The sequence below is a fragment of the Jiangella asiatica genome, assembly GCF_004349065.1.
GTDB classification, from domain to species: domain Bacteria; phylum Actinomycetota; class Actinomycetes; order Jiangellales; family Jiangellaceae; genus Jiangella; species Jiangella asiatica.
In genome coordinates this window covers 1-54,019 of record NZ_SMKZ01000049.1, presented here as the reverse complement: position 1 = coordinate 54,019, position 54,019 = coordinate 1, and the positions used below count along the sequence as shown (strand labels likewise).

The 54,019-nt window shown below is 71.6% G+C and carries 56 protein-coding genes and 2 pseudogenes; 33 read left to right on the top strand and 25 right to left on the bottom strand.

The genetic code is table 11. The annotated features are described in order from the left end of the window. Positions 1–368: 368 nt before the first annotated feature. On the top strand, positions 369–1,184 hold the full coding sequence (locus E1269_RS25455; protein WP_239001024.1) for an HAD family hydrolase: 816 nt from the start codon (positions 369–371) through the stop codon (positions 1,182–1,184). Positions 1,185–1,354: 170 nt separating this feature from the next. On the opposite strand, the gene E1269_RS25450 is transcribed toward E1269_RS25455, so the two are convergent. Next, positions 1,355–1,807, bottom strand: coding sequence for an SEL1-like repeat protein (locus E1269_RS25450; protein ID WP_131899842.1), 453 nt, complete (start codon positions 1,805–1,807; stop codon positions 1,355–1,357). 101 nt (positions 1,808–1,908) lie between these two features. Here E1269_RS25450 and E1269_RS25445 point away from each other — a divergent pair, with 101 nt between their 5' ends. Further along, positions 1,909–2,880, top strand: coding sequence for a hypothetical protein (locus E1269_RS25445; RefSeq protein ID WP_131899840.1), 972 nt, complete (start codon positions 1,909–1,911; stop codon positions 2,878–2,880). A 195-nt stretch (positions 2,881–3,075) separates the two neighbouring features. Here E1269_RS25445 and E1269_RS25440 read toward each other — a convergent pair whose 3' ends face one another. Then, the gene (locus tag E1269_RS25440) at positions 3,076–3,858 is read right to left on the bottom strand and encodes an oxidoreductase (RefSeq protein ID WP_131899838.1); all 783 of its coding nucleotides are present in this window, start codon (positions 3,856–3,858) and stop codon (positions 3,076–3,078) included. A gap of 99 nt (positions 3,859–3,957) precedes the next feature. On the opposite strand from E1269_RS25440, the gene E1269_RS25435 reads away from it, so the two are divergent. Further along, positions 3,958–4,965: a phosphotransferase gene (locus E1269_RS25435; RefSeq protein ID WP_131899836.1), complete on the top strand. Its 1,008-nt coding sequence runs from the start codon at positions 3,958–3,960 to the stop codon at positions 4,963–4,965. A gap of 22 nt (positions 4,966–4,987) precedes the next feature. On the opposite strand, the gene E1269_RS25430 is transcribed toward E1269_RS25435, so the two are convergent. Together E1269_RS25430 and E1269_RS25425 are read right to left on the bottom strand one after the other, a co-directional pair. Continuing rightward, the gene (locus E1269_RS25430) at positions 4,988–5,548 is read right to left on the bottom strand and encodes a DUF1707 SHOCT-like domain-containing protein (protein WP_131899834.1); all 561 of its coding nucleotides are present in this window, start codon (positions 5,546–5,548) and stop codon (positions 4,988–4,990) included. Further along, complete coding sequence (locus E1269_RS25425) at positions 5,545–6,165, bottom strand: PadR family transcriptional regulator (protein ID WP_131899832.1); 621 nt, start codon at positions 6,163–6,165, stop codon at positions 5,545–5,547. The genes E1269_RS25430 and E1269_RS25425 overlap by 4 nt, the downstream gene beginning before the upstream one ends. A gap of 104 nt (positions 6,166–6,269) precedes the next feature. On the opposite strand from E1269_RS25425, the gene E1269_RS25420 reads away from it, so the two are divergent. The 6 genes and pseudogenes from E1269_RS25420 (at position 6,270) to E1269_RS25395 (ending at position 11,437) form a co-directional block, all read left to right on the top strand. Continuing rightward, complete coding sequence (locus E1269_RS25420; RefSeq protein ID WP_203434061.1) at positions 6,270–6,998, top strand: class I SAM-dependent methyltransferase; 729 nt, start codon at positions 6,270–6,272, stop codon at positions 6,996–6,998. Positions 6,999–7,033: 35 nt separating this feature from the next. Further along, positions 7,034–7,186, top strand: a pseudogene (locus E1269_RS34385) (ABC transporter ATP-binding protein); the annotation flags it as partial. 121 nt (positions 7,187–7,307) lie between these two features. Beyond that, positions 7,308–8,495: a sensor histidine kinase gene (locus E1269_RS25410; RefSeq protein ID WP_131899830.1), complete on the top strand. Its 1,188-nt coding sequence runs from the start codon at positions 7,308–7,310 to the stop codon at positions 8,493–8,495. Between the two features lie 50 nt (positions 8,496–8,545). Next, positions 8,546–9,277: a LytR/AlgR family response regulator transcription factor gene (locus E1269_RS25405; protein WP_131899829.1), complete on the top strand. Its 732-nt coding sequence runs from the start codon at positions 8,546–8,548 to the stop codon at positions 9,275–9,277. 49 nt (positions 9,278–9,326) lie between these two features. Then, positions 9,327–9,689, top strand: a complete 363-nt coding sequence (locus E1269_RS25400) for a hypothetical protein (RefSeq protein ID WP_131899827.1) — start codon at positions 9,327–9,329, stop codon at positions 9,687–9,689. Continuing rightward, positions 9,686–11,437, top strand: coding sequence for a sodium/solute symporter (locus E1269_RS25395; RefSeq protein ID WP_131899825.1), 1,752 nt, complete (start codon positions 9,686–9,688; stop codon positions 11,435–11,437). Before E1269_RS25400 ends, E1269_RS25395 begins: the two co-directional genes overlap by 4 nt. 12 nt (positions 11,438–11,449) lie before the next feature. On the opposite strand, the gene E1269_RS32495 is transcribed toward E1269_RS25395, so the two are convergent. Continuing rightward, positions 11,450–11,596, bottom strand: coding sequence for a hypothetical protein (locus tag E1269_RS32495; protein WP_162606625.1), 147 nt, complete (start codon positions 11,594–11,596; stop codon positions 11,450–11,452). Between the two features lie 456 nt (positions 11,597–12,052). Between E1269_RS32495 and E1269_RS25390 the strand changes: the two genes are divergently transcribed. The 3 genes from E1269_RS25390 to acs all read left to right on the top strand — a co-directional run bounded on the left by E1269_RS25390 (position 12,053) and on the right by acs (position 16,064). Beyond that, a complete protein-coding gene (locus E1269_RS25390; RefSeq protein ID WP_131899860.1) occupies positions 12,053–12,343 on the top strand; it encodes a DUF485 domain-containing protein in 291 nt (96 codons plus the stop codon). Next, positions 12,340–13,953, top strand: a complete 1,614-nt coding sequence (locus E1269_RS25385; RefSeq protein ID WP_131899823.1) for a solute symporter family protein — start codon at positions 12,340–12,342, stop codon at positions 13,951–13,953. Before E1269_RS25390 ends, E1269_RS25385 begins: the two co-directional genes overlap by 4 nt. 149 nt (positions 13,954–14,102) lie before the next feature. After that, the gene (gene acs / locus E1269_RS25380) at positions 14,103–16,064 is read left to right on the top strand and encodes an acetate--CoA ligase (protein ID WP_131899821.1); all 1,962 of its coding nucleotides are present in this window, start codon (positions 14,103–14,105) and stop codon (positions 16,062–16,064) included. A gap of 399 nt (positions 16,065–16,463) precedes the next feature. On the opposite strand, the gene E1269_RS25375 is transcribed toward acs, so the two are convergent. Beyond that, positions 16,464–17,429: a helix-turn-helix transcriptional regulator gene (locus tag E1269_RS25375; RefSeq protein ID WP_131899858.1), complete on the bottom strand. Its 966-nt coding sequence runs from the start codon at positions 17,427–17,429 to the stop codon at positions 16,464–16,466. A 63-nt stretch (positions 17,430–17,492) separates the two neighbouring features. Between E1269_RS25375 and E1269_RS25370 the strand changes: the two genes are divergently transcribed. From E1269_RS25370 to E1269_RS25355, 4 genes are all read left to right on the top strand, one after another. Beyond that, positions 17,493–17,963 carry a pyridoxamine 5'-phosphate oxidase family protein gene (locus tag E1269_RS25370; protein WP_131899819.1) on the top strand — a complete coding sequence of 157 codons (471 nt, stop codon included), beginning with the start codon at positions 17,493–17,495 and terminating at the stop codon, positions 17,961–17,963. A gap of 186 nt (positions 17,964–18,149) precedes the next feature. After that, entirely contained in the window at positions 18,150–19,451 is a 1,302-nt protein-coding gene (nhaA, locus tag E1269_RS25365) for a Na+/H+ antiporter NhaA (protein ID WP_131899817.1), read from the top strand. A 122-nt stretch (positions 19,452–19,573) separates the two neighbouring features. After that, a complete protein-coding gene (locus E1269_RS25360) occupies positions 19,574–19,990 on the top strand; it encodes a phage holin family protein (protein ID WP_162606624.1) in 417 nt (138 codons plus the stop codon). Beyond that, positions 19,987–20,904: an alpha/beta fold hydrolase gene (locus tag E1269_RS25355; protein WP_203434059.1), complete on the top strand. Its 918-nt coding sequence runs from the start codon at positions 19,987–19,989 to the stop codon at positions 20,902–20,904. The genes E1269_RS25360 and E1269_RS25355 overlap by 4 nt, the downstream gene beginning before the upstream one ends. 11 nt (positions 20,905–20,915) lie before the next feature. Here the strand turns inward: E1269_RS25355 and E1269_RS25350 are convergent, their stop codons facing one another. Genes E1269_RS25350 through nth form a run of 3 tightly spaced genes read right to left on the bottom strand, consistent with a single transcriptional unit; the run spans position 20,916 to position 23,502 of the window. Beyond that, complete coding sequence (locus tag E1269_RS25350; protein WP_131899813.1) at positions 20,916–22,106, bottom strand: MarP family serine protease; 1,191 nt, start codon at positions 22,104–22,106, stop codon at positions 20,916–20,918. Next, entirely contained in the window at positions 22,106–22,801 is a 696-nt protein-coding gene (locus E1269_RS25345; protein WP_131899811.1) for an NUDIX hydrolase, read from the bottom strand. The genes E1269_RS25350 and E1269_RS25345 overlap by 1 nt, the downstream gene beginning before the upstream one ends. Then, a complete protein-coding gene (nth, locus tag E1269_RS25340; protein ID WP_239001022.1) occupies positions 22,798–23,502 on the bottom strand; it encodes an endonuclease III in 705 nt (234 codons plus the stop codon). Before nth ends, E1269_RS25345 begins: the two co-directional genes overlap by 4 nt. A gap of 222 nt (positions 23,503–23,724) precedes the next feature. Here nth and E1269_RS25335 point away from each other — a divergent pair, with 222 nt between their 5' ends. Then, positions 23,725–24,402, top strand: a complete 678-nt coding sequence (locus E1269_RS25335; protein ID WP_131899807.1) for a Crp/Fnr family transcriptional regulator — start codon at positions 23,725–23,727, stop codon at positions 24,400–24,402. Between the two features lie 166 nt (positions 24,403–24,568). Here the strand turns inward: E1269_RS25335 and E1269_RS25330 are convergent, their stop codons facing one another. The 5 genes from E1269_RS25330 to E1269_RS25310 form a co-directional block, all read right to left on the bottom strand. Further along, a complete protein-coding gene (locus E1269_RS25330) occupies positions 24,569–25,342 on the bottom strand; it encodes an MBL fold metallo-hydrolase (RefSeq protein WP_203434058.1) in 774 nt (257 codons plus the stop codon). Beyond that, complete coding sequence (locus tag E1269_RS25325; RefSeq protein WP_203434057.1) at positions 25,339–26,022, bottom strand: NUDIX hydrolase; 684 nt, start codon at positions 26,020–26,022, stop codon at positions 25,339–25,341. Before E1269_RS25325 ends, E1269_RS25330 begins: the two co-directional genes overlap by 4 nt. Positions 26,023–26,030: 8 nt before the next feature. Next, complete coding sequence (locus E1269_RS25320) at positions 26,031–26,489, bottom strand: RidA family protein (RefSeq protein WP_131899805.1); 459 nt, start codon at positions 26,487–26,489, stop codon at positions 26,031–26,033. Beyond that, positions 26,486–26,644 (bottom strand): Sp36 family protein, encoded by a 159-nt coding sequence (locus tag E1269_RS25315; protein WP_074946573.1) that lies wholly within the window; start codon positions 26,642–26,644, stop codon positions 26,486–26,488. The genes E1269_RS25320 and E1269_RS25315 overlap by 4 nt, the downstream gene beginning before the upstream one ends. Before the next feature lie 180 nt (positions 26,645–26,824). Continuing rightward, positions 26,825–27,337: an Lrp/AsnC family transcriptional regulator gene (locus tag E1269_RS25310; RefSeq protein ID WP_131899803.1), complete on the bottom strand. Its 513-nt coding sequence runs from the start codon at positions 27,335–27,337 to the stop codon at positions 26,825–26,827. Between the two features lie 108 nt (positions 27,338–27,445). Here E1269_RS25310 and pdhA point away from each other — a divergent pair, with 108 nt between their 5' ends. The 3 genes from pdhA to E1269_RS25295 are packed head-to-tail and all read left to right on the top strand — an operon-like array spanning position 27,446 to position 30,872. After that, entirely contained in the window at positions 27,446–28,597 is a 1,152-nt protein-coding gene (gene pdhA / locus E1269_RS25305; protein ID WP_131899801.1) for a pyruvate dehydrogenase (acetyl-transferring) E1 component subunit alpha, read from the top strand. Then, on the top strand, positions 28,594–29,604 hold the full coding sequence (locus E1269_RS25300; protein WP_131899799.1) for an alpha-ketoacid dehydrogenase subunit beta: 1,011 nt from the start codon (positions 28,594–28,596) through the stop codon (positions 29,602–29,604). The genes pdhA and E1269_RS25300 overlap by 4 nt, the downstream gene beginning before the upstream one ends. Beyond that, positions 29,601–30,872, top strand: coding sequence for a dihydrolipoamide acetyltransferase family protein (locus E1269_RS25295; protein WP_131899797.1), 1,272 nt, complete (start codon positions 29,601–29,603; stop codon positions 30,870–30,872). Before E1269_RS25300 ends, E1269_RS25295 begins: the two co-directional genes overlap by 4 nt. Here E1269_RS25295 and E1269_RS25290 read toward each other — a convergent pair. Continuing rightward, entirely contained in the window at positions 30,858–31,364 is a 507-nt protein-coding gene (locus E1269_RS25290) for a GbsR/MarR family transcriptional regulator (RefSeq protein ID WP_131899795.1), read from the bottom strand. The genes E1269_RS25295 and E1269_RS25290 overlap by 15 nt on opposite strands. 185 nt (positions 31,365–31,549) lie before the next feature. Here E1269_RS25290 and E1269_RS25285 point away from each other — a divergent pair, with 185 nt between their 5' ends. After that, a complete protein-coding gene (locus E1269_RS25285) occupies positions 31,550–32,383 on the top strand; it encodes a DMT family transporter (RefSeq protein ID WP_162606623.1) in 834 nt (277 codons plus the stop codon). Here the strand turns inward: E1269_RS25285 and E1269_RS25280 are convergent. Next, positions 32,340–32,882 (bottom strand): GbsR/MarR family transcriptional regulator, encoded by a 543-nt coding sequence (locus E1269_RS25280; RefSeq protein WP_203434056.1) that lies wholly within the window; start codon positions 32,880–32,882, stop codon positions 32,340–32,342. The two genes, E1269_RS25285 and E1269_RS25280, sit on opposite strands and share 44 nt — an antisense overlap. A gap of 83 nt (positions 32,883–32,965) precedes the next feature. On the opposite strand from E1269_RS25280, the gene E1269_RS25275 reads away from it, so the two are divergent. The 5 genes from E1269_RS25275 to bagB are packed head-to-tail and all read left to right on the top strand — an operon-like array spanning position 32,966 to position 38,531. Beyond that, a complete protein-coding gene (locus tag E1269_RS25275; RefSeq protein WP_131899791.1) occupies positions 32,966–33,892 on the top strand; it encodes an ABC transporter ATP-binding protein in 927 nt (308 codons plus the stop codon). Next, on the top strand, positions 33,889–35,544 hold the full coding sequence (locus E1269_RS25270; RefSeq protein WP_131899789.1) for an ABC transporter permease: 1,656 nt from the start codon (positions 33,889–33,891) through the stop codon (positions 35,542–35,544). Before E1269_RS25275 ends, E1269_RS25270 begins: the two co-directional genes overlap by 4 nt. A gap of 23 nt (positions 35,545–35,567) precedes the next feature. After that, positions 35,568–36,401, top strand: coding sequence for a phosphatase PAP2 family protein (locus tag E1269_RS25265; protein ID WP_131899787.1), 834 nt, complete (start codon positions 35,568–35,570; stop codon positions 36,399–36,401). Between the two features lie 10 nt (positions 36,402–36,411). Further along, complete coding sequence (gene bagA / locus E1269_RS25260) at positions 36,412–37,389, top strand: ATPase BagA (protein ID WP_131899785.1); 978 nt, start codon at positions 36,412–36,414, stop codon at positions 37,387–37,389. Further along, positions 37,386–38,531 (top strand): ATPase BagB, encoded by a 1,146-nt coding sequence (gene bagB, locus E1269_RS25255; protein WP_131899783.1) that lies wholly within the window; start codon positions 37,386–37,388, stop codon positions 38,529–38,531. The genes bagA and bagB overlap by 4 nt, the downstream gene beginning before the upstream one ends. An 11-nt stretch (positions 38,532–38,542) precedes the next feature. Here the strand turns inward: bagB and E1269_RS25250 are convergent, their stop codons facing one another. Continuing rightward, positions 38,543–38,950 carry a hypothetical protein gene (locus tag E1269_RS25250; RefSeq protein ID WP_131899781.1) on the bottom strand — a complete coding sequence of 136 codons (408 nt, stop codon included), beginning with the start codon at positions 38,948–38,950 and terminating at the stop codon, positions 38,543–38,545. Positions 38,951–38,959: 9 nt separating this feature from the next. Beyond that, positions 38,960–41,347, bottom strand: coding sequence for a penicillin-binding protein (locus E1269_RS25245; RefSeq protein WP_131899779.1), 2,388 nt, complete (start codon positions 41,345–41,347; stop codon positions 38,960–38,962). A gap of 224 nt (positions 41,348–41,571) precedes the next feature. Between E1269_RS25245 and E1269_RS25240 the strand changes: the two genes are divergently transcribed. After that, a complete protein-coding gene (locus E1269_RS25240) occupies positions 41,572–41,856 on the top strand; it encodes a WhiB family transcriptional regulator (RefSeq protein WP_131899777.1) in 285 nt (94 codons plus the stop codon). A 70-nt stretch (positions 41,857–41,926) separates the two neighbouring features. Here E1269_RS25240 and E1269_RS25235 read toward each other — a convergent pair whose 3' ends face one another. Continuing rightward, a complete protein-coding gene (locus E1269_RS25235) occupies positions 41,927–42,205 on the bottom strand; it encodes a type II toxin-antitoxin system Phd/YefM family antitoxin (RefSeq protein WP_131899775.1) in 279 nt (92 codons plus the stop codon). A gap of 3 nt (positions 42,206–42,208) precedes the next feature. Then, on the bottom strand, positions 42,209–43,615 hold the full coding sequence (locus E1269_RS25230; protein ID WP_131899773.1) for a lipase maturation factor family protein: 1,407 nt from the start codon (positions 43,613–43,615) through the stop codon (positions 42,209–42,211). A gap of 141 nt (positions 43,616–43,756) precedes the next feature. Between E1269_RS25230 and E1269_RS25225 the strand changes: the two genes are divergently transcribed. From E1269_RS25225 to E1269_RS25215, 3 genes are read left to right on the top strand one after another with little or no spacing between them, the layout of a single operon-like run. Then, entirely contained in the window at positions 43,757–43,963 is a 207-nt protein-coding gene (locus tag E1269_RS25225; protein ID WP_131899771.1) for a type II toxin-antitoxin system VapB family antitoxin, read from the top strand. After that, positions 43,954–44,376: a PIN domain-containing protein gene (locus E1269_RS25220; RefSeq protein ID WP_131899769.1), complete on the top strand. Its 423-nt coding sequence runs from the start codon at positions 43,954–43,956 to the stop codon at positions 44,374–44,376. The genes E1269_RS25225 and E1269_RS25220 overlap by 10 nt, the downstream gene beginning before the upstream one ends. A gap of 3 nt (positions 44,377–44,379) precedes the next feature. Then, a complete protein-coding gene (locus E1269_RS25215; RefSeq protein WP_131899767.1) occupies positions 44,380–45,369 on the top strand; it encodes an o-succinylbenzoate synthase in 990 nt (329 codons plus the stop codon). 199 nt (positions 45,370–45,568) lie between these two features. Here the strand turns inward: E1269_RS25215 and E1269_RS25210 are convergent, their stop codons facing one another. The 4 genes from E1269_RS25210 to E1269_RS25195 all read right to left on the bottom strand — a co-directional run bounded on the left by E1269_RS25210 (position 45,569) and on the right by E1269_RS25195 (position 50,693). Continuing rightward, a complete protein-coding gene (locus E1269_RS25210) occupies positions 45,569–46,897 on the bottom strand; it encodes an FAD-binding oxidoreductase (protein WP_131899765.1) in 1,329 nt (442 codons plus the stop codon). A 117-nt stretch (positions 46,898–47,014) separates the two neighbouring features. Beyond that, complete coding sequence (locus tag E1269_RS25205) at positions 47,015–48,010, bottom strand: LacI family DNA-binding transcriptional regulator (RefSeq protein WP_131899763.1); 996 nt, start codon at positions 48,008–48,010, stop codon at positions 47,015–47,017. Continuing rightward, complete coding sequence (locus E1269_RS25200) at positions 48,007–48,930, bottom strand: fumarylacetoacetate hydrolase family protein (protein WP_131899761.1); 924 nt, start codon at positions 48,928–48,930, stop codon at positions 48,007–48,009. Before E1269_RS25200 ends, E1269_RS25205 begins: the two co-directional genes overlap by 4 nt. A gap of 35 nt (positions 48,931–48,965) precedes the next feature. Continuing rightward, positions 48,966–50,693 carry an IlvD/Edd family dehydratase gene (locus E1269_RS25195; protein WP_131899848.1) on the bottom strand — a complete coding sequence of 576 codons (1,728 nt, stop codon included), beginning with the start codon at positions 50,691–50,693 and terminating at the stop codon, positions 48,966–48,968. 206 nt (positions 50,694–50,899) lie between these two features. On the opposite strand from E1269_RS25195, the gene xylA reads away from it, so the two are divergent. Together xylA and E1269_RS25185 are read left to right on the top strand one after the other, a co-directional pair. Further along, positions 50,900–52,057, top strand: a complete 1,158-nt coding sequence (gene xylA / locus E1269_RS25190) for a xylose isomerase (RefSeq protein ID WP_131899759.1) — start codon at positions 50,900–50,902, stop codon at positions 52,055–52,057. An 89-nt stretch (positions 52,058–52,146) separates the two neighbouring features. Continuing rightward, positions 52,147–52,521 (top strand): DUF4180 domain-containing protein, encoded by a 375-nt coding sequence (locus E1269_RS25185; protein WP_131899757.1) that lies wholly within the window; start codon positions 52,147–52,149, stop codon positions 52,519–52,521. 2 nt (positions 52,522–52,523) lie between these two features. Here the strand turns inward: E1269_RS25185 and E1269_RS25180 are convergent, their stop codons facing one another. Next, positions 52,524–53,837 carry a pyridoxal phosphate-dependent decarboxylase family protein gene (locus tag E1269_RS25180; protein WP_420810670.1) on the bottom strand — a complete coding sequence of 438 codons (1,314 nt, stop codon included), beginning with the start codon at positions 53,835–53,837 and terminating at the stop codon, positions 52,524–52,526. Positions 53,838–53,849: 12 nt separating this feature from the next. Here E1269_RS25180 and E1269_RS34380 point away from each other — a divergent pair. Further along, positions 53,850–54,019: pseudogene (locus E1269_RS34380) on the top strand (TetR-like C-terminal domain-containing protein); the annotation flags it as partial.

Here is a 54,019-nt window from a genome sequence, read left to right as displayed (position 1 = left end):
GCGGGACCCGGCCAGGGGGGCGGGCCGGGTCAAAAGGCGGCGGGGGGGTGCCGCCGCGAGGCATCGTGCCCACCAGTTCTCGGGGCCAAACCCTGATGACGAGAATTTAATTCGCGGCCACCCGTTTCGGCCCTTTCACCGCGACATCTTTCCAGGTCAGACCCCGATCTCTCGGCGCGAGGACGGCCCGAAGGATGCCTCCGCGACCGCCGTCGGTTGGTGCGGACCACAACATGGCACGACGTAGGAGAACCGCACGCCACGGCCGGGATGAGGCTGGGCCGAGCCGAGCATGCGCCGCGACTGACCGACGGTGGCTCGTGCGTCCTGACCGGCCGGACCGCCGCCGGCCGATATCCTCGATGATCGTGGACAACGACGACCGCTCCAGCACCGCGGCGTTCTTCGACCTCGACAAGACGATCATTGCGAAGTCGAGCACGCTGGCCTTCTCCAAGAGCTTCTACCAAGGCGGCCTGATCAACCGCCGAGCTGTGCTGCGAAGTGCGTACGCACAGTTCGTGTACCTGGTCGGCGGTGCTGATCACGACCAGATGGAGCGGATGCGCGAGTACCTGTCCGGCTTGGTCACCGGGTGGGACGTCCAGGTGGTGAAGGACATCGTCGCCGAGACGCTGCACACGATCGTCGACCCGATCGTCTACGACGAGGCCGTGACGCTCATCGAGGAGCACCACCTGGCCGGTCGTGACGTGGTCGTCGTCTCCTCCAGCGGCGCGGAGGTCGTGGAGCCGATCGGCCAGATGCTCGGCGCCGACAAGATCATCGGAACCCGGATGGTGGTCGGCGAGGACGGCAAGTTCACCGGCGAGATCGACTTCTACGCCTACGCGGAGAACAAGGCCGAAGCGATCCGCGACCTGGCGAAGGAGGAGGGCTACGACCTCGCCCGCTCCTACGCCTACACCGACTCGATCACCGACCTGCCCATGCTCGAGGCCGTCGGGCACGCGTACGCGGTCAACCCGGACCGGCCGCTGCGCCGGACCGCGGCCGAGCACGGCTGGCCCGTGCTTGTCTTCTCCAAGCCGGTCGCACTCCGGCAGCGGGCATCGTCGATCCGAGACGCGCCGAAGCCCGCCATCGCCGCGGCCGCCATCAGCGCCGGCGCCGCCGCGGCCGGCCTGGCCTGGTACGCCGTCCGGCGCCGCGGCCGCGGCTGACCCCGCCCGGTCGACGTCGAGGACGGCGTCCGCACCAGGCCGCTGCCACATCGGCCGGCCCACGCCAGCTCGGTCGGTCGCGCTGACGGGTGGGCGTCGGTCGCGAAGAGGAGGGCACGTTAGGGCCGTCCGCCGCGCCGTGCGGTGCCGCCGGCCGCTGGTCTCACCACTCAGTCGCCGGACTCAGCGGCCAGTCGGCGGTAGTGGGCGGCCTCCTCGTCGTTGCCGAGTTCGTAGAGCACCTCGCCGAGGCGGGTCATGGCGGGACCGTGGCCCGCGTCGGCCGCGCGCCGGTAGAGCTTCTCGGCCGCCTCGAACTCACCGCGCTCCACGTACGCGTCGGCGAGGAACATCCAGTTGGAGATGGTGCCCGCGGCCGGGCCGCCGGCGTCCCCGCCGGACGCCGACTGGTCCGTACCATTGCGGCGCGGCCCGGTGAGCCGCGAGCTGCCGACAATGAGGGCGACGGAGATCACCCCACACGCCGCGAGAATGACGGCGGACGTCCTGGTCGAGATCTGAACGTCCATGGCAATGGCCACGATCAACGCAGCCAGCAGCAATACGACACCGGCCAGTACGAACCACATGACGTATCTGAGCCGGTTCCCCCGGTTCACCATGGCTTCCGATCATGGCCCTGATGTTCAGACCTCGCAAACGGAACGAACCGTGACCGACGCGTGCTGTCCGCAACGACCGTGGTCAGCCACAATCTCAGAACATGGAGGCCGACGAGGACCGCTACCGGCCGATGGAGCTCGGCACGGTGCAACGCGCCGATCCCGCCACCCCCGGTCCGGCCGCCGCCGACGACGGTGACAGCGGCGACGGGCAGCCGACCCAGTGGCCGCGCTGGGTCGCGCTGGGAGCCGCCCTCCTCGCCGGCGCCGCCGTCGGCATCGTCGCGAACAACGCGCGCAACGACGCCGCGGAGTACGGGCAGGTCGACCTCGTCCGCGGCACCGTCCTGGTCGAGACCGCGCCACCCCTGGCGACGGGCCCGCAGACGATGACGGTCAATCTCATCAACACCGGCCCCCGCGAGATCGAGATCCTGGGCGTCAGGATCGACGGCTTCGTGCCCGCCGAGGACGCCGACCCTGGCGCCGACGGCGACGCCGAGGACGACCCTGAGGACGAGCCGATCATCGCGGCTCCCGGCCTCTGGGTGGCCGCACGCACCACCGTCCACGCCGACTGCGACAGGCGCCCGCCTGGAACCGTCGAGGTCCGGGTCCGCACCGGTTCGGGCGAGCAGACGGTCGTCGTCGAGGGGCAGCCGGGCGACGACCAGCTGATCTGGGCCTGGCAGTACGGTTGCGACTCCTCGCCGGAGTCGGGCGTGTTCATCGGCGACACCCGCACCGTCTCCGCCGACTCCAGCGGCGCGCGGATCGTGCTGCCGGTCAGCAACGGCACTGGTCAGGCCATCCAGATCCTCGAGCTGGAGGCGACGACACCCGGGTTCACGATGACGACCGACACGATGCCGGTCGACGTCGCCGCCGGCGAGCTGGTCGACGTCCTGACGACGTGGACGGTGACCGACTGCGCGGACGCCGCGAGGTTCACCGACGCCACGGTCGCGGTGAACGTCGGGAGCGGCGACATGGAGTCGCGGATCACCCAACCGCTGGGTAACCCGACCCTGATCGAACTGGTCCGGCTGGCCGTCCGCGTCTGCGAAACGTAAAGATCTCCGCGATGCACTTTCACTCGCCCCGGCGATGGCCTACAAACGAGGTACGGACTGAAAGGTCCCCAGCACGGCGGAGGGGAACCCACGCGGCGATCCACCCATGTACGGGCAGTCGTCCCGGGTCTGCCGAGGCGACAGACGTGAATGCACGCTCTGGTAACCCGTCTCAGCCGTGTCAGCGGCGGCGCCCTACCTCACGCGGGGCGCCGTTCGCATGCTCGCGGCGATCGTGAGTCCCACCTCGGCACCTCGTGCGTACGCGTCGGCGCAGTGTCGCACCCACGCGGCCACGCCGTCCGTCCGTCCCGTCGCGTAGGCCTCGGCCAACGGCAGGTATGCGCGGGCCAGCGCGAGGTGACCGGCCTCCGGCACGCTCACCGCCTTGGTGTCGACGCCACGCGCGACCAGGACCACCCGCTCGGCCGCCCGCGCGACCACGTCGTCCGCGGTGCCGAACGTGCTCAGCGCCAGCAGCTCGCCGTGCACGATCGCGGCGACCACGACCCCCGGCGCGGTCGTCGCAAAGGCGATCCGCAGCAACTGGTCGAGCCTGGCACCGTCGGCGCCGGGGCGCGGCCGGCCGAGCGCGTCGTCGTCGGCGACGAGGTCACGCGCGGCGACCAGGTGCATCCGCGCCAGCGCCTGCCGGGGCGATCGAAGCCAGACGTCGGCCAGCGCCGGCACCTCGGCCGCCAATCGCAGCGCACCTTGGAGTACCGGGTCGCCGACGACGGCGTCAGGGTCGTCCTCCGCGGCGGTACTCGACCCGCCAGCGACGGCGCCCGACACGGTGGAACCTCCGGCGAGCTGCGCCGACGCCTGAGCGCCTCGGACCGCGGCCTCGGCGGCGACCCGGGCGGCGTCTCGTCGCATCGCCGGGTGCCGCAACAGCGCGTCGATCGAGCTGCGCGCGTGCGCGGCCGCCGCGCCGACCCCGGTGAGCGCCAGCACCCCCGCGAGCGGATCGTCCATGCCGCCAGCTTAGAGAGCCTGCTGGAGACTTCCCACGGCGCCGGGCACGCCCGGACGAAGGGTGCGCACTGCCGGACCGACCGGCCAAGATGGGGTCGCATGACGAACACCGAGCTCTGGTCGTCGGCGGCGTGGCTCGCGTCGGCCACGGCGTGGCTGGACGAGCGGCTCGCCGCGGCCGGCCGGGAGCGCACCGGGCCGGTCACCCAACCTCACCTGCGTCTCTGGGGGACGGTGCTCACGGCACCCACCGCCGACGGGCCGGTCTGGCTGAAGGCGCCCGGGCCGGAGAACGCCTTCGAGGTGCCGCTCTACCAGCTGCTGACCGAGGTCGCTCCGGACTGGATCCTCCGGCCCATCGCGGCCGACGCCGACCGCGGCTGGGTGCTGCTGCCCGACGGCGGCCGGCCGCTGGGCGAGCAGGTCAGCGAGGGCGAGCTGCCGGCCGCGCTCGCCGAGGTCCTGCCCCGCTACGCGGAGTTGCAGCGCGAGGTGGCACGGCACGTCGGCGAGCTGTTGTCGTTCGGGCTGGCCGACATGCGCCCGGCCGCGCTGCCGGGCGCGTTCGACGAGGCCCTCGACGCCGTCGGCCTCTACCTCGGCCGGCACGCCACCGACGACGACCGGGCGGCGCTTCGGCGGATGGCCGGTGAGCGCGCGACGGTCGAGGCGTGGTGCGAGCGGCTGGCGACCTCCGCCGTACCGGCCAGCCTCGACCACCACGACCTGCACGTCTGGAACGTCCTGATGTCGGAGTCCGGTCGGCTCCAGTTCTACGACTGGGGCGACAGCGTGATCGCGCACCCGTTCACCACGATGCTCGTGACGCTGGGGTTCCTCCGGTCGCAGTACGGAATGGCCGACGACGACCCACGGCTGCTGGGGCCGCGCGACGCCTACCTCGAGGCGTTCGGCGACCTCGGGCCTCGCGACGAGCTGGTCACCGAGCTGGAGCTGGCCTGCCGGGTCGGCAAGGTGGCCAGGACGCTCGTGTGGCTGCGGGCGCTGCGGCCGCAGGGCTTCGAGAACGCCGGGGCGTTCCAGCGGGCCCCGCTGGAGTCGCTGCTGGCGGTGGTCGCCGCCTCCCACCTGGACCTGCGCGGCTAGCCAGCCGCCGAGGTGCGGCCGTCTAGAAGCGCCGGTCGCCGAAGCCGGTGACGACTGGCCGGCCAGAACCCCAGCCCGGGCGACCTTGCGAACGCCACTCGCCACGCCACTCAGCACGGCTCGGTCCACGCCACTGGCCGCGCGGCGGCGGTCCCCAGCCCGGGCGCGGACCGCCGCCGTGCCAGTGCTGGTGGCGCTGGCGGCCGCCCCGGCCGAGCACGAACAGCCCGAAGAAGACGAACAGCAACCACGGCGCCGTCGAGATGATCAGGAACAGCAGCCCGCCGAATGCCATGAACACGAACGGCACCATCAGCAGCATCCACGGCCGCGGCCGTGGCGGCATGCCCCGCGGCGGACCCCACGGCGGCGCCGGCCGCGACTCGGAACGGACCGCCACCGCCTGGGGCAGGTCGGCGAAGAGCTGGTCGAGCTCCTCGCCGAACCGTGCCGACCAGGCCCGGCCGGACCGCTCGTCGAACTCGTCCTTGGTGATCCGGCCGGCGGCGAAGTGCTCACCGAGCGCGGACACGGCGGTGTCGCGTTCGGCATCGCCCACCCGCAGTGATCGCGCCTGGGTCATGACCGTTCCTCCTCCGTGCCGTAGTCGTCCTCGTCGCCGTCGGCGAGGATGCCGTAGAGCTTGCGCCGGGTGTCGGCCAGCACCTCGCGGGCGCGGGCCTGCTGGTCCGGGCTGCCGGTGGCGAGGATCTGCCACAGCGCGGACGCGGCCTGGCCGATCAGCGGCCGCAGGCCGTTCGCGTCCTCACCCTCGGCCGAGGCCGACATGGCCTCCCACGGCGCCGACACCTCGCCGCCGTGCTCGGCGACGTACTCTTCGCCCTGCGTGGTCAGCCGGAAGACCCGCCGGCCGCCCTCGTCGTCGGCGCGCACCAGGCCCTCGTCCTCGAGCTGCTGCAACGTCGGGTAGATCGAGCCGGGGCTGGGCTTCCATGCGCCGCCGCTGCGCTCGGCGATCTCCTGGATGATCTGGTAGCCGTTCATCGGCTGGTCGGCGAGCACGCCGAGGATGGCCGCGCGGACATCACCTCGCCGGGCCTTCGGACCGCGCCGGGCCCACGGCGGTGCGCCCCAGACCGGACCCTCCCACCGCGCGGCACCCGGACCGCCCCAGGGCCCGTGTCCGCCGCCGAACATCGCCCACGGGCCGAAGCCGTGAGCTCCTCGCTTGCCGGTCATCTCCGTCACCTCTTCCCACCACCGCGAGCCCTCGTTGATCAGTCGCGATACAGACACGATATATCGCGACTGTTCGGCCTGCAAGGGGGTCGTATGGTCGGATCGTGGTGACCTTCGATCGCCGGGTCCTGGCCACGTCCTTCGGGGGCGTCGCAGATGTCTACGAGCGCACCCGCCCCGGCTACCCGGTCGCGGCCGTCGCCTGGCTGGCCGGCGAGCACTCCACGGAGGTCCTCGACCTCGCGGCCGGCACCGGCAAGCTGACCCGGTCGCTCGTGGCGGCCGGCCACGACGTCGTCGCGGTCGAACCCTCCGAACCGATGCTGGCTCAGCTGCGCGCCGGCCTGCCCGGCGTGGATGCGCGCCTCGGCTCCGCCGAAGCGCTGCCGCTCCCCGACGCCTCGGTCGACGTCGTCACCGTCGCCCAGGCCTACCACTGGTTCGACCCCGCCACGGCACTGCCGGAGATCGCCCGCGTGCTGCGCCCCGGCGGCTGGCTCGCGCTGGCGTGGAACGTGGCCGACGCAACGACGGCGTGGGTCGAGGAGCTGTGGCAGATCGTCAACCCGGACGAGCCGCGCACCGTCGAGCGGCCCGACATCGGCGCACCGTTCGGCGAACCGGAGACGCACACGTTCCCGCACTCGCAGCGCCTGGACCGCGCCGGGCTGGTCGGGCTGGTGGCGTCGCGCTCGTACGTCGCCGTCCGCGAGCCGGCCGAACGCGACGAGCTGCTCGCGAAGGTGGCCGCGCTCTACGACCGCCACGCCGGACCGGACGGCATCGTGGTGCCCTACGTGACGCACTGCTTCCGGTCGCGGCCCCTCGCGTAGTCCCAGATCGAGGTTCGCGCCGAACAGCAGGTAAGGTCGCCGAGGGCGCACCGGGCGAGGTCGTCGACGAGGAGCTGGTGAGCGACGTCTTCGGGCTGGCCTGCCGCATCATCGACGACCCGGAGACCGAAACGCCGCTGGTCGTCCCCGCCGCCCGCCAGTCGGTCGCGGTCAGCCGCGCGTCCTGACTCCGGACGGGACCACGCGGGCGCAACCCCTCGCCCTTGCGCCATGATCATCAACGGTTGGCGACGCTATGACGTCGCCAACCGTTGATGATCATGGGAGGAGATGGCCTATGGTCCGAGCATGAGCTCGCCGGTGGTGGTGTTCGTCGCCGCGGTGATCGTGGTCGCGCTGGCCGCGGTACTGCTGACCCGGCTGGTCCGCTCCCGCCTGGTGCTCGGCAGCACCGAGGATCAGACCACCTACCGCATCCTGCACACCACCAGCCTGGCCTCGCCCGAGCTGCGGGCCGGGCTGGTCGCCGGCGCCGACAAGGCCGCGCGCCATCTACGGGAGCTGCTGGCCACGCCCGCCCTGGCGCTGACCGACGGGGAGTCCGTCGTGACCTGGGATGGCGCCGGCGGCAGCGTCCACGTCCACGACGTGCGTCGGCACGCCGCCCGCGCCCTGAGCGGCGGCTACACCGACGTGCTCGGGCCCGACGCCGTCGAGTGCGACCGGCTGGACTGCCCGGTCCGGCACGCCGTCACCACGGGGCTCACCACCGAGGACCGCGTCGTCGGCGCGCTCATCGCCTACACCTCGACGCGGCCGTCCGCGGGCCTGGTCCGGGCGGTCGAGGAGGTGGCACGGTTCGTCTCCGGCCAGTTGGAGCTGGCCGAGTTCGACCGTGAGCGGGCCAAGCTGGCCGAGGCGGAGATCCGGGCGCTGCGTGCACAGATCTCGCCGCACTTCATCTACAACGCGCTGGGCGCCATCGCCTCGTACGTGCGCACCGACCCCGAGCACGCCCGCGAGCTGCTGCTGGAGTTCGCCGACTTCACCCGCTACTCCTTCCGCCGGCACGGCGACTTCACCACCCTGGCCGAGGAGCTGCGCTCGATCGAGCGCTACCTGATGCTGGAGAAGGCCCGCTTCGGCGACCGCCTGTCGGTGACGCTGCGGGTCGCGCCGGAGGTCCTGCCGGTCGCGGTGCCGTTCCTGTGCCTGCAGCCACTGGTCGAGAACGCCGTACGGCACGGACTGGAGGGCCGTACCAGCCCCGGTCACATCACGATCCTCGCCGAGGACGCCGGCAACGAGGCCCTCATCAGCATCGACGACGACGGGGTCGGCATGGACCCCGACCTCGCCCGAACCCTGCTCGCCGGCGACGGCGCCACCGACCGCGTCGGCATCGCCAACGTGGACGAGCGCCTGCGTGCCGTCTTCGGCGACGACTACGGCCTCGTCATCGAGACCGCGACCGGCGCCGGCACCAAGGTCAGCATGCGGGTGCCGAAGTACCGCCCCGGTGTCCACGCCACCTGAGGTCAGGCGCACGCTGGCCCAACGGGCGCGGCGGCACTAGCCTCACGGCCATGCTCAGCGTTCTGGCGGTCGACGACGAGCCACCGGCCCTGGCCGAGCTCGCCTACCTGCTGGAACAGAACGAGCACGTCGACCGGGTGCTCACCGCCGGCGACGGAGCCGGTGCGCTGCGGCTGTTGGAGCACCAGCACGTCGACACCGTGTTCCTCGACATCCGGATGCCGGGCCTGTCCGGGCTCGACCTGGCCCGCGTCCTGGCCAAGTTCCGCCGCCCCCCGGCCGTCGTGTTCGTGACCGCCTACGACGACCACGCCGTCACCGCGTTCGACCTCAACGCCGTGGACTACGTGATGAAGCCGTTCCGGCGGGAGCGGCTGTACGAGGCGGTCCGGCGGGCCGCCGACCACGTGCAGGGATCCCGTGCCACCGGCGACGACCTGGACGACGAGACCATCTCCGTCGAGCTCGGCGGCATCACCCGGTTCATCCGCCGCAGCGACGTCGCCTACGTCACCGCGCAGGGCGACTACGCGCGGCTGCACACCCGCGACGGCAGCCACCTGCTGCGGGTGCCGCTCGCGACGCTCGAGGAACGCTGGGCCGGGGCCGGTTTCGTCCGCATCCACCGCAGCTACCTCGTCGCGCTCGGCGCCATCGACGAGCTGCGGGTCGACGCCGGCAGGTACTCCGTCGTCATCGCCGGCACGACGCTCCCGGTCAGCCGCCGGCACACCCGCGAGCTGCGCGACGTCCTCGTCTACCGAGCCGGCGAAGGCCGGTGAGACGCCGTGCAGCCGTGCGAGTGGAGCCGGTGCGACCGGTGAGGCGCCGATGACCGAACGCGTCACCGTCACCGGGCCGCGACGGGGCCGGCCGCCGGCCCGGCGGCGGGCCGGGACCGCCGAGATCGACGCCCAGACCCAGCTCGGCGAGGTGTACATGCGCGCGCTGCTGCGAGCGCAGCTGCGGCTGAGCCTCACCGTCGCCGGGGTGGTCCTGGGACTGCTGGCACTGCTGCCGCTGGTGTTCGCGGTGGCGCCACGGGTCAGCGATGTCGACGTGGCCGGCGTGCCGCTGCCGTGGCTGGTGCTCGGCGGCCTCGTCTACCCGGTGCTGGTGGCGGCCGCGTGGTTCTACGTGCGCACGGCCGAGCGGGTCGAGCGCGACTTCGGCGAGATGGTCGACCGCCGGTGAACACGTCCACCGGCATCGTCGCCGTCGTCGTCACCGCGGCGGTGACGGTGCTCATCGGCGCGTACGGGCTGCGGGCCGCGCGTACCACCAGCGACTTCTACGTCGCATCGCGCACCGTCACGCCGTGGTGGAACGCGTCGGCCATCGGCGGCGAGTACCTGTCGGCGGCGTCGTTCCTCGGTGTGGCCGGGCTGGTGCTCGCGTACGGCACCGACATGCTGTGGTTCCCGGTCGGGTACACCGCGGGCTACCTGATGCTGCTGGTGCTGGTGGCCGCGCCCCTGCGCCGCTCCGGTGCCTACACGCTGCCCGACTTCGCCGAGGCGCGGCTGGAGTCCATGGCCGCGCGGCGGGCCGCCAGCATCCTCGTCGTCACCATCGGCTGGCTCTACCTGCTGCCGCAGTTCCAGGCGGCCGGGCTGACGCTGCGCACCGTCACCGGCGCACCGCAGTGGGCCGGGCCGGCCGTCGTCGCCGCCGTCGTGCTGGTCAGCGTGCTCGGCGGCGGGATGCGCAGCATCACGTTCGTGCAGGCGTTCCAGTACTGGCTCAAGCTCACCGCACTGGCCCTTCCGGTCGTGTTCGTGCTGCTGGCCTGGCAGTCCGACGGACGGCCCGAGGTGGCGCCGCCGGAGGAACCGGTCTTCGCCGAGGCGACGACGGTCGAGGTCACCATTGACGTGACAGTGGACGTGCCGATGGGCGTCGTGGTGGAGGCCGACGGGGTCGTGGACGACGCCGCGGTCTCCGGCGAGCTGCCCCTGGACCGGGGTGACCACGACGTGGAAGCCGGCACCGTCCTGGAGTTCCCGGCCGGCGCCCGCATCCCGCACGCGTCGAACCTCGAACCCATGACCGGGCAGGCCTGGGCGCTGCCGCTGACCGCAGGCGGCGACCATCCGCTCTACGCCACGTACTCACTGATCATCGCGCTGTTCTTCGGCACGATGGGGCTGCCGCACGTGCTGGTGCGCTTCTACACCAATCCCGACGGCCGGGCCGCCCGGCGCACCACCCTGGCGGTGCTCGGGCTGCTCGGCCTGTTCTACGTGCTGCCGGGTGTCTACGGTGCGCTCGGCCGCCTGTACACGCCGGAGCTGCTGCTCACCGGCCGCACCGACGCGGTCGTGCTGGTGCTGCCCGGCCGGCTGGTCGACGGCGTCCTCGGCGAGACGCTGAGTGCACTGGTGACGGCGGGGGCGTTCGCCGCGTTCCTGTCCACGTCGTCCGGGCTGACGGTGTCGGTCGCCGGGGTGCTCTCGCAGGACCTGCTGCGCGGGCGAGTGCGAAACCCCGTCGCCGGCTTCCGACTCGGCGCCGCGCTGGCACTGCTGGTGCCGATCGGGCTGGCGCTGTCCAGCCCGTTCCTCGGCATCGCCGACGTGGTCGGGCTCGCGTTCGCGGTGGCGGCCTCCTCGTTCTGCCCACTGCTGCTGCTCGGCATCTGGTGGCGCCGGCTGACCTGGCCCGGCGCGGTGGCCGGGCTGCTGGCCGGCGGCGGCACGTCCACCGTCGCCGTCGCCTTCACCATCCTCGGCGGCCCACCGGACGGCTGGGTCGGCGCGCTGCTCGCCCAGCCGGCCGCTTGGACGATGCCGCTCGCGTTCGTCGTGATGATCGTCGTGTCGCTCGGCACGCAGCAGCACACGGCCCCCGGCGTCAACCGGACCATGGTGCGCCTGCACACGCCCGAGAACCTCGACCTCAACCGGGGCGACTGGGATCCCGAGGACCGCTGGCGTACCTGAGTCACCCCACCGTCACCCACGAAACACCAGCAGGCCCACGGCGTCGCCCAGCTGCCCACCGTCGTCGAGGAGGCTGATGTCGTCGGCGGCCTGGATGAAGCCTTCGGCCTTCGCGAGCCGGCCCTCCCGGACCTGTGTCGCGCAGGGGCGTGTTCCCACTGCTAGGCCTTCCTCGATCGCTGGCGGGCCAGGAACCATGATCGCTCCCCGCGACGGTCAGCCCCGAAGCAGCGATGACGGCAAGTACCGTCTCACCACGAGCAGCCTCCAGCTCGCTGACCGTGTACTCCAGCGGCCTGGTGTCGTTGCCCGTCCAGTCGGTCACCGCCTGCACGAACCGATCCACCGGAAGCTTCCCGACGCCGCCGCGCGACCGTTCGTCGCACGAGAGCGACCGTTCGTCGCACGGCCATGACCCGCACGCCGATCCCTTCGCCCGCTCGCCGCACGTGGCGATGAGGACACTCCCGGGACCTGTCCGGGGCGCCCTAGCGTGGCGCCCCGAACCGGCCGGATGTGAGCCGGACCACATGACGACGAGGAGGTCGGAGCGTGGCACAGATCGACACCCCACCACCGGAGCGGGCGCTGCCCACCGCGGAGGAGTACGAACGCATGCAGGCCAGCCCCGAGTTCGCCGAGCTGCGGCGGCGCTTCCGGGCCTTCGCATTCCCGATGACGGCGGCCTTCCTGGCTTGGTACCTGCTGTACGTGCTGCTGTCGACGTACGCCGTGGACTTCATGTCCGAGCAGGTGATCGGCAACGTCAACATCGGTCTGCTGCTGGGGCTGGGCCAGTTCGCGTCGACGTTCCTGATCACCTGGCTGTACGTCCGGCACGCCGACCGCAAGCTGGACCCGATCGCGGCGCGGATCCGCGACGAGCTCGAAGGGGGTCAGCGATGAACACCGAGGTCGGCAGCCCCGGGCTCAACATCACAATCTTCGCCATCTTCGTCGCGGTGACTCTGGTCATCGTGCTGCGGGCGTCACGGAGCAACAGGACGGCCGCGGACTACTACGCCGGCGGCCGCGCGTTCACCGGCCAACAGAACGGCACCGCGATCGCGGGCGACTATCTGTCCGCTGCGTCGTTCCTCGGCATCGCCGGCGCCATCGCGATCTACGGCTACGACGGTTTCCTCTACTCCATCGGCTTCCTCGTCGCCTGGCTGGTCGCCCTGCTGCTGGTGGCTGAGCTGCTACGGAACACCGGCCGGTTCACGATGGCCGACGTGGTCTCGTTCCGGATGCGCCAGCGACCGGTGCGCACGGCGGCCGCCACGTCGACGCTGGCAGTGTCGTTCTTCTACTTGCTCGCCCAGATGGCCGGCGCCGGCGGCCTGGTCGCGCTGCTGCTCGGGGTCACCGACCGCGGCGGGCAGGGCGTCGTCATCGCCGTCGTCGGCGCGCTCATGGTCTTCTACGTGCTGGTCGGCGGCATGAAGGGCACGACGTGGGTGCAGATCGTCAAGGCGATCCTGCTGATCTGCGGTGCCGCCGTCATGACGGTGTGGGTGCTGGCCCAGCACGACTTCAACCTCTCCCAGCTGCTCGGCGCGGCCGTGGAGACCGCCGACGGCGCGGCTGGGCTGCTGGACCCGATGAACCAGTACGGCGCGTCCGACACCACGAAGCTCGACTTCGTCTCGCTGGCCCTGGCCCTGGTGCTCGGTACCGCCGGCCTGCCGCACGTGCTCATGCGCTTCTACACGGTGCCTACAGCCAAGGAGGCCCGGCACAGCGTCACCTGGGCGATCGCGCTGATCGGCCTGTTCTACCTGCTGACCCTGGTGCTCGGGTACGGCGCCGGCGCCCTGGTCGGGCCGGAGGAGATCCTCGGCGCACCGGGCGGCGTGAACTCGGCCGCACCGCTGCTGGCGTACGAGCTGGGCGGCACCATCCTGCTCGGCATCATCGCCGCGGTTGCGTTCGCGACCATCCTCGCCGTGGTCGCAGGGCTGACGATCACCGCGTCGGCGTCGTTCGCACACGACGTCTACGCCAACGTCATCAAGAAGGGCGAGGTCTCGGCGAACGACGAGGTTCGGATCGCCCGGCTCACCGCCGTGGTCATCGGCGCGGTCGCGATCGTCGGCGGCATCTTCGCCAACGGCCAGAACATCGCGTTCCTGGTGGCGCTCGCGTTCGCCGTCGCGGCCAGCGCGAACCTGCCGGTGATCCTTTACTCGCTGCTGTGGAAGCGCTTCAACACCAGCGGAGCGCTGTGGAGCATCTACGGCGGCCTGATCACCGCTGTCACACTGATCGTCTTCTCGCCGGTCGTGTCCGGCAAGCCGGTGAACCCGGCCACCGGGCGCAGCCCGTCGATGCTCCAGGACGTCGACTTCCACTGGTTCCCGCTGGACAACCCGGGCATCATCTCGATCCCGGCCGGGTTCCTGCTGGGCTTCATCGGCACCCGGTTGTCGAAGGAGTTCAACGCGCCGAAGTACGCCGAGATGGAGGTGCGCTCACTCAGCGGCGCCGGCGCCGAGAAGGCCGTTCGGCACTGACGTCACGCCGCCGTCTACCTCACCGTCCTTGCCCAGCGGGCACGTGCGATGGTGAGGTAGACAGCAGCGTGCTCGGCGCTGATCGATACAGTCGCTGATCGGTACAGTCCCGGCCCTGCCCTGGACCACGACACGAGGAGCAGACGAACGTGACCAATGACGCTCTCTCCAATCTGCTGCACGAGGACCGGCGCTTCCTTCCGTCGGAGCAGTTCGCCGCGCAGGCCAACGCGACGGCGGAACTGTACGAGGAGGCGGCCGCCGACCGGCTGGCGTTCTGGGAGCGCCAGGCGCGGGTACTGCTGACCTGGGACACCGAGTGGGACCAGGCGCTGGACTGGAGCAACCCGCCGTTCGCGAAGTGGTTCGTCGGCGGCAAGCTCAACGTGGCCTACAACTGCGTCGACCGCCACGTCGAGGCAGGCAACGGCGACCGCGTCGCCATCCACTGGGAGGGCGAGCCCGGCGACAGCCGCACGATCACCTACGCCGACCTGAAGCGCGAGGTGTCCAGGGCTGCCAACGCCCTCACTGAGCTGGGCATCGAGCACGGTGACCGGGTGGCCATCTACATGCCGATGATCCCGGAGACGGCGGTGGCCATGCTGGCCTGCGCCCGCATCGGCGCCATCCACTCCGTCGTCTTCGGCGGGTTCTCGGCCGAGGCGCTGCGCAGCCGCATCGAGGACGCCGAGGCCAAGCTCGTCATCACCGCCGACGGCGGCTACCGGCGCGGCAAGCCGTCCGCGCTCAAGCCGGCCGTCGACGAAGCCGTCTCCAAGTCGCCGTCGGTGAACAAGGTGCTCGTGGTGCGCCGCACCGAGCAGGAGGTCGACTGGGACGGCGACCGCGACGTGTGGTGGCACGACATCGTCGACCGGCAGTCCGAGGAGCACACCCCGCAGGCACACGACGCCGAGGACACGCTGTTCATCCTCTACACGTCGGGCACCACCGGGAAGCCAAAGGGCATCAAGCACACCTCGGGCGGCTACCTGCTCCAGACGGCGTACACCCACCGCAACGTGTTCGACCTCAAGCCGGAGACCGACGTCTACTGGTGCACCGCCGACGTCGGCTGGGTCACCGGCCACAGCTACATCGTGTACGGGCCGTTGGCCAACGGCGCCACCCAGGTGATGTACGAGGGCACGCCCGACTTCCCCGCGCCCGGCCGCTGGTGGGACGTCGTGCAGAAGTACAAGGTCACCATCCTGTACACCGCGCCGACGGCCATCCGCACGTTCATGAAGCAGGGTGACGAGATCCCTGGTCAGCGCGATCTCACCTCCCTGCGAGTGCTCGGCAGTGTCGGCGAGCCGATCAACCCCGAGGCGTGGATCTGGTACCGCCGCGTCATCGGCGGCGACCGCACCCCCGTCGTCGACACCTGGTGGCAGACCGAGACCGGCGCAATCATGATCAGCCCGCTGCCCGGCGTGACGGCGGCCAAGCCCGGGTCCGCGCAGGTCTCGCTGCCCGGCATCGTGGCCGAGGTCGTCGACGACGCCGGCAACGCCGTCCCGGACGGGCACGGCGGCTACCTCGTCCTGACCGAGCCGTGGCCGTCCATGCTGCGCACCATCTGGGGCGACGACCAGCGCTTCATCGACACCTACTGGTCGCGCTTCGAGGGCCGCTACTTCGCCGGCGACGGCGCCAAGAAGGACGAGGACGGCGACATCTGGCTGCTGGGCCGGGTCGACGACGTCATGAACGTCTCGGGCCACCGCATCTCGACCACGGAGGTCGAGTCCGCACTCGTGTCCCACCCCAAGGTGGCCGAGTCGGCCGTCGTCGGCGCGTCGGACCCGACCACGGGTCAGGGCATCGTGGCGTTCGTCATCCTGCGGGCCGCCGCCGGCGACGGTGGGGCGGATGTGGTCAAGGAACTGCGCGACCACGTCGCCAAGGAGATCGGACCGATCGCCAAGCCGCGCCAGATCATGGTGGTCCCGGAGCTGCCGAAGACCCGCTCCGGCAAGATCATGCGCCGGCTCCTGCGCGACGTGGCCGAGAACCGCGAGCTCGGCGACGTCCAGACGCTCGCCGACCCGACCGTCATGAACCTCATCAGCGAGGGCCTGTCGAAGGGCTCGTCCGAGGACTGACGCTCCTCCTCCGGTGATCGACGGGGGCCGCTACCGCTCCACGGGTAGCGGCCCCCGTCGATAGTTCAGGGCCCTTCTGCTGCATCCGTGGGTGTGCGCGGGCCTCGGAATGATCACGTTCAGCACGAGATCTCGTGTCACACCATGCTCGCAATCATGGTGAGGCTCGGGGGATCCTGCTGAAGGTGATCATTTCGGGTTCTCCTGCTGCTTTCGTGGGCCGCGGGCGGAATGCACACCCGCATGATGTCGTGCGACCTTGACTGCTGGCCCCGTGCCGTGGCGCCGGGATCGGGGCGTGCGCGCGGCTGTCGCTATCGAGGTGGGCGCCGATGATCCAGGTGCGTTCACCGCCGGCGCCGGCACCGCCCCCAGCCTGCTGGGTCTGGGTGACCTCATTCAGGCGTTGCGCGCCGCGAGCTCGGTGGCGACAGCGTGCACCGCGGCGCGCAGGCTGGCCGGCTCCAGGATCTCCACGCCGCTCATGAGCGTGAACAGCTGGTGCGCGGCCACGTCCTCGGCCTCCGTCCACAGCTCGACCGCCTGCCAGCCCTCGCCGTCGGGCGGACCGGCGGAGTCGCGGGCCTGCCGCGCCGCGACCGGGCCGACCGCGCCGTGCAGGTGCCCCAGCGCGGTGGGCGAGAGGCGCACCCGGCAGCGGTATCGCAGCAGTGACCGGTCGAACTCCGCCGACGATGCCGCCCACCACTGCGCGAGGTCGAACCCGTCGGGACGGTGCGCCGATTCGGTGCGCACGCTGGCGTCGTCGATCCGGTCGACACGGTAGGTGCGGACCTGCCGGCGGTGCGCTGCGACGAGGTACCAGGTGCCGGCCTTGAGCACGAGGCCGAGCGGGTCGAGCCGGCGCCGGACGGTCCGGTGGGCGCGCCGATAGACGATGTCGACGCGTCGCCCGGACCACACCGCGGCCGAGATGGGTTCCAGCTGCGACGGCGGCCGCTTCGGGCCGAACCAGCCCGGCGCGTCGACGTGGAACCGCTCCCGCAGCCGGGCCGCACGGCCGCGCAGCTCCGGCGGCAGCATCGCGATGACCTTGGTCTGGGCGGCGACGAGGACCGCGCCGAGGCCGAGGTCGGCGACGGCGCTCGGCACGCCGCCCAGGAACAGCGCTGCGGCCTCGTCGCCGGTGAGGCCGTCGAGGCTGGTGCGCCATCCCTCGACCAGGCGGATACCACCGCCGGGCCCGGACTCCGTCCACAGCGGCACACCGGCGGCCTGCAGCGCCGCGATGTCGCGGTAGACCGTCCGGACCGAGACCTCCAGCTCCGCGGCGACGTCTGCCGCCGTCACCTTCCGCCGCTGCTGGAGCAGCAGCATCATCGCCATCAACCGGCTGGCCCGCATGAACACGAACCTATGCGACATCGCTGACAGAAGATGTCAGGAGTCGGGCGGCACGGTCGAACCATGGCGACCTGGAAGCAGTTCCACGACGAGGCACCCGAGCTCGCCCGCACGGCACGGGCGCGGTTCGAGGCCACGAAGCACCACGTGCTGGCGACCCTGCGCGCCGACGGCACGCCGCGGGTGAGCGGAACGGAGGTGGACTTCGACGGCGACCACCTCACGCTCGGCTCGATGCTGGGCGCGGTCAAGGCCCGTGACCTGCAACGCGATTCGAGGTTCGCGATCCATGCCAACCCCGGCGACGGGTCGATGGAAGCGCCCGACGTCAAAGTGAGCGGCCGCGCCGTCGAGGTCGACGAGCAAGGGTTCGCGGCCTATCGCGCCGGCCGGGACGACCTGCCGGGCGAGCCGTTCCACCTGTTCCGGCTGGAGATCGACGACGTCGTCCTGGCGGGCCTCAACGAGACCCGGACCGGCATGCTGATCCGGCTGTGGCGGCCGGGCGAGCCGGTCCGCACGTTCACCCGTTGACGGCGTCCAACCACCACGTCCCGCGACAGAGCGCGCGGGAGGCGTGACGCTCCGCGCGGGACGACCCGCTCCCGAGGGCGGCAGAGCGGGTCCCCGCGACCCCGTAGAATCGACGCAGGTGTGCCGGGAAGTCTGGTCGGCGTCGTCAGGTCTGTTCGCGAAATCCCGACGGAAGGTGATGCCCCCATGCCCCGCCGCCTGTTCAGCCGCTCGACGTGGCCGGATGCGCAGTTCGTCGCCTCCGTCCTACGCAGCGAGACGACCGGCGGCTTCCTGATGCTCGTGGCCGCGGGCGCGGCGCTCCTCTGGGCCAACCTCGCCGCGGACTCCTACGCCGACGTCAGCAGCATCACGGTCGGGCCGGCGTCCCTTCACCTCGACCTCGACCTGGCCACCTGGGCGGCCGACGGGCTGCTGGCGATCTTCTTCTTGGTCGCCGGGCTGGAGCTCAAGCGCGAGCTGGTCGTGGGCAGCCTGCGCAGACCGGCCGAGGCAATCCTGCCGATCGTGGCCGCCGCCTGCGGCATGATCGGGCCGATCCTGGTGTACACGCTGGTCAACGGCATCGGCGACGGGGCCATGACCGGTTGGGCGGTTCCCACCGCCACCGACATCGCGTTCGCGCTGGCGGTACTCGCGGTCATCGGGTCGCGGCTGCCGTCGGCCCTGCGGGCGTTCCTGCTGACGCTCGCCGTCGTCGACGACCTGCTCGCCATCATCCTCATCGCCGTCTTCTTCACCGACGACCTCGAGCTGTGGCCGCTGCTCGGCGCGACTGCCATCCTGGCCGTGTACTTCCTGCTGCAGCGACGCGGCGTGCGCGCGTGGTGGCTCTACGTCCCGATGGGCGTCGTCTCCTGGGTGCTCATGCACGAGAGCGGCGTGCACGCCACGGTCGTCGGTGTCGCCTTCGGCCTGCTGACCCGGGCCCGGCACCGCGACGGCGAGACGATGTCGCCGGCCGAGCGCGTCGAGCATCTCGTGCGGCCGTACTCGGCGGCGTTCTGCGTGCCGGTGTTCGCCTTGTTCGCGGCCGGCGTCGCGGTCTCCGCCGAGTCGTTGCGCGAGGTGTTCACCGAGGCGGTGCCGCTGGGCGTGGTGCTCGGCCTGGTGGTCGGGAAGGCGATCGGCATCTTCGGCGGCACCTACCTGACCGCGCGCTTCTCGCGCGCCGAGCTCAGCCCCGACCTCAGCTGGAGCGACGTCTTCGGGCTCGCGTCCATCGCCGGCATCGGCTTCACCGTGTCGCTGCTGATCGGCGAGCTCGCCTTCCAGGACGACCAGCACACCGGCGAACTGGTCAAGACCGCCGTCCTCGTCGGCTCGATCATCGCCGCGTTGGTGGCGACCATGGTCCTGGGGCGGCGCAACGCCGTCTACCGCCGGATGGCGGAGGAGGAGGCCCGCGATGAGGACCGCGACGGCATCCCGGACGTCTACCAGACCGCCGACACCGCCAACGACCACGACGACAGCGCCACGCCCTAGCCGCGCGGCAAGCGCGTCGGCCGGTCTTCCGCTCCGACTGGCCACGACTGCTCTAGAGTCGAGCACGTGGCAACGGCCTGCGTCGGGGCCCGATCGACACTATGACGACGAGGGGGTGCCGGATGGTCACTCAGACCACCAGCGACGGCGCCGCGAGCTCGGCCTCCATCGGGCAGCTGGTGGCCTCGATCAAGGACGACCTGACCACGCTGGTCCGCGACGAGATCGAACTGGCCAAGGCCGAGATGAAGGAGGACGCCCGCGAGGCCGCACTGGGTGGCGGGCTCCTCGCCTTCGCCGCGTTCCTGGGCGTCGTGGCGTTCATCCTCGGATCGTTCGCGCTGGTGTACGGCGTGCACGCGCTGGGGTTGGCGCTCGGCTGGTCGTTCCTCGTCGTCGCCGGCGCCTACGTGCTCACCGCGCTGGTGCTCGCGTTGCTCGCGAAGGGCCGGTTCGGCCGCATGTCCAGGGCGTCGCGGACCAAGACCACGGCCCGCGACGCCGCCAGAGCTCTCACGGGGTCCACTGACCGGACGTGATCACCAACGAGCACCGCCAGACGGTCGACATCCCCGGGCCCTGGAAGCACCGGTCCATCGCTGCCAACGGCGCACAGTTCCACGTCGCGGAGATTGGCCACGGCCCGCTGATCCTGCTGCTGCACGGCTTCCCGGAGTTCTGGTGGGCTTGGCGGCACCAGCTGCCCGCCCTGGCCGCGGCCGGCTGGCGCGCCGTCGCGATGGACCTGCGCGGCTACGGCGGCAGCGACAAGACGCCACGCGGGTACGACCCGTTCACGTTCGCCGCCGACATCACCGGCGTCATCCGCTCCCTCGGCGAACGCCGCGCGGTGCTCGTCGCGCACGGCTGGGGCGCGTACGGGGCGTGGACGGCAGCGGCCATGCGCCCGGCCCACGTGGACGCTCTGGCCATCCTCTCGATGCCGCATCCGCTGGTGCTGCGGCGCCACCTGCTGCGCGGCGGGTTCCGGCGCAGCGGATCGCTGGCCGGCGTGCAGGCGCCCATGGTGCCGGAGCGGCGGTTGATCGCCGACGACGGAGCACACGTCGAGCGCCTGCTGCGGCGCTGGTCGGCACCGGGCGCGTCGTTCCCGGAGCCCGAGGCCGCGCTCCGCTACCGCGCCGCCATGCAGCTGTGGCCGGCGCCGCACTGCGCGCTGGAGTACCAGCGCTGGATGTTCCGCGCGCTGTTCCGCGGCGACGGCCGCCGTTTCGCCAAGCGGGTGCAGGACCCCCTCAACCTGCCCGTCCTGCAGGTACACGGCGCACAGGACACCAACGTCTCCATCGAGCTGGCGGCGGCGTCACGGGAGATGATCTCCGGCGAGTACCACTGGCTACCACTGGACTCGGTGGGTCACTTCCCACACGAGGAGGCGCCGGGTGTGGTGACCGAGGCGCTGCTGGACTGGCTGCTCAAGCTGCCGGCCTGACGGCGACGGCGTCAGGTGCAGGCGCCGGTGGGAACCGGCTCGCCCAGCTCGGCGGACTCGGCGGCGAGGTCGGTGAACTCACTGGGCGCCAGCGCGTAGCCGGTGTCGGGGTCGGTCAGCGAGGCCGCGAACACCACCCCCACGACGGCGCCGTCGGGTGAGATCAGCGGACCGCCGGAGTTGCCGGGGCGGATGCTGCCGCGCAGCGACACGACTTCGCGGGTGATGGTGTCCTCGTCGTAGATGTCGTGGCCGATGAGTTGGTGGACGTCGCGGACCCGGACCTCTTCGCTGCGCAGCGGGCCGTTGTTCGGGTAGCCGATGACGGCGGCTTCGTCGCCACTGGCCGGCTCCTGCCCGGTGAGCGGCAGCGCGGACTGTGCCAGCCCCGGCACTGCGAGGATGGCGAGATCGGTGTCGGGGTCGAACGCGACCACCTGGGCGGCCAGCGGGTCGCCGTCCGGGAATGTGACCACCGGCTCGGCGACGCCAGCCACGACGTGCGCGTTGGTCATGACCCGCTCCGCGGCCACCACGAAGCCGCTGCCGGTGATGACGCGGTCGCAGGCGTCGGCGCGCCCGGTGATCTGGATGACGCTCTGCGCCGCGGTGCGCACCTCGGGGTCGCGACGGAGCAGGCTGCCCGGCGGCTCGACCTGGACGATGGGCTCGGCCTCCCACGGGACGACCACCTGCGGGAAGCCGCCGGCCGCGACGACGTCCTCGAACGCGTCGCGCAGGCTGTCCGGCGACATCGGGACCGCTTGGTCGACCAGCTGCAGGAGGCGCGACTCGCGGACGCCGGGCGAGGCGTAGGGCACCGCCGCGGTGGAGATGGCCAGCCCGCACGCCCACGCCGCCAGCAGCAGCCCCGCCACGCCGAGCACCGCACCGGCCCCGGCGTCGAACTTGCGCGCGGGCTGCGAGGACACCTTGGATCGGACCCATCCGCCGGCCCACGCCAGCACACCCTGCCCGATCGAGGCGACTCCCAGCACCAGCAGCACGGCCAGGACCGACACGCCGAGTCCGGGATCGAAGCCACCGAGCACGATCGGCACGAGGAGCAGCCCGGCCACAGCGCCACCGACGAACCCGACGAACGACAGCAGGCCGACGACGAAGCCGTGCGTCCACCCGGTGTAGCCGACCACCACCGCCAGGACGAGGATCAACAAGTCGACGCCGTTCAGGCCCAGCATCAGAGCGCACCTCGACCTTCGGGTTCGGGACCGGGCCCGGTTGGCAGCGGCATGACGAGAGTACGATCCCACGGTTCGTCGATTCCGGCAGCTTCGAACAAATGGGACAGCACGTACGCGGTGAACCCCCACACCAGCAGTCCGTGCGTGCGGAACGCCGGCCCGACGGACCCGGACGGATGCCGGATTGAGATGCGGTTGGCCGGGTCGAGCAGGTCGCGCACCGGCACGCGATGCACCGAGGCGACCTCGGCGGCGTCGACGACCCGCACCTCGCACGGCTCGCGCCACCACGCCAGCACCGGCGTCACCGCGTAGTTGGTGACCGAGATCCACAGCGGCGGCAGCGTGGCGATGACGTCGACGCCGGCAGGGTTCAGGCCCGTCTCCTCGACGCCCTCGCGCAGCGCGGTGCCGGCCGGTCCGCCGTCGCCGGGGTCGCTGACGCCGCCGGGGAAAGCCGCCTGGCCGGCGTGGCGGCGCAGCCCTGGTGCCCGCTCGGTGAGCAGGACGTCGGGCTCACCGTCGGACTCGCCGAACAGGACGAGCACGGCGGAGGCCCGCGCGGACCCGTCCGCTGGCGGCAGCCACCGCTCGGGGTGGTCGGCGCGCAGCCGCCCGGCCGCGTCGGCGATGGTACGCAGCCAGGACGGCGGGCCGAGACTCGGCGCGACGTCCGGCTCCCGGGCTGTCATGCACGCGGCCCGTTCCGGACCAGCTTGGCCGCGGCTTCGGGATCGGTGGGGCCCTCGCCGTACGACGGGCAGAGCCGGGCCAGCGGGCAGGCGCCGCAAGCGGGACGGCGGGCGTGGCAGCGCCGCCGGCCGTGCCAGATGATCCGATGCGACAGCATGGTCCATTCGCGCTTTGGGAACAGCTCGCCGACCTGCGCCTCGACCTTGTCCGCGTCGGTCTCGGTGGTCCAGCCGAACCGCCGCACCAGCCGGCCGAAGTGGGTGTCGACGGTGATGCCCGGCACGCCGAACGCGTTGCCGAGCACGACGTTCGCGGTCTTGCGGCCGACGCCGGGCAGCGTGACGAGGTCCTTCAACCGGCCGGGCACCTCGCCGCCGAACCGGTCGACCAGCGCCTGGGACAGCCCGAGGATGGACTGCGTCTTGGCGCGGAAGAATCCCGTCGGCTGGATGAGCTTCTCAACGTCCTCGCGCTCGGCCGCGGCCAGCGCGACGGCGTCGGGATAGCGAGAGAACAAAGCCGGCGTGACGCCGTTGACCCGCACGTCCGTCGTCTGCGCCGACAGCACCGTGGCGATCAGCAGCTCGAACGGGTTGGTGAAGTCGAGCTCGCAATGCGCGTCGGGATACGTCTCGGCGAGCTCACGGTTGATGCGACGGGCACGGCGCACGAGCGCGAGCCTGGACTCGGTTTCCACCATCGACACCACCTCACTGTACGTTCGACCACCGACAGCCGCGGACCGGGTGATCGACGGCGCTGCGGCGAAATTACTCGGGATGACTCTGTGCGGGGGCGAATAGTCCGCCATGATGGGCCGCAGGCACAATAGGTTGCGGCCGACGTGATGCGAAACACCTGTCACGACCGATCAACGGCCGTGACCCGGCACTCGAGGCGGACCGGCAAGGAGGACCTGGTAGTGGTTGACGACGTGCTTCGGAGCGCGCTGCTGTTCCGCGAGCTGGACGACGAGGCCGCCGGCGCGTTGCGCGCGTCGATGACCGAGGTCCACCTCAGCCGGGGCGAGACGCTCTTCCGCGAGGGCGACGAGGGAGATCGCGTCTACGTCGTCACCGAAGGCAAGGTCAAGCTCGGGCGCACCGCACCGGACGGTCGCGAGAACCTGCTCGCGCTGCTCGGCCCGGGTCAGATGTTCGGCGAGCTGTCGCTGTTCGACCCAGGCCCCAGGTCGGCCACCGCGACCGCCGTCACCGACACCACCCTGTGGAGCCTCAGCCACGCCGACCTCACGCCGTGGCTGAGCGGGCGCCCGGAGGTGGCCCGCGGGCTGCTGCTGCAGCTGGCCTCGCGGCTGCGGCGGTCCAACGACATCCAGACCGACCTCGTCTTCTCCGACGTGCCCGGCCGTGTGGCCAAGCAGCTGCTCGACCTGTCCACGCGCTTCGGCGTGCCGTCCGAGGAGGGCATGCGGGTCGTCCACGATCTCACGCAGGAGGAGCTGGCGCAGCTGGTCGGCGCATCCCGCGAGACGGTCAACAAGGCGCTTGCAGACTTCGTCTCCCGTGGCTGGCTGCGGCTGGAGCAGCGCTCCGTCGTCGTCCTCGACGTCGACCGACTGCGCCGCCGCGCCCGCTGAGACCGTCGCGCGCCTGCGACCCGACACGCCCGGCCCCGTCCCCACGCCAGCCCTGCCCGTCCCGTCCCAGCGCCCGCGTTGATCGTGGCGTAACCACGGACTCAATCGGACATTCCGGACCGCAATTCCGCGATGACTCCACGATCAACGCGCGGGGGCGCGGGCGTCAGCGGTCGGTGCTGGAGAGGTAAGTTAGGGCGGCTTCCACCGTGCGCTCAGCGGCCGGCCAGAGCGAGCGGTCGACGTCGGCGTAGACGATCTCGACGATGTCGCGGGCCGTGCGTGCCCCGGCGTCCAGGGCTGCCCGCACCTCGTCGAGCCGGGCCCTACGGTGCGCGAGGTACTCCGTCACGACGGCGCGCGCGTCGGGCCGGACCGGGCCGTGTCCGGGCAGCAGCCGCCAGCGCTCCGCGGCGGTGCGGCGCAACACCTCCAGCGACTCCAGGTAGGCGCCGAGGTTGCCGTCGGGGTGCATCACCACCGTGGTGCCCCGGCCGAGGACGGTGTCGCCGGTCAGCAGGACCGTCGTGTGGCCGTCGGAGGCGACCAACGACACCGAGTCGGCGGTGTGTCCCGGCGTGTCGAGCACGGTGATGTCGAGGCCCTGGACGTCCAGTGTCGATCCCGCCGCCGGCAGCGGGCCGTCGCCGCCGCTGCGCGACACGTCGCGGGCCAGCACCGGGGCGCCGGTGAGCGAACGGAACCTCTCGACCCCACCGCAGTGGTCGGCGTGGTGGTGCGTCACCACGGCCAGCGCGACGGGCCCGGCAGCGGCGACGGCGGCCAGGTGCGGCTCGAGGTCGGGCCCGGGATCGACGACGACGGCACCCGCGCCGGTCGCGAGCAGCCAGGTGTTGGTGCCGTCCAGGGTCATCGGGCCGGGGTTGTCGGCGCGGACCAACCGGCACCATTCCGGCAGCGGTACCGCGTCGATGCTCACGACGCACCGCCGCGATCGTCGCCGGGGTAGTCGGCGTCGTCGGGCATCAGGCCCCAGACCCGCTCGCCGTCGTCGAGCCAGCCGGGCGTGACGGTTTCGACGACCCGGTCCGCGCCGGCGGCCAGCGCCTCGCCCACCGTGGCGAACCCGCCCATGGACGCCAGCACCACCACCGTCGGCGGCAGCATGATCACCTCGCCGCGGTCGGCCCGGGCCAGCGCGTCGGCCGGCCGCGTCCAGCCGACCTCGTCCGCCTCGCCGGACACGTCGGCGGGCTCCTGCCCGGGCGGCAGGGCGGCCAGGTAGAACCACGTGTCGTACCGGCGCTCCTCGAAGCGCGGCGTGATCCAGTGCGCCCACGGCACCAGGTCACCGGGCTGGAGGAGCACCCCGGTCTCCTCGTACGTCTCGCGCAGCGCCGCCCGCACGAAGCCGTCACCGCCGTCGGCCAGGTCGACGGGGTCGACCCGGCCACCGGGGAAGGCCATCATGCCGGCCGCGAACGGCATGGACGTGTGCCGGCGATGCACGTACACCTCGAGCCCGCCGGGAGCGTCGCGCACCAGCGCGACCGTTGCCGCCCTGCGCGCTCGCGCCACCGGCAGGCCACCGGCGACGAACGCCCGGGCCCGCTCGGCCACCGCGGCCGGCAGCTCGCGCCGGTTCTGCCCAGCGGCCACGGCCGCTCTCAGCCGACCTCGACGATCAGCTCGACCTCGACGGGAGCGCCCAGCGGCAGGACGCTGACGCCGACCGCACTGCGGGCGTGCTGGCCGAGGTCGCCGAACACCTCGCCGAGCAGATCGCTGGCGCCGTTGACCACCTGCGGCTGCCCGGTGAAGCCCGGCGCGGACGCGACGAAGCCGAGCACCTTGACCACCCGGGTGACGGCGGAGAGGTCGCCCACCTCGGCTCGGACCGCGGCCAGCGCGTTGAGCGCGCACTGGCGGGCGGCGTCGTACGCCTGCTCCGGAGTGACCTCCGCGCCGACGGTGCCGGTGGAGAGCAGCGTGCCCTCGCGAAGCGGCAGCTGGCCGGAGGTGAAGACGTAGGAGCCGGAACGCACGGCCGGGATGTACGCCGCGACCGGCTTGGCCACGTCCGGCAGCGCCAGCCCGAGCGAGGTCAGTCGATCCTCCGGCGTCACTCGGCCTTCTCCCGCTTGAAGTAGGCCACCACGTTCTCGGGGTTCATGCCGGGGACGATCTGGACCAGCTCCCAGCCGTCCTCGCCCCAGTTGTCCAGGATCTGCTTCGTCGCGTGCACCAGGACCGGCGCCGTCGCGTACTCCCATTTCGCCATGGGCGCGAGCCTACTGGCCGCCGAACCTCGGGCACATCCGGCACCGGCGCTCTGCCCGCTTCACCATTCCCGCACGTGCATCACGAGGACATTGCGTCCATCACCAGGCTCACAAGCATGGTGCGACACGAGACTTCGTGCTGAACGTGATCATTTCGAGGTCGGGCGCGGCCGCCATCATTACGCCCAGCGCGAACCCTGACCGGGGTGCTCGTCGAACACCAGCCAGGTGCGGGTGCTGAGCACGCCGGGCACGTCCTGGATGTGCTCGAGCACGACGTGCCGCAGCTCACTGTTGTTGGGCGCGCGCACCAGCGCCAGCACGTCGAAGTCGCCGCCGACCAGGGCGAAGTGCTCGACATAGGGCAGCGACCCGAGCGCCGCGGACACCTCGCGCCAGGTGTTCTGCTGGATCGACAGCAGCACGTACGCGCTGGTGGCCAGGCCGGCACGCTCCGGGTTGACCTGGGCGGCGAACCCGGTGATGACGCCGTCGGCGAGCAGCCGGTCGACCCGCGCGTAGGCGTTCGCGCGTGACACGTGGACCCGTTCGGCCAGCGTCCGGATGGACAGCCGGCCGTGCTCGACCAGCTCGGCGAGGATGCGCCGGTCGACGTCGTCGAGCTCGCGAGCAGACGATTTGCCGGTATTCCAGGTGTGACCCGGCTCACGTTGAGACGTTTGGTCGCTCAAGGACACCCCACCTCGCCATGCGTCGCCGATTTTCCCCGATTGTAGAGAAAACCATCTCAGCCCGCGCAGTATCTGGAGGTAGAGCGTCCGCGGCGGATGGAGTGAGTCATGACCACACAGGCCGAGCACCGGATGCCCACGGCCGCGCTGCCCGCCGACGCCTCCGGGTTGCTGCCGGCGGCCGAGCCGATCAGGTTCCTCGACGACGACGGCGGACCCGCGCCGGGCGACGCGCACGGTCGCTACCAACGGCCGGCAACCGAGCTGCTCCGCCAGGCGTACCGCGCCATGGTCGTCGGCCGCCGGTTCGACTCGCAGGCCACGGCCCTCACCAAGCAGGGCCGCCTCGCCGTCTATCCGTCCAGCCGCGGTCAGGAGGCCGGCGAGATCGGTGCCGTCCTCGCGCTGCGCGACACCGACTGGCTGTTCCCCACTTACCGCGACACCATGGCGCTGGTGAGCCGCGGCATCGACCCGGTCGAGGCCCTGACGCTGCTGCGCGGCAGTTGGCACTGCGGCTACGACCCCACCACCACCCGCACCGCGCCGCAGTGCACGCCGCTGGCCACCCACGCGCCCCACGCCGTCGGCCTCGCCTACGCGGCCAGGCGGCGCGGCGAGGACACCGTCGCGCTGGCTCTGGTCGGCGACGGCGGCACCAGCGAGGGCGACTTCCACGAGGCGCTGAACTTCGCCGCGGTCTTCCACGTGCCGGTCGTGTTCCTGGTGCAGAACAACGGCTACGCGATCTCGGTGCCGCTGTCGCGGCAGACCGCCGCGCCGTCGCTGGCGCACAAGGGAGTCGGCTACGGCGTGCGTGGCGAGCGCGTCGACGGCAACGACCCGGTCGCCGTGCTGGCCGTGCTCGGCGACGCCGTCGAGTCCGCCCGCGCCGGCGGTGGACCGGTCCTCGTCGAGGCACACACGTATCGCGTCGAGCCGCACACCAACGCCGACGACGACACCCGCTACCGCGACCACGACGAAGTCGAGATGTGGAAGCGCCGCGACCCGATCGCCCGGCTCGAGGCCCACCTGCGTACCGCCGGCGAGCTCACCGACGACGACGTGAGCGCCGCTCGTGAGGCCGCCGAGGCGTTCGCCGACGACGTACGCACCCGGCTCGGCGAGGAGGCCACGGGCGATCCGGCCGACCTGTTCGCGCACGTGTACGCCGAGCCGACGGCGCAACTGCGCGAGCAGGCCCGCTGGTTGGCCGAGGAACTGGCCCACGAGCACGGCGCCGGGGAGGCCCGATGACGCTCACCATGGGCAAGGCGCTCAACGCGGCGCTGCGCGACGCCTTGCGCGAGGACGACTCCGTCGTCGTGTTCGGCGAGGACGTCGGACCGCTCGGCGGCGTCTTCCGGGTCACCGACGGCCTGACCGCGGAGTTCGGCGAGGAGCGCTGCTTCGACACGCCGCTGGCAGAGAGCGGCATCGTCGGGCTGGCGCTCGGCATGGCCATGAACGGGTTCCGGCCCGTGGTCGAGATGCAGTTCGACGCGTTCGCCTATCCGGCGTTCGAGCAGCTCGCCTCGCACGTGGCGAAGATGCGCAACCGGACCCGCGGCGCCGTCGGCCTGCCGATGGTGATCCGGGTGCCCTACGCCGGTGGCATCGGCGGCGTCGAGCACCACTCCGACTCCTCCGAGGCGTACTACGCGCACACGCCCGGCCTCAAGGTCGTCACGCCGGCGACCGTCGCCGACGCGTACTCGCTGCTGCGTGAGGCGATCGCCGACCCCGACCCCGTCGTGTTCATGGAGGCCAAGAAGCTTTACTGGAGCAAGGACGAAACCGGGCTCCCGGTGCGCACGGCGCCGTTCGGCACCGCCGAGGTGCGCCGCGCGGGCTCCGACGCGACACTGCTGGCATACGGGCCGACGCTGCCGGTTGCACTCCAGGCGGCGGAAGCGGCCGCCGGGGACGGCCGCCAGCTCGAGGTGATCGACTTGCGCACGCTGGTCCCGTTCGACGACGAGACCGTGGCGGCGTCGGTGCGCAGGACCGGCCGCTGCGTGGTGGTCGCCGAGGCATCCGGCTTCGCCAGCGTCTCGGCGGAGATCGCAGCCCGGGTACAGGAGCGGTGCTTCCACTCGCTGTGGGCGCCGGTGCTGCGGGTGACCGGCTGGGACATCCCGTATCCGCCGCCGGTGCTGGAGAAGTACCACCTGCCCGGTGTCGACCGCGTGCTCGACACCGTCGACCGCCTGCAATGGGACGACGCGCCCGACTCGCGCTTCCTCAGCGGAGCGGCGACATGACGGCCGAGACACGTTTCTCCGTCGAGGCCGGCAGGCAACCGGACCGTACCTTCTGCCTACCAGACCTCGGCGAGGGCCTGACCGAGGCCGAGATCGTCACCTGGCGGGTCGCCGAGGGCGACGAGGTCCGCGTCGACGAGGTGGTGGTGGACGTCGAGACGGCCAAGGCGACGGTCGAGGTGCCGTGCCCACACGCCGGCCGGGTGACGAAGCTGCACGCGGCGCCCGGCGAGCTGGTCACCGTCGGCGCACCGCTGGTCACCGTCGCACCGGGAGAGGCGGCCGCGACGACGACGGCGTCCGGGGCGGTCCTGGTGGGTTACGGCACCGGCAACGCGACCATGGAACGCCGCCGCACCCGCCGGGAAACACGCACCGGGGCCGGGAAGGGAACCGGGGCGCCTCGCGTGCTGTCCCCCGTGGTGCGGCGGCTGGCCCGGGACCACGGCGTCGACGTGCGACTGCTGTCCGGCTCCGGGCCGGCCGGCGTGATCCTGCGCCGAGACGTCGAGGCGGCCGCGACGACGACGGCGCCGCCGGCCGCCGCGGTGGTCAGCGCACCGACGGTGGAAGGGTACCGGGAGACGCTGCGGGGGGTGCGTCGCACGGTCGCCGAGCGGTTGGCCCGCAGCCGGCGCGAGATCCCCGACGCCACGACGTGGGTGGACGTCGATGCGACCGCGCTGGTCGAGGCGCGCGAGACGCTGCGGGCGGCCGCGCCGGATCGGCCGGTCGGGCTGCTGGCGCTGATCGGGCGCATCGTCGTGGCCGGCCTGGTGCGGTACCCGGAGCTGAACTCGTCGGTCGAACATGACGGCGACGACCTCGTCGTGGTGCGTCACGACGGTGTCGGCCTCGGCTTCGCGGCGCAGACCGGCCGCGGGCTCGTCGTCCCCGTCGTGCACGGCGCCGACCGGATGAGCACCACCGAGCTGGCGACGGAGCTGGCGAGCCTGACCGCGCTCGCGCGGGACGGGAAGCTGGCACCGGAACAGCTCACCGGCGGCACGTTCACGCTGAACAACTACGGCGTGTTCGGCGTCGACGGGTCCACGCCGATCATCAACCATCCGGAAGCGGCGCTGTTGGGTGTCGGGCGTATCGTCGACAAGCCGTGGGTGGTGGATGGCCAGCTCGCCGTCCGCAAGGTCACCCAGCTGTCGCTGACGTTCGACCACCGGGTCTGCGACGGCGGCGTGGCCGGTGGCTTCCTGCGCTGGGTGGCCGATCGGGTGGAGTCGCCGCTCGGGCTGCTACTCGACCTGTGAACGCTGCGCGCGCAGCTTCTCCAGGTGTGCTTGCCAGCGCTGCATGATCCCGGGAAGCTCCGCGCGCATGAAGTCCATGTACTCCAGGGTCTCGGCCAGCCGGCGGGTGCCCCGGCTGTCGCCGAGCTTGCCGATGCCGTCGGCGAGAACCTCGGAGTAGCGGCGCAGCAGGGGCTCGCGCTGCATGATGATGTGCGACCAGACGTCGTCGTCGTAGATGCGGTAGTGGTCGGCGCGCGAGCCGGGCTCCCGTTCGCGGGCCAGCAGGCCGGCTTGCACCAGTGTGCGCACCGCTCCGGAGATGGCGGCCGGGCTCACCCGCAGTCCTTCGGCGAGCTCCGCCGCGGTGTAGCGGTCGTCGTCGTCGGCGAGCACGAACGCGAAGACCCGCGCCGGCATCCGCGCCAGCCCTGAGTCGGCCAGCACCAGCGCGAACTGCTCGACGAACCGCAGCAGCGCGTCGTCGTATCCGCCGTCCGGTGCCTCAGCCATCTGTGCACGCCCCCTCGTGTGGGACTACCATCATACATTTCACCCAATTCACAATTTCGTGAAAAACCAATATGCTCGGAGTCGTGGGGTAGCTCGCCTTCGGTTGTCGGCCGGACGTTACATTCTCGGTGGGGCTCCGGTGCTGACGCGGGCTCCCCCCGTGTCGGCTACCGAGAGGGATGGCGGTGAGCAGCGTGGGCTTCGCCGTGGCGTTCGCCGTCGGAGCAGCCGTCCTGCACGCCGTCGCCGCCCTCGGCATGGTCGCGCGGCACCGCCTGTGGTCGTCGGTATGCCTCACCGGCGCCGCCTCCTCACTGCATGTGTGTGCCCTGCACTTCGGCCCGCTCACGGTCGTCCAGCCGCTCGGAGTGCTGAGCCTCGCGTTCGCGCTCGTCCTGTCGGCGGTCCTGGTCGAGCGGCGGGTGAGCCGGCGGGAGTGGACCGGCATGGCGCTGAGCATGGCGGGCCTGGCCGGCCTGCTGCTCTTCACGTCGCCCACCCGGCCGCGCAGCGAGCTGACGTCTCCCCAGATCGGCGCCCTCACCAGTGCTGTCGTCCTCCTCGTCGTCACCGCCGTCGTCACCGCCCGCCGGCTGCACCTGCGGCCGGTGCGCCGCAGCCTGCTCTACGCCTTGGCCGCCGGCGTGACCTTCGGCGTGTCCTCAGCCATGACGCAGACCGTCACCATCCGGGTCGCCGACACCGGCTGGACCGGCGTGCTCAACCCGGCCAGCGTCGTCGTGGTGGCCTTCGCCGGCGGCGGGCTGGCGGTGGCCCGCACCGCGTATCGGGGCGGGCTCGGCGCACCCTTGGCCACGGCCACCATCGTCAACCCCGTCACCGCCGCCGCCATCGGCATCGGCCTGCTGGGCGAGCGGTTCGAGGGCGGCCCGGGCTCGGTCGCGGTGGCCGTTGCCGCCGCCGTCGTCGCCGGGACCGGCGTCGTGCTGCTGGCCCGTGGCAGCCGCCGCCCGGTCATTCGCGAGGCTCCGCCCCAGCCGGTGGCGGTGCGCTTTTGACCGCCGGGGACGGCTCGGCATGGCGACTCAGCCAGCGCTCGTGCAGGCTGCGCAGCTCGGCCGCGAAGAACCGGTAGTAGTCCTGAGTCTCTCGGATGCGCCGGGTACCCCGGCGGTCCGTCGGCAGCAGCTTCTGACCCTCGGCGAACACCTGGTCGTAACGGTCGAAGATGGGCAGCCGCCGCTCCACCAGCGTGGCCCAGACGTCGTCGCCCTCGAGGCGGTAGTGGTCAACGCGGTCTCCCGGCTCCCGGTCCCTGACCAGCAGGTGGAGATCCACCAGCAGCCGGACCGCGCCCGAGATGGCCGCCGGGCTGACCCGCAGGCCGCGCGCCAGCTCCACCGCCGTATGGGTCTCGGCGTCCGAGGTGAGCACGTAGGCGAACACCCGCGCCGGCATCCGCGCCAGCCCGGAGTCGGTCAGCAACATGGCCAGCCGTTCCACGAACCGCAGCACCTCGTCCTCGTGCACGGCACTGCGTTCGATGGCCACCGTCATGCTTCACCCCCTCCACACACGTCACGACCATAACGGACTTAAAGAGATTCACAAAACTGTGAATAATGTGTAGTGTCGAGATCATGACAACAGCGATCGACGTCGCCGGTGTGGTGAAGACCTTCGGTCAGGTCCGCGCCCTGGACGGGTTGGACCTTCAGGTGTCCACCGGCGAAGTCCACGGTTTCCTCGGCCCCAACGGCGCCGGCAAGTCGACGACCATCCGAGTCCTGCTCGGACTGCTGCGGGCCGACTCCGGCACCGCGCAGATGCTCGGCGGCGATCCCTGGAACGACGCGGTCGCCCTGCACCGGCGGCTCGCCTACGTCCCCGGCGACGTCAACCTCTGGCCCAACCTCTCCGGTGGCGAGGCCATCGACCTGCTCGGCCGGCTGCGCGGCGGCCTGGACGAAAAGCGCCGCAAGACGCTGTTGGAGCGGTTCGACCTCGACCCGACCAAGAAGGGCCGCACCTACTCCAAGGGCAACCGGCAGAAGGTCGCGCTCGTGGCAGCGCTCGCGTCCGACGTCGAGCTGCTGATCCTGGACGAGCCCACCGCTGGCCTGGACCCGCTGATGGAGGCGGTGTTCACCGAGTGCATCGACGAGTGGAAGGACGACGGCAAGACCGTCCTGCTGTCCAGCCACATCCTCGCCGAGGTCGAGAAGCTCTGCGACAAGGTGAGCATCATCCGGGCCGGCAAGATCGTCGAGAGCGGCACGCTCGCCGAGCTGCGGCACCTCACGCGCACGTCGATCCTCGCCGAGACCTTTCGCCCGGCCACCGGCCTGGACACGTTGCCTGGCGTGCACGACCTCGTGGTCGAGGACCACCGGGTGAACTTCGACGTCGACACCGAGAAACTGGATGGCGCGCTGCGGCACCTCGCCGAGTTCGGCATCCAAACCCTCACCAGCCAACCGCCGACCCTGGAGGAGCTGTTCATGCGGCACTATGGCGACGAGCTCGCCGCCGAGCAGGCCGCGGCGGAAGCGGGAGCGTCGACGTGAGCGTCACGACCGCAGCACCTCGCCCGCGCCAGCACGCCGCGCCGCACGCCCGCGGCAACACCTTGACGGGCACCGGCACCCTGATCCGCTTCATCCTGCGCCGCGACCGGGTCCGGCTGCCGATCTGGATCGGCGCGATCGTGCTCAGCGTCGTCGGCAGCCTGCCCACGTTCCCCGAGACGTACCCGACGGCCGCCGACCGGCAGGCTCGGGCGGACCTGCTGGACAACCCGGCCACGATCGCGCTCACCGGGCCGGCGTACGGCAAGGACGACTACACGTACGGCGCCATGACCGCCAACGAGCTGCTCAGCTTCCTCGCCATCGCCGTGGCGCTGATGAGCATCCTGCTCATGATCCGGCACACCCGCACCGAGGAGGAGACCGGCCGCACCGAGCTGCTGCGGGCCGGGGTGCTCGGCCGGCACGCGGGCACCACGGCGGCCATCATCGTCGTCGGCGGCGCCAACATCGTGATCGGGCTGCTGCTCGCCGTACTGATGCCGGCGGCGCTCGACGAGCTCTCGGCGTCCGGCTCGCTGCTGTTCGGTGCCGCGACCGCCGCCGTCGGGCTGGTCTTCACCGGCGTCGCCGCGCTGACGGCACAGATCACCGAGCACGCACGAGCCGCGTCCGGCATGGCAGCCGCCGTCCTCGGCCTCGCCTTCGTGCTGCGGGCCATCGGCGACGTAGGCGCCGAGGCGTTGTCGTGGCTGTCGCCCATCGGGTGGGCGCAGCGCACCAAGGTCTACGTCGACGACCGCTGGTGGCCACTGCTCATCGCCGCCGCGGTGACGGTGGGTCTGATCGCCGTGGCGTTCGCGCTGACCAGCCGTCGTGACGTCGGCGCCGGCCTGGTCCAGCCGAAACCCGGGCCGGCGCGCGCCGGCGCGAGGTTGTCGTCGCCGCTGGGTCTGGCGATCCGGCTGCAGCGCGGCAACCTGATCGGCTGGACCGTCGGCCTGTTCGTGTTCGGGCTCGGCTACGGGGGTCTGGCTTCGTCCATCGAGGAGTTCGTGAACGACAACTCCTCGATCGCCGACATGCTCGAGCAGGGCACGGGCCAGACCATCATCCAAGCCTTCATGGCGCTGATCATCCAGCTCATGGCCTTGCTGGCGGCGGCGTACGCCGTCATCGCCGTCACCCGGTTGCGTACCGAGGAGACGGCCGGGCGCGCCGAGCCCGTCCTCGCCACCGCTGTCGGCAAGGTCCGGTTCGCGGTCAGCCACGTCGCCATCGCACTCGGCGGCAGCCTGCTGCTCGTCGTGGTCGGCGGCCTGGGTCTGGGCATCAGCGCCGCGTTGACGCTCGAGGACGCAAGTGTGCTCGGCCAGTTCTTCGGCGCGGCCATGGCGCACACCGTCGCCATCTGGTTCGTCGCGGCCGTCGCCGTCGCTCTCGTCGGACTGGCGCCAAGGGCACTGCCCGCGGCGTGGGTCGTCGTCACGTACGGCGTGGTCGTCGGGATGCTCGGGGGGTTCTTCCAGTTCCCGGACTGGGTGACGAACCTCTCGCCGTTCGATGCGGCCGCAACACTGCCGGGCGGTGAACTCGGAACGACAGCATTGGTCATAATGGGTGTGCTAGCGGTCGCCCTCGTTGTGTTCGGTCTGCTCGGCTTCCGCCGGCGTGACCTTACGACGACCTGATCCGGTAGTTGGGGGATTTTGGGGTGGCACATCCGACCGTGGTGGAGGAGCCGGCGCCGGTACCGCCAGCGCCGGCATCTCCGCCAAACCCGTCCGTCTGGCAGCGGGCGCTGAGGCGCATCCGGACGCCCCGGCGCCCCGTTCTCTTCGCCGAGCTGGCCCTGCTGGCGTCGGCCTACGCGATCTACTCGATGATCCGCAACGCGGTGCCGGCGAACCGGCCCCGCGCCATCGCCAGCAGCCTCGACATCTGGCGCGCCGAACAGAGCCTCAACATCGACTTCGAGCTGTGGCTCAACCACACCGTACACGCCGTCGAGTGGCTCGCGGTCGCGATGAGCTACTTCTACGCGATCATGCACTTCGTGGTCACCGGCGCGGTCCTGGTGTGGCTGTTCTGGCAGCATCCGGGCCGGTACCGGGCCGCCCGCACGGTCCTCGCCTTCACCACCGTGCTGGCGCTGTTCGGGTACTTCTTCTACCCGTTGGCGCCGCCGCGGCTGCTGCCCGGCGGGCTGTTCCACGACACCGTCGCCATCCACGAGACCTGGGGCTCGGTCACGTCGGGCGACCTGCAGAGCCTGACCAACCAGTACGCGGCCATGCCATCCATGCACGCCGGCTGGTCCCTGTGGTGCGGTGTCGCCATCGTGATGTTCGCCCGGCACCGCCTGGTGCGGGTCCTGGGCGTCATGTACCCGCTGGCGACGCTCATCGTCATCACTGGCACCGCGAACCACTACGTGCTCGACGCCGTCGGCGGCTACATCGCATTGTCGGCCGGGTTCGCGTTGCAGAGGCTCCTGCACGGCCGGTCCGTGCACTCCTTCGCGCAGCACGTACCGGCGGTCACGTAGGCTCTGGGGCGTGGGTGACTGGGAAGGCGTGCGGTTGCACGTCGTCACCGGGAAGGGCGGCACGGGCAAGACCACCGTCGCCGGTGCGCTGGCCATGGCGCTGGCCGCCGGCGGCCGCCGGGTCCTCGTCGCCGAGGTCGAGGAGCGGCAGGGCCTCGCCCAGCTCTTCGACGTCCCGCCGCTGGGCTACGACGAGCACCGCGTCTCGTCCGCACCGGGTGGTGGCGAGGTGTACGCCCTGGCCATCCAGGCTCGCGAGGCGATGCACGAGTACCTCGACATGTTCTACCGGCTCGGCAGGGCCGGGCGCGCGCTGGACAAGCTGGGCTTCGTCGACTTCGCCACGACCATCGCGCCTGGCCTGCGTGACGTGCTGCTGACCGGCAAGGCCTACGAGGCCACTCGCCGGCGCACCGGGGACCGGTTCGTGTACGACGCGATCGTGCTGGACGCACCGCCCACCGGCCGGGTGCTCCGGTTCCTCGACGTCACCACGTCGGTGTCGTCGCTGGCACGGGTCGGACCGATCAACCGGCAGGCCACCTCCATCACCGAACTGATCCACAGCCCGCGCACCGCCGTCCACCTGGTGACCCTGCTGGAGGACATGCCCGTGCAGGAGACCGCGGACGTCGTCGCCGACCTGCGCGCCGCACACATCCCGGTCGGCGCCGTCGTCGTCAACCAGGTCCGCCCGGCTCACCTGAAGCCACGGGAGCTGGCCGCCGCCCGACGCGGCCGGCTCGACAGCGACACTATCGCCGACGGGCTACGCTCGGCCGGGCTGCCCGCGTCCGACGACGTCGTCGGCCTGCTGACCCGGGAGGCCGCCGACCACGCCGAGCGGGTGGCGCTGGAGCGAAAGCAGCGCTCCGTCGTCGACGACCTCGGCCGGCCGGTCTACGAGCTTCGACGCCAACCCGACGGCATCGACCCTACTGCGCTCTACGAGCTGGCCGAGACGTTGACCGAGCAGGGAGCAGTGTGAATCCGGCAGCCCGTGCGCACCGGCCCCCTCAATTCGACACCGCCCGGCTCATCGACGACCGTCGCATCCGCATCGTGGTCTGCTGCGGCGCCGGCGGGGTCGGTAAGACGACGACGGCGGCGGCGCTCGCGTTGCGGGCCGCCGAGCGGGGTCGCGAGGCGGTCGTGCTCACCATCGACCCGGCGCGGCGGCTGGCGCAGTCCATGGGCCTTTCGGAGCTGGACAACATCCCGCGCGCGGTCGCCGGCGTCGACACGTCGGGCGGCGGCAAGCTCGACGCGATGATGCTCGACATGAAGCGGACCTTCGACGAGGTGGTCGAGGACCACACCACCCCGGAACGGGCCAAACAGATCCTGGCGAACCCGTTCTACCAGGCGCTCTCGTCGTCCTTCGCCGGCACGCAGGAGTACATGGCGATGGAGAAGCTCGGCCAGCTGCGCGCCCGGTCGGACTGGGACCTCATCGTCGTCGACACCCCACCGTCCCGGTCCGCGCTGGACTTCCTCGACGCGCCGGAGCGCCTCGGCTCGTTCCTCGACGGACGGCTGATCCGGCTGCTCGGCGGGACGGCGCGGGCCGGTGGGCGCACCTACCTCAAGCTGTTGCACGCCGGGTTCAGCGTGGTGACCTCGGCGCTGACCAAGATCCTCGGCGGTGAGCTGCTGCGCGATGTGTCGACGTTCGTCAACGCACTCGACACCATGTTCGGCGGCTTCCGGGAGCGGGCCGACCAGACCTACGCGCTGCTGAAGCGGCCGGAGACCGCCTTCATCGTGGTCGCGGCGCCGGAGCCGGACGCGCTGCGGGAGGCCTCGTACTTCGTCGACCGGCTCTCCCGCGACGCGATGCCACTGGCCGGGCTGGTGCTCAACCGCGTGCACCCGTCGCAGCCGGGCGGCATCGGCGCGGAGCAGGCGGTGGCCGGGGCGGAGCGCCTGGAGGCGGGCGGGTCCGACGAGCTGACGGCGGCTTTGCTGCGCCTGCACGCCGAGCGGCTCCGCCTGGCCGCCCGCGACGAGCGCGTCGGCGAACGCTTCACCTCGGCGCACCCGGAGGTGCCGGTCACCCACGTGCCGGCCCTGGTCGGCGACGTGCACGACCTCACCGGCCTGCGCCGGATCGGCGACCTGCTCAGCTGAGCGTCGGCGCCTCAGCCGGCCCGCCGTGAGGCAGCGGAACTGATCAGGGCCGTCACGAGCGCGGCGCCGAACAGCCCGGCGATCACCGCCACCGTCGGGTTGAGCCAGTCCGCAACGAGCTGCTCCGTATATCCGTCGCCCCATCGACACACGACGCTGAACGGCACGACAGTCTCGTGCGCCCCGAGGAACTCAGCCGATCCGTTCCAATCGTCGTGCTGGTTGCGGCTGACAAAACAGGACTCGTACTCATCGCTCAACGGGAGAACAGCGAGAAACCCGAACACGATCGACCACACCACAGCGGCCCCGAGTAGGGCCATGGCGACGTAGCACCAGTCAGCCACGGACTGGAGCCGCCTGGCCGCGCGTGACCTGAGCCCGTCCGACATCGCGTCGGCGCCCCCCGGCTGCTGCATGTCGCGCGGCTAGCGCCAGCCGTCCTCGTCTTCGTCGTCGGGTCCGAAGGTGGGCTCGATGGTGGGCGGCGCGATGGTGAAGTCGTCCGTCGGATCGTCCTCCTCCGGCTGCCCGTTGCTGATGTACAGGCCGACGCCGGTGCCCGACGCGACCTCGGCGCCGGCCTCGGGATCGGTGCGCACCACGAGACCCGCGGATAAGTCTGAGTTCACCTCACCGGCGATGGACGCGCTGAAACCCGCTTCTCCCAGTGCCGCGATAGCCGCGTCGGCGTCCATGCCGCGCACGTCCGGGACCGTCGCGGAGACACCGCGGATGGTGCTCGGGTCGGGTGCGGTGAAGCCATCCTCCGGCGCACCTTCGAGGGCGGCGTCCATCATGTCCTTCCAGATGGGCCCGGCCAGGCAGCTACCGCAGGCGTCGTTGATGCGATCGCCGTGGAGGCTGTGGCTCTCGAGGTCCTCCTGGGTGCCGTCGACGTCGGCGACGGCGACCGCGGTGGCCAGCTGCGGGGTGTAGCCGACGAACCACACCGCGATGGAGTCGTTCGTCGTACCGGTCTTGCCGGCGGCCGGGCGGCCGCCCTCGAGCTGCATACGGCTGCCGGTGCCGTTGTCGACCACGCTCTGCAGGACCGCGTTGACGCCGTCGGCGACCTCGGGCGGGAGCACCTGCTCGCAGGTGGGCTGCGTGTGGTCGACCAGCACATTCCCGGCCGCGTCGGTGATGCGCACGATCGAGGTGGGCGGGCAGAACGCGCCCCGGTTGGCGAACATGGCGTAGGCGCCGGCCATCGCCAGCGGCGACACCTCGTTCGCGCCGAGCACGAAGGAGGGCACCTGCCGCAGCGGCTGGACGTTGCCGTCCGGGTCGAGGTCGGCCCGCATGACGCCGGCCCCCTGCGCGATGGTGGCCGGCTCGCACAGGCCCGTCTCACGCTCCAGCTGGGCGAAGTAGGTGTTGACGGAGTCCTCGGTGGCCGTGAGCAGGGTGTACCGGCCGGCGCCGGTGGAGTTCTGCGGCGACCAGGTCTCGCTGCTGCGGATGCGTCCGTCGCAGGTGGTGAAGGAGTCCACCGGCAGTCTGATCTGCTGCGGCGCGTTCAGCGCGTGGTTGAGCCCGATGCCCTGGTTGATGGCGGCGGCGAGCACGAAGGCCTTGAACGTCGAACCGGACTGGATGCCGTTGCCGCCGCCCATGTTCTCGTCGACGGCGTAGTTGATGCTGCTGACACCGTCACCCTCGACGCCGTAGGTGCGGGAGTTGGCCATCGCACGGATGTAGCCGTTGTTGGGCTGGACGGTCGCCAGCGACCCGATCGGCTCGTCGGTGGGTGCCACCGCGTCGGAGACGGCGTTCTGGGCCGCCTCCTGTGCCGACCGGCTGAGGGTGGTCTCGACCCGCAGGCCACCCGTCTCGAGCATGGTCAGGCGCTCCTCCGGCGTCTCGCCCAGCTCCTCCAGCGTCGCGATCTCGGCCTTGACGTAGTCGCAGAAGTAGCCGGCCCACGCGCCGACGCAGCCGTTGGCCGTGGGCGCCAGGTTGAGGCCGAGGTCGAGCTGGCGGGCCTCCGCGGCCTCGGCCTCGGTGATCCGGTCGGTGGCTGCCATCCGGTTCAGCACCACGTTGCGGCGCCCGAGGGCAGCTTCGGGGTCGTTGGTGGGGTCGTAGCGGATGGGCTGCTGCACCAGACCGGCGAGCATGGCGGCCTGAGGGAGCGTGAGTTCGGCGGCGGTGGTGTTGAAGTAGGTTCGGGCGGCCGCCTCGATGCCGTAGGCGCTGGACCCGAAGTAGGCGATGTTGAGGTAGCGCTCGAGGATCTCGTCCTTGCTGAGCTCCTGCTCCATCTCGACGGCCATGCGCAGCTCCTCGAGCTTGCGCTTGTAGCCCTCGGTGCCGCTGCTGGCCTGGACCTCGGCCACCTCCTCCGGCGTCGTGGCCTGCGACACCCGAACCAGCTTGACGTACTGCTGGGTGAGGGTGGAGCCACCGCCCTGGGTCTCGCCGGCCTCGACGTTGCGCAGGAACGCGCGCAGCGTGCCCTGGATGTCGATGGGACCGCGCTCGTAGAAGCGATCGTCCTCGATGGCGAGGATGGCGTCCTGCATGACCGGCGCGATCTGGTCCAGCGGCACGTAGACGCGGTTCTCGTCGTAGAACGTGGCCAGCGGCTGACCGTCGGCGTCGACCATGGTGGAGCGCTGGGCCATCGGCCCGGGCTCGAGGTCGGCGGGCATCTCGGCGAACGTGTCCGCTCCTTCGCGAGCGGTCAGGCCCAGCCCGGCGACCACCGGGAGGGCGAGTCCGGCCAGCAGGACGCCGCAGAGTGCGGCGACGCCAGCCACCAGGAGAATTCGGCGGACCGTGGCTACGACGGCGGAGGGACGTATCGCCATGGGAGGCAGCTTACGTGGTCGTGGCAAACTGTCCGTAACCGACGGAGCTGGGCCGCATACTTGTACCAGATGCAGGCGTCACTTCGCCATCGTCCGACCGGTTGATATTAGTTTCGTTCAATTAGGGTCTGGTCATGACCCGGGTGTTTGCATAGCGTCACGTCATCGGGGTGAACTAGAGAGGGTTTTGGTGTGTTCACCAAGTTGACGGGGGTGACAGCCGGATGACGTGGATCGATGACTGGACCAGCTTGGCCGCGTGTCGAAGCAGCGAGCCGGACGAGCTGTTCGTCCAGGGGGCGGCGCAGAACCGCGCGAAGGCGGTGTGCCTGGGCTGCCCGGTCCGCACCGAATGCCTTGCGGACGCTCTGGACAACCGGACCGAGTTCGGCATCTGGGGCGGCATGACCGAGCGCGAGCGCCGTGCACTGCTGCGCCGGCGGCCCGAGGTCCACTCGTGGCGCGGCCTGCTCGAGGCGGCGCGAGACGAGTACACCCAGGCCGGCTGACCCTTCACCACGCACCGGTGCCCCGGACGATCGAGGTCCGGGGCACCCGCACGTTCACTGTCGCCCGGAGTCAGGTCCCGTAGTGGTAGCGGCACGCCGCGACGCGGATAGCCCGCTCGACTCCGCCGTCGCTCTCCAGTCGACCGATCGAAGCCAGCAGGCGCCGGGAGTTCTCTGGACTCTTGAGCAGGTAGGCGGTTTCCTTCAGCGACTGGCAGTCGTCCAGGGCGACGATGACCACGGGGTCGTGGCCCGCCCGTGTGATGACCACCTCTTCCCGGTCGTCGACGACCGAGTTCAGCGTCTCGGCGTACTTCGCTCGAGATTTCGAGTACGTCATGGTCCGCATCGGTCACCAGGGGTACTCTCCGACCAGCGTGCGGTGCCACCAGGCTCCGGAGGCGCGCCGCTCACGGCGGTCGGTGAACCGGTAGCGGTACAGCAGCGCCCGTACATGTGCCGGCGGCGCGTCCGGGAAGGGGTTCGAGCGCAGCAGCTTCAGCACTGCCGGGTCGTTCTCCAGCAGCCGGTTCATGAGGACCGGGAACCACGGCTGGCCGTAGCTCGGCGACAGCGCGGCGAACCACATGAGCCAGTCCAGCCGGAGGTGGTACGGCGCCAGCTGCGGCGGGCGCCGGCGCACGTCGCCTGGTTTGCCCTTGAACTCGTACTCGCGCCATTCGGTGTCCGGCCCGGGCGCCGGGTCGGTGGTGCCCTCGAGGACGATCTCGTGCCGGATGCGCGTGACGCTGCCGAACGCGCCGTAGGAGTTGACCAGGTTCAGCGGGTTGAAGCTGTAGTTCATGAGCTGCTGGCGCGACAGCAGGTTGCGCACCGGCCAGTAGCTCAGCGCGACCACCACCACCGCGAGCAGGACCGCGACCACCTGGAACCACGCCGGCTGAGACAGCTGGTCCGGCGGCGCCACCGGCAGCACGACCCCCCACAGCCCGTCGCCGACCGCCGTCGTCGCGATCACCATCGTGATCGCGTTGAGCCAGGCGAAGTTGCCGCTGAGGACGAGCCAGCCCTGCGTGACGATGATGACGACCGCCGCCGCGCCACGCATAGGCTGTGGCAGAAACAGCAGGAATGGCACCACGAGCTGGGTGACGTGGTTGGCGGCCGCCTCAGCCCTGTGCGCCCAGCGCGGCAGGTGGTGGAAGTACGAGCTGAGCGGGTTCGGCATCGGCTGGGTCTCGTGGTGGTAGTAGAGGCAGGTCAGGTCGCGCCAGCATCGGTCGCCGCGCAGCTTGATCAGGCCCGCGCCGAACTCCAGCCGGAACAGCACCCACCACAGCGCCACCAGGACGAGCAGCGGCGGCGCGACGTCGGACGGGCCGAGGAAGATCGCCAGGAAGCCCACCTCGCACAGCAGCGACTCCCAGCCGAAGCCGTACCAGACCTGCCCGACGTGCACGATCGAGAGGTACAGCGCCCACAGCAACGCCCACACCGCCAGGTGCGCTGCGAGCGGCAGCCCGTCGCCGAGACCCAGCACCAGCGCAGCTGACACCACGACGCCGGTCCACGCGACGGCAGCGTAGAACCGATCGGAGTAGTGCAGGTGGAACAGGCTCGGTGCGCGCCGGAACGAGGTCCGGTGCAGGTATCGCGGCGCCGGGAGCAGCCCGCGCTCGCCGATCAGCGCTCGGAACTGGTTCGCCGCGCTGAGGAAGGCCACGAGGTAGACGGCGCCCAGGGCCCGCTGGAAGACCAGCCGGCTCAGCCAATACCCCTCCGCGGACAACCAGTTCATCGCATGGTGCACCTTCCACGTCCGGCCTCCAGAGTCACGATTTCCCGTCGAGGTGGCGGTAAACTTCTCCATTCCGTAGGTATCTGGGTGGTGATACACACTGCGAGATACACTCGTAGCGATACCTTTTGAAGGGCGGTCATGGCGAAGACGCAGATCGACATCGACGAAGACCTGCTGGCCCAGGCCGCTCAGGTCCTGGGCACGAAGACCAAGCGCGACACGGTGGAGGCCGCGCTCCGGTCAACCACTGCCAAACAAGCACGACGCCGGCTCGGCGAGCTCATCGCGGCGGCCGGAAAGACGCCGGCCGAACTGGACGACGACGCGGAGAGCGCGTGGCGCTGAGCGGATACCTGTTCGACACCTCCGTGATTCACCGACTTTCGGCGCCGTCCGTCCTCGAACGTGTCGACGATCTCGGCGTCGGGCGACCGCTCTATCGATGCGCCGTCACCGACCTGGAGGTGCTTCGGAGCTCCACATCGCCCAGCGACTACGAAGCACGCCGGTCAGCTCTGATCAACGCTTACAGCGAGCTTTCGATCACACCTGAGGTGCTGGCCCGTGCTCTGGACACGCAGCGAGGCATGGCCGCCGTCCGCCTGCATCGCGGCATCTCGCTTACCAACCTCGTCGTCGCGGCGTGCGCGCAGGTTCACGACGCTGTCGTCGTCCACTACGACGCCGACTACGACCTGATCGCGGGCGTCACCGGCCAACCCACCGAGTGGGTGGTTCCCGCAGGCTCGGTCGACTGACCCGTGCGCGACGAGCCCGCCTACGACGACGCGAAGGTCTACGCGATCCCGATGCGGACCAGATTCCGCGGCATCACGGTCCGCGAGGGCATGCTGATCGAGGGACCGGCCGGCTGGGGCGACTTCTGCCCCTTCGACGACTACGACGACCCGGCGGCGACCGGCTGGCTGGCGACGGCGATCGAGCAGTGCACCGTCGGCTGGCCGGCGCCGGTGCGCGAGCGCGTCCCCGTCAACTGCACCGTGCCCGCCGTCGGGCCGGAGCACGCGCATCGGATCGTCGCGGGCTCCGGATGCACGACGGCGAAGGTCAAGGTGGCCGACCATCCCGGATCGCTGTTGGAGGACCTGGCCCGGGTCGAGGCGGTGCGCGCCGCCCTCGGCCCGGCCGGCGCGGTCCGCGTCGACGCCAACGCCGCGTGGGACGTCGACACCGCGGTCGCGAACCTGCGCGAGCTCGACCGGGCGGCCGGTGGTCTGGAGTACGCCGAGCAGCCGTGCCCGACGCTGGAGGAGCTGGCCGCGGTCCGCCGGAAGGTGGACGTGCGCATCGCCGCCGACGAGTCGATCCGCCGTGCCGACGACCCGCTGCGGGTCGCCGTCGCCGGCGCCGCCGACATCGCCGTCGTCAAGTGCGCACCGCTGGGCGGGGTGCGGCGGTCCTTGGAGGTCGCAGCCGCTGCGGGGCTGCCGTGCGTCGTCTCGTCGGCGCTGGAGACGAGCGTCGGCCTGGCCGCCCAGCTCGCGCTGGCCGGTGCGCTGCCGCGGCTGGACTTCGCCTGCGGGCTGGCGACGGTGTCGCTGCTCGACGGCGACGTCGTCGCGGACGGTTCGTCGCTGCTGCCGGTCGATGGTCACCTGCCGGTCCCGGCGACGGCGTCCGCTCCGGTGCCGGACCCGGACCGCCTGGAGGAGTTCCGCCAGCGCGATCCCGCTCGCGTCGCCTGGTGGCGCGACCGCCTCGACCGGGTCCGCGCCGTCGCCGGGCTGTGATCATCCGACACGCTGCCCTTCGCCTTCGCCGTCGCCGTTCCCGGACGCGCCGTCGCCCCGGCGTTTCTTGATCATCAACGATCGCTGACACCACCAGGCGTTTGCGCGCATCACGAGGCCTACAAGCATGGTGCGGCACGAGATTTCGTGCTGAACGTGATCATTGCGGGCGCGGTCTCGGGGTCACCCCGGTCAGGGGTCACGCCGCCGGCGGGATGTCGTGGCCGAGGCGGAACACGTTGTGGGGGTCGTAGGCGCGCTTCACCTCGCGCAGCCGGGCCCAGTCCGCGGCCGTGTAGGCAGTCTCCGTCCGGGTCGGGTCGGCCAGGAAGTTGCGGAACGCCCCGCCGATGCCGTGCGGGCGCAGGCGATCCACGACGGCCGGCTCGGGCTGATCGACGATCACGCTGAACGGCACGCCGCGGTGACTGACCGGACCGGCTCCGGGGCCGGGACGACCGGTGGCGCCGGCCCAGTGCCGAATCTCCACCGTCGGGCCGAGCCCGTCTTGGCGTTCGGGGGCGTTGACCAGGGTATCCACCACCTCGTCGCCGATTTCCGGGAAGAAGTCGAAGAAGCGGGCCGGGGTGCCGCCCATGGCCGCGTCGGCGTAGGCCATGGTTCGGTAGCCGTCGACGAGTGCCAGGCCGGCGGCGTCCCGCAGCGGGCGCAGCAGCCGCTCGGCCTCGTCGGCACCGCCGGTGTACATCGCCTTGATGCCGACCGCGCGCCAGCCTCGCAGCGGCTCCGGGACGTTCTGGGCGTCCGGGATGCGGCCCAGCATGACGGCGGTGCTCAGCTCGTCCGGCGCGGTGCCGGCCCAGTCGCGGTAGGCGCGCAGCACGGCCCCGGCCCGGTCGGCGGGGAACCACGAGATGCCGCCGTACACCTGCGCCACCGGGTAGAGACGGAACGTGAGCGACGTGACGACGCCGAAGTTGCCGCCGCCGCCGCGCAGCGCCCAGAACAGGTCGGTGTTGTAGTGCGAGTCGGCGATGATCCGGCGGCCCTCGGCGCTGACCACCTCGGCGCTCAGCACGCTGTCGGCGGCGAAGCCGTACCGGCGGGCCAGCCAGCCCATGCCGCCGCCCAGCGTGTAGCCGGTGACACCGACGGTGGCGGACGAACCGGACAGCGGGGCCAGTCCATACGGTGCGGCGGCGGCGAGCACGTCACCCCAGACGGCGCCGGGCTGGACCTTCGCGATCCGCAGGTTCGGGTCGACTCGCACGGTCGACATCGCGGTGGTCTTCAGCAGCAGCCCGCCGTCGTTGGGGACATAGGTGCCGTGGCCGGTCGCCTGGACCGAGAACGGCAGGTCGTGCTCGCGGGCCGCCCGCACGGCGGCCTGGACGTCCGCCGTCGTCCGCGCCTCGACCACCACGGCCGGCCGCGGGTCCAGCGTCGGCGCGAGCGGGCGGCGGTGCTCGTCGTAGCCGGGATCGCCGGGCTGGTGGACCGCACCGCCGATTGCGCCGCGCAAGGAGTCGACTGCGGTGGCCGGCCGATGCTGGATGGTGATGGTCATCGTGGTCTCCCTCTCGCGGACGCCCCGGTGGGCGGCCTCTCACCGGGTACGTCGGCGCCGCGAACGGGTTCTCGACATCGGTCGCGAAGTTTTTTTCGAGACGGCGTGCGGGAGAGATCAACGGGCTGGCGGTGCCGTGCTCTCCCTGGTCACCAGGGTGGTGGCCAGCTCGATCCGCAGCGGCTGGTCGGTGCCGGGCGGGTCGAGCACGGTCCGGATCGCGATGCGGGCCATCTCGAGCAGGGGCTGGCGGACCGTGGTCAGGGTCGGCGAGACCCACTCGCACAGGGCGACGTCGTCGAAGCCGACGACGCTCAGCTGGTCGGGGATGCGCAGCCCGCGCCGGTGTGCCAGCGCGTACACGCCGGTGGCCTGCAGATCCGAGCCGGCGAACACGGCCGTCGGCGGGTCGGGCAGGGCGAGCAGGGCGGCCAGCTCGCGCCCGCCGCCGTCGGCGCGGAAGTCGCCGTAGCGGATCAGCGCGTCGTCGACGGCGATGGCCGAACGACCCAGCGCGGCGCGGTAGCCGTCGAGGCGCTGCTGGCTGCAGACGAGGTCGGGCGGCCCGGTGATGACGCCGATGCGGCGGTGTCCGAGCCCGAGCAGGTGCTCGGTGGCGGCCAGCCCGCCGGCCCAGTTGGTGACACCGACGGTGGGCACCGACGCGTCGAACCCGCCGACCGGGTCCACCAGCACGAACGGGATGCCGGCCGCGGTCAGCCGGCGGGCCGCGGCCGGCGCGAGTGGTGAGAGCACCAGCAGGACGCCGTCTGAGCGGCGCGCGGTCACGCGTTCGAGCCAGCTGTCGTCGTCGCGGCCCTCGGTGGCGGTGACGACGACAGCGGCGCCGGCGCGGCGGGCCTCCTGCTCCGCACCGCGCAGCACCTCCATCGCCCAGGGCGTGTTGAGCTCGGACGTGACCAGGTCGACCAGGCCGGCCGGGCGTTCGACGCGGCCGCCGCGTCGCTCGTAGCCGCGCGCGTCTAGCAGGCCCTGCACCCGGGACCTGGTGGCCGGCGCCACCTCGTCGCGGCCGTTGAGGACCTTGCTGACCGTGGCCTCCGACACCCCGGCCTCCCGCGCGATGTCGGCGATCGTCACCCTGGTGGTCACGTCGGCAGCACGCCCGTCGACCGGCGCCTGACGTCGTCGCGCCCGTCGACCAGCCAGGACATCGCGTCCAGGCCCTCGACGACGGGGTTGGTCAGCACGCCGACGTCGCTGACCTCGATGCGCACGACGTCGCCGGTGGTCAGCGTCCACGGCGCGGCCGGAACCAGGCAGGTGCCGGTCGAGAGCACCGCGCCGTCGGGATGGGCGTCGGCACGCATCAGGAACGACACCAGCTCGTCGAACCGGCGGCGCAGCTGGTCGGTGCCGGCGGTGCCGGACCAGTCGGTCGCGCCGCCGCGGCTGATGCTCATCGACACCGTCAGTGCGTAGGGGTCGGTTATCTCCCAGGCCGGCCGGACGCCCGGGCCGACGGCGCAGGCGCCGAGGTAGGCCTTGGCCTGCGGCAGGTAGAGCGGGTTCTCGCCCTCGATGGTCCGCGACGACACGTCGTTGCAGACGGTGTAGCCGACGATCTCGCCGTGCACGTTGACGACGACGGCCACCTCGGGCTCGGGGACGTCGATGCGGGAGTCCGCGCGGACGGCGACAGGCTCGCCGTCGCCGACCACCCGCCAGGCCACGGACTTGAAGAACAGCTCCGGTCGCTCGGCGTCATAGACCTGCTCGTAGACCGACGCGGCCCGTTCGCTCTCCTCGATGCGGGCCTCCTCGGACACCTTGTAGGTGACGCCGCACGCCCAGACCTCGGTGCCGCCGTCGACCGGCGGAAGTAGCGTGACCTGGCGGAGATGGACGGCCGGTCCGCTCGGTTCCTCGAGCTTCGCCCGCAGATCGGCCAGCGGCAGCCGCCACAGCTGCGCGAGCGAGCCGACACCGTCGAGCTCGGTGACGCTGCCGTCGTCAAGCACGCCGATGCGTGCCGTCGCGGTGTCGGGGGTGGCGAACCTGACCAGCAGCACGGTGACTCCGTCCGTCGAGGGCTGTCGAAGGGGCTTCAGTGTGACTCGCGCGGTACCGCCGCACCCCGGGACCCGACCAGGAAGTCGAAGTCGGCGCCTCGGTCGGCCTGAAGCACGTGTTGGGTGTACAGCCAGCCGTAGCCGGAGGCGTGCGCCGGGTTCGGCGGCTTCCATCCGGCGCGGCGGCGTTCCAGCTCATCGTCGGGGAGGTCGACGGTGAGCGTGCGGGCCGGCACGTCGAGCGTGACGGAGTCGCCGGTCCGGACGAGTGCCAGCGGGCCGCCGACCGCCGCCTCCGGTGACACGTGCAGCACGACGGTGCCGTAGCCGGTGCCGCTCATGCGGCCGTCGCAGATGCGCACCATGTCGGTGACGCCGGCGCGCAGCAGCTTGGTCGGGATGGGCACGTTGGCGACCTCGGGCATGCCCGGGTAGCCGCGCGGGCCGGCACCGCGGATGACGATGACGTCGGCGGCGGCGATGTCGAGGTCGGGGTCGTCGCAGACGGCGTGGTAGTCCTCGGGCGAGTCGAAGACTACGGCCCGGCCGGTGTGCGTGAGCAGCGACGGTGAGGCGGCCGACTGCTTGATCACCGCGCCGCCCGGGCACAGGTTGCCGCGCAGCACCGCGGTGCCCGACCCGGGCGCCTGCAGCGGTTCCGCGAGCGACCGGATGACCTCGCGGTTCCAGCACTCGGCGCTCGCCACGTTCGCACCGATGGACCGGCCGGTGACGGTGAGCGCGTCGCCGTCGATCAACCCGGCATCGGCCAGCTCGCGCAGCACCACCGGCAGGCCGCCGGCGTAGCAGAAGTCCTCCATCAGGAACCGTCCCGACGGCATCAGGTCGACGATGGTGGGAACCGGCCTGGCCAGCCCGTCGAAGTCGTCGAGATCGAGGTCGACGCCGAGCCGGCCGGCGATGGCGGTCAGGTGGATGATCGCGTTGGTCGAGCCGCCGATCGCGGCGTTGGCCCGGATCGCGTTTGCGAACGCCGACCTGGTCATGACGGCGCTTGGCCGCAGGTCCTCCTCGACCATGGCGACGATGCGCCGTCCGGCCTCCTGCGCCACCTCGAAGCGGCGGGCGTCGACGGCCGGCCAGGTCGCGGAGCCGGGCAGCTGCATGCCCAGGGCCTCGGCCATGCAGGCCATCGTGGAGGCGGTGCCCATGGTCATGCAGTGGCCGTTGGACCGGGCCATGCACCCCTCGGCGACGAAGCACTCGTCCTGGGTCATCCGGCCGGCCTTGAGGTCCTCCTCGAACTTCCACACGTGGGTGCCGGAGCCGACGTCCTCGCCGCGGAACTTGCCGTTGAGCATCGGCCCGCCGGTGACCATGATCGCGGGGAGATCTACGCTGGCCGCGCCCATGAGCAGCCCGGGCGTGGTCTTGTCGCACCCGGACAACAGCACGACGCCGTCCAGTGGGTTGGCCCGGATCAGCTCCTCGGCCTGCATCGCCAGCAGGTTGCGGTAGAGCATCGCGGTCGGGCGCATCAGCGTCTCGCCGGCAGACATCACCGGGAACTCCAGCGGAAAGCCCCCGGCCTGCCAGACACCCCGCTTCACCGACTCCGCCACCCGATTCAGGTGCGCGTTGCAGGGCGCGAGCTCGGACCAGGTGGAGGCGATGCCGATGACCGGCCGGCCGTCGAAGACCTCCGGGCCGTGGCCCTGGTTGCGCAGCCAGGACCGGTAGATCATGCCGGACCGCCCGGCGGCACCGAACCACGCCTGGCTCCTGCGCACTCCGTCGCTGATCGCCACTGGTCACCTCTCGCCGCCGAAAGTTTCGGAAGCCGCCACCGTAATGACGACCGCGCGTCCCTGTCAACGATCGCAAAAGCCGATCGGAATCGGCCGCCAGTGGCCCTTGCGGGCGTGTGCCCGGCACCCGTAGGGTGGCGAAACACTGTCGAAAGGTTTCGGCCGCTCCATAGATCAACGGCGCACAGGAGGCTGGCAGCATGAGCGACTACACCCCCACCCGGGAGGACAGGTTCTCCTTCGGACTGTGGACCGTCGGCTGGGAAGGGGTGGACGTCTTCGGCGGCGCGGTGCGCCCGCCGCTCGACCCGGCCGCGGCCGTGCACAAGCTCTCCGAGCTGGGCGCCTACGGCATCACGTTCCACGACAACGACGTCGTGCCGTTCGGCGCCTCGGCCAGCGAGCGCGACGCCCGGCTCAAGTCGTTCCGGACCGCGCTGGAGGAGACCGGCCTGCAGGTCCCGATGGTCACCACCAACCTCTTCTCGCACCCGGTCTTCCGCGACGGCGGGTTCACCAACAACGACCGCGACGTGCGCCGCTTCGCCATCCGCAAGGCCGCCGACCAGCTCGACCTCGGCGCCGAGCTGGGCGCCAAGCTGTTCGTGGCCTGGGGCGGCCGCGAGGGCGCGGAGTCCGGCGCCGCCAAGGACATCCGGGCCGCCCTCGACCGCTACAAGGAGGCGTTCGACCTGCTCGGCGCCTACATCCTGGAGCGCGGCTACGACATCCGGGTCGCGCTGGAACCCAAGCCCAACGAGCCGCGCGGCGACATCCTGCTGCCCACCATCGGGCACGCACTGGCCTTCATCAACGAGCTGGAGCACCCCGAGTTGGTCGGCCTCAACCCCGAGGTCGGGCACGAGGAGATGGCCAGCATGAACTACGCCCACGGGCTGGCCCAGGCGCTGTGGCACGGCAAGCTCTTCCACATCGACCTCAACGGCCAGCACGGCCCCCGCTTCGACCAGGATCTGCGGTTCGGCGCCGGCAACGCGCGCGGCGCGTTCTGGACCGTCGACATCATCGAGTCCGGCGGCTACGACGGCCCACGCCATTTCGACTTCAAGCCGCCGCGCACCGAGGACATGGACGGCGTGTGGGCGTCGGCCGCCGGCTGCATGCGCAACTACCTGATCCTGCGCGAGAAGACCCGGGCGTTCCGTGCGGACCCGGAGGTTCAGGAGGCGCTGCGCGCGGCTCGCCTGGACCAGCTGGCCGTGCCCACCGCCGCCGAGGGCGAGACCGTCGAGTCCCTGCGCGCCGACTCCTTCGATCCGGACGAGGCGGCACAGCGCGGCATGGCCTTCGAGCAGCTGGACCAACTGGCTCTGGAGCACCTGTACGGCGTGCGCTGAGCCGTCGCCGGCCCGGTGATCGACAGGACGCCACCACGGGGCGGTAAATCACTGTCGATCACCGGATGGTGATCTCTACGATCGATCGCATGACGATCGAGGGCGTGGTCCAGCTGCACGGCGTCAACGTGCTCACCCTGCCGGCCGACGGTCCGCCGCTGCGCACCGAGGCCGACGCCCTGGACCTCGTCGGCGACAGCTTCTACCAGGGTGCCGAGCTCGTAGCCGTGCCCGCCGACCGGCTGTCGCCGGAGTTCTTCGACCTGAGCACCGGCGTGGCCGGCGCCGTCACCCAGAAGGTCGTCAACTACCGGCTGCGGCTGGCCGTCGTCGGCGACATCGCCGCGCACCTGGAGCGCAGCGGCGCCCTGCGCGACTACGTCCGCGAGTCCAACGCCGGCCGGCAGCTGTGGTTCGTCGCCTCCATGGACGAGCTCGGCGAGCGGCTGGCCGGCCACCGCTGAGCTCACCGCGCGACCGCCCGGGCCAGCGCGTCCAGGCTGCGCGCGACATCGTCGTCGTCGGTGGACCAGTTGCTGACCGAGATGCGCAGCACCTCGCGGTCCAGCCACCGCGAGCCGCTCATCCACACCGTCCCGTCCGCCATCAGCCGCCGGCCGATCTCCCGGGTCCGCTCGTCGGTGCCGAACGCCAGGCACACCTGGGTGAACACCACGTCGTTGAGCACCTCGACGCCCGGGAGTGCGCGGGCGCCGTCGGCCAGCGCCGTCGCGTTGCGGCACAGCCGGTCGACCAGGTCGGCGATGCCGGAGCGGCCGAGCGAGCGCAGCGCGGCCCACACGGGCACGGCGCGGGCGCGGCGGGAGGTCTCCGGGACCCGCTCGTAGGGCTCGAGGTGGGCGGCGTCGGTGATCAGGTACTCGCCGTGGTAGCTCATGGCCGTCCGCAGTGCCGCCGGGTCACCGACGACGACGATGCCGCTGTCGTAGGGGACGTTGAGGGTCTTGTGCGCGTCGGTGGCCCAGGAGTCGGCCGCCTCGGCGCCTGCCACCAGGGCGCGAGTGCGCGGCGACGCCGCGGCCCACAGCCCGAAGGCGCCGTCGACGTGTACCCAGGCACCGGCGCGCCTCGCCGCCGCGATCGACTCGGGGAACGGGTCGAAGCCGCCGGAGTGCACGTTGCCCGCCTGCAGGGACACGATCGTCGGCCGGCCCGCCGCGCCCTCCAGCGCGGCATCGAGCGCGTCGGAGCTGATGCGACCCTGACGGTCCGCCGGCACGACCTCCGGCGCGCCGAGACCGAGGTAACGCAGCGCGACGTCGACGGAGTCGTGCCGGTCCGCGCCGACCAGCACCCGCACCGCAGGCGCGCCGGTCAGCCCGCGGTCGCCGACGTCCCAACCGGCCCGGGCCAGCACCGCGTCGCGACCGGCGGCGAGGCCGGCGAAGTTGGCCATGGTGCCGCCGGTGACGAACCCGGCCGCGGAGTCCGGCGGCAGCCCGAGCAGGTCGAGCAGCCACGCCGAGACGATCTCGTCGACGGCGGCGCCGGCCGGGCTCGCGGCACGCAGCGCGGCGTTCTGGTCCCACGCACTGACCAGCCAGTCCGCCGCCAGCGCGGCCGGCAGCGTCCCGCCGATCACGAACCCGTAGAACCGTCCCGACGGCGTGGCCACCAGGCCCGGCTCGGCGGCGGCCGCGAGCAGCTCGACCACCTCGGCGGGGTCGGCCGGGCCGTCCGGCAGCGTCTCGCCCAGTGCGACGCGCACCTGCTCAGTGGTCGCCGCGGCGGGCACCCGGCGGCGGGGCAGACTCTCCAGCCACGCCCGCGCCCGAGCCGCGGCGACCTCCGGACCGCGCTGATCATCGACGCCTACAACGCCATCGGAGAGGCCGTGGAGCAGGCCGACGCCCGCTGCGCCTAGGACGACTACCCGGGACGGTGGCGCGCGGTCTGCCGGGCCGCCCGAGGCTGGGCGCTCGCACACCCGCACGAGTACGC

Bases quoted from the DNA above. Each gene is read 5' to 3' on its own strand.
- E1269_RS25435 (WP_131899836.1), top strand. From the start codon at position 3,958: ATGACGAACACCGAGCTCTGGTCGTCGGCGGCGTGGCTCGCGTCGGCC.
- E1269_RS25185 (WP_131899757.1), top strand. From the start codon at position 52,147: ATGACGATCGAGGGCGTGGTCCAGCTGCACGGCGTCAACGTGCTCACC.
- E1269_RS25295 (WP_131899797.1), top strand. From the start codon at position 29,601: ATGACGGCCGAGACACGTTTCTCCGTCGAGGCCGGCAGGCAACCGGAC.
- E1269_RS25315 (WP_074946573.1), bottom strand. From the start codon at position 26,644: ATGGCGAAATGGGAGTACGCGACGGCGCCGGTCCTGGTGCACGCGACG.
- E1269_RS25345 (WP_131899811.1), bottom strand. From the start codon at position 22,801: ATGACAGCCCGGGAGCCGGACGTCGCGCCGAGTCTCGGCCCGCCGTCC.
- E1269_RS25405 (WP_131899829.1), top strand. From the start codon at position 8,546: ATGCTCAGCGTTCTGGCGGTCGACGACGAGCCACCGGCCCTGGCCGAG.
- E1269_RS25240 (WP_131899777.1), top strand. From the start codon at position 41,572: ATGACGTGGATCGATGACTGGACCAGCTTGGCCGCGTGTCGAAGCAGC.
- E1269_RS25400 (WP_131899827.1), top strand. From the start codon at position 9,327: ATGACCGAACGCGTCACCGTCACCGGGCCGCGACGGGGCCGGCCGCCG.
- pdhA (WP_131899801.1), top strand. From the start codon at position 27,446: ATGACCACACAGGCCGAGCACCGGATGCCCACGGCCGCGCTGCCCGCC.
- E1269_RS25385 (WP_131899823.1), top strand. From the start codon at position 12,340: ATGAACACCGAGGTCGGCAGCCCCGGGCTCAACATCACAATCTTCGCC.
- E1269_RS25275 (WP_131899791.1), top strand. From the start codon at position 32,966: ATGACAACAGCGATCGACGTCGCCGGTGTGGTGAAGACCTTCGGTCAG.
- E1269_RS25440 (WP_131899838.1), bottom strand. From the start codon at position 3,858: ATGGACGATCCGCTCGCGGGGGTGCTGGCGCTCACCGGGGTCGGCGCG.
- E1269_RS25370 (WP_131899819.1), top strand. From the start codon at position 17,493: ATGGCGACCTGGAAGCAGTTCCACGACGAGGCACCCGAGCTCGCCCGC.
- E1269_RS25390 (WP_131899860.1), top strand. From the start codon at position 12,053: ATGCAGGCCAGCCCCGAGTTCGCCGAGCTGCGGCGGCGCTTCCGGGCC.
- E1269_RS25410 (WP_131899830.1), top strand. From the start codon at position 7,308: ATGAGCTCGCCGGTGGTGGTGTTCGTCGCCGCGGTGATCGTGGTCGCG.
- xylA (WP_131899759.1), top strand. From the start codon at position 50,900: ATGAGCGACTACACCCCCACCCGGGAGGACAGGTTCTCCTTCGGACTG.
- E1269_RS25350 (WP_131899813.1), bottom strand. From the start codon at position 22,106: ATGCTGGGCCTGAACGGCGTCGACTTGTTGATCCTCGTCCTGGCGGTG.
- E1269_RS25450 (WP_131899842.1), bottom strand. From the start codon at position 1,807: ATGGTGAACCGGGGGAACCGGCTCAGATACGTCATGTGGTTCGTACTG.
- E1269_RS25290 (WP_131899795.1), bottom strand. From the start codon at position 31,364: ATGGCTGAGGCACCGGACGGCGGATACGACGACGCGCTGCTGCGGTTC.
- E1269_RS25375 (WP_131899858.1), bottom strand. From the start codon at position 17,429: ATGCGGGCCAGCCGGTTGATGGCGATGATGCTGCTGCTCCAGCAGCGG.
- E1269_RS25360 (WP_162606624.1), top strand. From the start codon at position 19,574: ATGGTCACTCAGACCACCAGCGACGGCGCCGCGAGCTCGGCCTCCATC.
- E1269_RS25280 (WP_203434056.1), bottom strand. From the start codon at position 32,882: ATGACGGTGGCCATCGAACGCAGTGCCGTGCACGAGGACGAGGTGCTG.
- E1269_RS25245 (WP_131899779.1), bottom strand. From the start codon at position 41,347: ATGGCGATACGTCCCTCCGCCGTCGTAGCCACGGTCCGCCGAATTCTC.
- E1269_RS25235 (WP_131899775.1), bottom strand. From the start codon at position 42,205: ATGCGGACCATGACGTACTCGAAATCTCGAGCGAAGTACGCCGAGACG.
- nhaA (WP_131899817.1), top strand. From the start codon at position 18,150: ATGCCCCGCCGCCTGTTCAGCCGCTCGACGTGGCCGGATGCGCAGTTC.
- E1269_RS25225 (WP_131899771.1), top strand. From the start codon at position 43,757: ATGGCGAAGACGCAGATCGACATCGACGAAGACCTGCTGGCCCAGGCC.
- E1269_RS25250 (WP_131899781.1), bottom strand. From the start codon at position 38,950: ATGCAGCAGCCGGGGGGCGCCGACGCGATGTCGGACGGGCTCAGGTCA.
- E1269_RS25425 (WP_131899832.1), bottom strand. From the start codon at position 6,165: ATGACCGGCAAGCGAGGAGCTCACGGCTTCGGCCCGTGGGCGATGTTC.
- nth (WP_239001022.1), bottom strand. From the start codon at position 23,502: ATGGTGGAAACCGAGTCCAGGCTCGCGCTCGTGCGCCGTGCCCGTCGC.
- E1269_RS25445 (WP_131899840.1), top strand. From the start codon at position 1,909: ATGGAGGCCGACGAGGACCGCTACCGGCCGATGGAGCTCGGCACGGTG.
- E1269_RS25230 (WP_131899773.1), bottom strand. From the start codon at position 43,615: ATGAACTGGTTGTCCGCGGAGGGGTATTGGCTGAGCCGGCTGGTCTTC.
- E1269_RS25430 (WP_131899834.1), bottom strand. From the start codon at position 5,548: ATGACCCAGGCGCGATCACTGCGGGTGGGCGATGCCGAACGCGACACC.
- E1269_RS25300 (WP_131899799.1), top strand. From the start codon at position 28,594: ATGACGCTCACCATGGGCAAGGCGCTCAACGCGGCGCTGCGCGACGCC.
- E1269_RS25210 (WP_131899765.1), bottom strand. From the start codon at position 46,897: ATGACCATCACCATCCAGCATCGGCCGGCCACCGCAGTCGACTCCTTG.